Source organism: Kitasatospora sp. NPDC087314 (assembly GCF_044744365.1).
Lineage (GTDB): Bacteria > Actinomycetota > Actinomycetes > Streptomycetales > Streptomycetaceae > Kitasatospora.
This window is the reverse complement of sequence record NZ_JBIUYE010000006.1, coordinates 273,155-325,743: the sequence shown is the minus strand read 5'-3', so window position 1 is coordinate 325,743 and position 52,589 is coordinate 273,155. Positions and strand designations below refer to the sequence as shown.

Annotated in this window: 59 protein-coding genes (1 of these 59 cut by a window edge); 28 read left to right on the top strand and 31 right to left on the bottom strand. The window is 74.6% G+C overall.

The window, feature by feature from the left end; all coding sequences use genetic code 11:
- Positions 1 to 822: the 3' portion of an alpha/beta fold hydrolase gene (locus tag ACIO5E_RS15750; protein ID WP_400667648.1), read on the top strand. It extends 6 nt beyond the left edge of the window; 822 of the gene's 828 nt are visible here — the last part of the coding sequence; the start codon falls outside the window, past its left edge; the stop codon is at positions 820 to 822.
- A 12-nt stretch (positions 823 to 834) separates the two neighbouring features.
- On the opposite strand, the gene ACIO5E_RS15745 is transcribed toward ACIO5E_RS15750, so the two are convergent.
- Both ACIO5E_RS15745 and ACIO5E_RS15740 read right to left on the bottom strand, forming a co-directional pair.
- Positions 835 to 1,932 carry a PP2C family protein-serine/threonine phosphatase gene (locus ACIO5E_RS15745; RefSeq protein ID WP_400667646.1) on the bottom strand — a complete coding sequence of 366 codons (1,098 nt, stop codon included), beginning with the start codon at positions 1,930 to 1,932 and terminating at the stop codon, positions 835 to 837.
- 120 nt (positions 1,933 to 2,052) lie between these two features.
- A complete protein-coding gene (locus ACIO5E_RS15740) occupies positions 2,053 to 2,469 on the bottom strand; it encodes a winged helix-turn-helix transcriptional regulator (RefSeq protein ID WP_400667644.1) in 417 nt (138 codons plus the stop codon).
- 104 nt (positions 2,470 to 2,573) lie between these two features.
- Here ACIO5E_RS15740 and ACIO5E_RS15735 point away from each other — a divergent pair, with 104 nt between their 5' ends.
- Positions 2,574 to 3,242, top strand: coding sequence for an NADPH-dependent F420 reductase (locus ACIO5E_RS15735; RefSeq protein WP_400667946.1), 669 nt, complete (start codon positions 2,574 to 2,576; stop codon positions 3,240 to 3,242).
- Positions 3,243 to 3,462: 220 nt separating this feature from the next.
- Here ACIO5E_RS15735 and ACIO5E_RS15730 read toward each other — a convergent pair whose 3' ends face one another.
- Positions 3,463 to 4,062: a TetR/AcrR family transcriptional regulator gene (locus ACIO5E_RS15730; RefSeq protein ID WP_400667945.1), complete on the bottom strand. Its 600-nt coding sequence runs from the start codon at positions 4,060 to 4,062 to the stop codon at positions 3,463 to 3,465.
- A gap of 54 nt (positions 4,063 to 4,116) precedes the next feature.
- On the opposite strand from ACIO5E_RS15730, the gene ACIO5E_RS15725 reads away from it, so the two are divergent.
- The 3 genes from ACIO5E_RS15725 to ACIO5E_RS15715 all read left to right on the top strand — a co-directional run bounded on the left by ACIO5E_RS15725 (position 4,117) and on the right by ACIO5E_RS15715 (position 6,013).
- Positions 4,117 to 4,980: an alpha/beta fold hydrolase gene (locus ACIO5E_RS15725; protein ID WP_400667642.1), complete on the top strand. Its 864-nt coding sequence runs from the start codon at positions 4,117 to 4,119 to the stop codon at positions 4,978 to 4,980.
- A gap of 82 nt (positions 4,981 to 5,062) precedes the next feature.
- A complete protein-coding gene (locus tag ACIO5E_RS15720; protein WP_400667640.1) occupies positions 5,063 to 5,431 on the top strand; it encodes an MMPL family transporter in 369 nt (122 codons plus the stop codon).
- Between the two features lie 264 nt (positions 5,432 to 5,695).
- Positions 5,696 to 6,013: an NADAR family protein gene (locus ACIO5E_RS15715; RefSeq protein ID WP_400667943.1), complete on the top strand. Its 318-nt coding sequence runs from the start codon at positions 5,696 to 5,698 to the stop codon at positions 6,011 to 6,013.
- Between the two features lie 7 nt (positions 6,014 to 6,020).
- Here ACIO5E_RS15715 and ACIO5E_RS15710 read toward each other — a convergent pair whose 3' ends face one another.
- Positions 6,021 to 6,845: a hypothetical protein gene (locus tag ACIO5E_RS15710; protein ID WP_400667638.1), complete on the bottom strand. Its 825-nt coding sequence runs from the start codon at positions 6,843 to 6,845 to the stop codon at positions 6,021 to 6,023.
- A 241-nt stretch (positions 6,846 to 7,086) separates the two neighbouring features.
- On the opposite strand from ACIO5E_RS15710, the gene ACIO5E_RS15705 reads away from it, so the two are divergent.
- The 4 genes from ACIO5E_RS15705 to ACIO5E_RS15690 all read left to right on the top strand — a co-directional run bounded on the left by ACIO5E_RS15705 (position 7,087) and on the right by ACIO5E_RS15690 (position 9,936).
- The gene (locus ACIO5E_RS15705) at positions 7,087 to 7,587 is read left to right on the top strand and encodes a cupin domain-containing protein (protein ID WP_400667637.1); all 501 of its coding nucleotides are present in this window, start codon (positions 7,087 to 7,089) and stop codon (positions 7,585 to 7,587) included.
- Between the two features lie 794 nt (positions 7,588 to 8,381).
- Complete coding sequence (locus ACIO5E_RS15700; protein WP_400667635.1) at positions 8,382 to 8,615, top strand: hypothetical protein; 234 nt, start codon at positions 8,382 to 8,384, stop codon at positions 8,613 to 8,615.
- Positions 8,616 to 8,635: 20 nt separating this feature from the next.
- On the top strand, positions 8,636 to 9,427 hold the full coding sequence (locus ACIO5E_RS15695; protein ID WP_400667634.1) for a helix-turn-helix domain-containing protein: 792 nt from the start codon (positions 8,636 to 8,638) through the stop codon (positions 9,425 to 9,427).
- A gap of 80 nt (positions 9,428 to 9,507) precedes the next feature.
- Complete coding sequence (locus tag ACIO5E_RS15690; RefSeq protein ID WP_280677473.1) at positions 9,508 to 9,936, top strand: sigma factor-like helix-turn-helix DNA-binding protein; 429 nt, start codon at positions 9,508 to 9,510, stop codon at positions 9,934 to 9,936.
- Positions 9,937 to 10,032: 96 nt separating this feature from the next.
- Here the strand turns inward: ACIO5E_RS15690 and ACIO5E_RS15685 are convergent, their stop codons facing one another.
- Complete coding sequence (locus tag ACIO5E_RS15685; RefSeq protein WP_400667631.1) at positions 10,033 to 10,479, bottom strand: XRE family transcriptional regulator; 447 nt, start codon at positions 10,477 to 10,479, stop codon at positions 10,033 to 10,035.
- A 357-nt stretch (positions 10,480 to 10,836) separates the two neighbouring features.
- On the opposite strand from ACIO5E_RS15685, the gene ACIO5E_RS15680 reads away from it, so the two are divergent.
- The 3 genes from ACIO5E_RS15680 to ACIO5E_RS15670 all read left to right on the top strand — a co-directional run bounded on the left by ACIO5E_RS15680 (position 10,837) and on the right by ACIO5E_RS15670 (position 13,328).
- Positions 10,837 to 11,565 carry a PH domain-containing protein gene (locus tag ACIO5E_RS15680; protein ID WP_400667630.1) on the top strand — a complete coding sequence of 243 codons (729 nt, stop codon included), beginning with the start codon at positions 10,837 to 10,839 and terminating at the stop codon, positions 11,563 to 11,565.
- A 153-nt stretch (positions 11,566 to 11,718) separates the two neighbouring features.
- Positions 11,719 to 12,261: a hypothetical protein gene (locus tag ACIO5E_RS15675; protein ID WP_400667628.1), complete on the top strand. Its 543-nt coding sequence runs from the start codon at positions 11,719 to 11,721 to the stop codon at positions 12,259 to 12,261.
- Between the two features lie 68 nt (positions 12,262 to 12,329).
- Positions 12,330 to 13,328 (top strand): aldo/keto reductase, encoded by a 999-nt coding sequence (locus ACIO5E_RS15670; protein ID WP_400667626.1) that lies wholly within the window; start codon positions 12,330 to 12,332, stop codon positions 13,326 to 13,328.
- Positions 13,329 to 13,651: 323 nt separating this feature from the next.
- Here the strand turns inward: ACIO5E_RS15670 and ACIO5E_RS15665 are convergent, their stop codons facing one another.
- Positions 13,652 to 13,834, bottom strand: a complete 183-nt coding sequence (locus ACIO5E_RS15665; RefSeq protein ID WP_400667624.1) for a hypothetical protein — start codon at positions 13,832 to 13,834, stop codon at positions 13,652 to 13,654.
- A 282-nt stretch (positions 13,835 to 14,116) separates the two neighbouring features.
- On the opposite strand from ACIO5E_RS15665, the gene ACIO5E_RS15660 reads away from it, so the two are divergent.
- Positions 14,117 to 14,284, top strand: a complete 168-nt coding sequence (locus ACIO5E_RS15660; protein WP_400667622.1) for a helix-turn-helix domain-containing protein — start codon at positions 14,117 to 14,119, stop codon at positions 14,282 to 14,284.
- The gene (locus ACIO5E_RS15655) at positions 14,241 to 15,383 is read left to right on the top strand and encodes an RNA-guided endonuclease InsQ/TnpB family protein (RefSeq protein ID WP_400667620.1); all 1,143 of its coding nucleotides are present in this window, start codon (positions 14,241 to 14,243) and stop codon (positions 15,381 to 15,383) included. Before ACIO5E_RS15660 ends, ACIO5E_RS15655 begins: the two co-directional genes overlap by 44 nt.
- A gap of 63 nt (positions 15,384 to 15,446) precedes the next feature.
- On the opposite strand, the gene ACIO5E_RS15650 is transcribed toward ACIO5E_RS15655, so the two are convergent.
- The 4 genes from ACIO5E_RS15650 to ACIO5E_RS15635 form a co-directional block, all read right to left on the bottom strand.
- Positions 15,447 to 15,863 (bottom strand): hypothetical protein, encoded by a 417-nt coding sequence (locus ACIO5E_RS15650; protein ID WP_400667618.1) that lies wholly within the window; start codon positions 15,861 to 15,863, stop codon positions 15,447 to 15,449.
- 217 nt (positions 15,864 to 16,080) lie between these two features.
- Positions 16,081 to 17,031 (bottom strand): hypothetical protein, encoded by a 951-nt coding sequence (locus ACIO5E_RS15645; protein ID WP_400667616.1) that lies wholly within the window; start codon positions 17,029 to 17,031, stop codon positions 16,081 to 16,083.
- Between the two features lie 194 nt (positions 17,032 to 17,225).
- Entirely contained in the window at positions 17,226 to 17,894 is a 669-nt protein-coding gene (locus tag ACIO5E_RS15640; protein WP_400667614.1) for a hypothetical protein, read from the bottom strand.
- 108 nt (positions 17,895 to 18,002) lie between these two features.
- Positions 18,003 to 18,458, bottom strand: coding sequence for a MarR family winged helix-turn-helix transcriptional regulator (locus ACIO5E_RS15635; protein ID WP_400667613.1), 456 nt, complete (start codon positions 18,456 to 18,458; stop codon positions 18,003 to 18,005).
- Positions 18,459 to 18,623: 165 nt separating this feature from the next.
- Between ACIO5E_RS15635 and ACIO5E_RS15630 the strand changes: the two genes are divergently transcribed.
- Together ACIO5E_RS15630 and ACIO5E_RS15625 are read left to right on the top strand one after the other, a co-directional pair.
- Positions 18,624 to 20,084, top strand: a complete 1,461-nt coding sequence (locus ACIO5E_RS15630; protein WP_400667611.1) for an MFS transporter — start codon at positions 18,624 to 18,626, stop codon at positions 20,082 to 20,084.
- 162 nt (positions 20,085 to 20,246) lie between these two features.
- Positions 20,247 to 20,570 carry a DUF1330 domain-containing protein gene (locus ACIO5E_RS15625; RefSeq protein WP_400667609.1) on the top strand — a complete coding sequence of 108 codons (324 nt, stop codon included), beginning with the start codon at positions 20,247 to 20,249 and terminating at the stop codon, positions 20,568 to 20,570.
- Positions 20,571 to 20,612: 42 nt separating this feature from the next.
- Here the strand turns inward: ACIO5E_RS15625 and ACIO5E_RS15620 are convergent, their stop codons facing one another.
- Positions 20,613 to 21,566: an NAD-dependent epimerase/dehydratase family protein gene (locus ACIO5E_RS15620; protein ID WP_400667607.1), complete on the bottom strand. Its 954-nt coding sequence runs from the start codon at positions 21,564 to 21,566 to the stop codon at positions 20,613 to 20,615.
- Here ACIO5E_RS15620 and ACIO5E_RS15615 point away from each other — a divergent pair.
- Positions 21,492 to 22,130 carry a hypothetical protein gene (locus ACIO5E_RS15615; RefSeq protein ID WP_400667605.1) on the top strand — a complete coding sequence of 213 codons (639 nt, stop codon included), beginning with the start codon at positions 21,492 to 21,494 and terminating at the stop codon, positions 22,128 to 22,130. The two genes, ACIO5E_RS15620 and ACIO5E_RS15615, sit on opposite strands and share 75 nt — an antisense overlap.
- Positions 22,131 to 22,298: 168 nt before the next feature.
- Here ACIO5E_RS15615 and ACIO5E_RS15610 read toward each other — a convergent pair whose 3' ends face one another.
- The gene (locus tag ACIO5E_RS15610; RefSeq protein ID WP_400667603.1) at positions 22,299 to 22,502 is read right to left on the bottom strand and encodes a hypothetical protein; all 204 of its coding nucleotides are present in this window, start codon (positions 22,500 to 22,502) and stop codon (positions 22,299 to 22,301) included.
- Between the two features lie 219 nt (positions 22,503 to 22,721).
- Between ACIO5E_RS15610 and ACIO5E_RS15605 the strand changes: the two genes are divergently transcribed.
- The 3 genes from ACIO5E_RS15605 (at position 22,722) to ACIO5E_RS15595 (ending at position 24,870) form a co-directional block, all read left to right on the top strand.
- Positions 22,722 to 24,110 (top strand): MFS transporter, encoded by a 1,389-nt coding sequence (locus ACIO5E_RS15605; RefSeq protein WP_400667601.1) that lies wholly within the window; start codon positions 22,722 to 22,724, stop codon positions 24,108 to 24,110.
- A gap of 86 nt (positions 24,111 to 24,196) precedes the next feature.
- Positions 24,197 to 24,325, top strand: coding sequence for a hypothetical protein (locus ACIO5E_RS15600; RefSeq protein ID WP_400667599.1), 129 nt, complete (start codon positions 24,197 to 24,199; stop codon positions 24,323 to 24,325).
- 23 nt (positions 24,326 to 24,348) lie between these two features.
- On the top strand, positions 24,349 to 24,870 hold the full coding sequence (locus ACIO5E_RS15595) for a peptidylprolyl isomerase (protein ID WP_400667597.1): 522 nt from the start codon (positions 24,349 to 24,351) through the stop codon (positions 24,868 to 24,870).
- Positions 24,871 to 24,909: 39 nt separating this feature from the next.
- Here ACIO5E_RS15595 and ACIO5E_RS15590 read toward each other — a convergent pair whose 3' ends face one another.
- From ACIO5E_RS15590 to ACIO5E_RS15570, 5 genes are all read right to left on the bottom strand, one after another.
- The gene (locus ACIO5E_RS15590) at positions 24,910 to 25,518 is read right to left on the bottom strand and encodes a response regulator (RefSeq protein WP_400667595.1); all 609 of its coding nucleotides are present in this window, start codon (positions 25,516 to 25,518) and stop codon (positions 24,910 to 24,912) included.
- Positions 25,515 to 26,696: a sensor histidine kinase gene (locus tag ACIO5E_RS15585; protein ID WP_400667593.1), complete on the bottom strand. Its 1,182-nt coding sequence runs from the start codon at positions 26,694 to 26,696 to the stop codon at positions 25,515 to 25,517. Before ACIO5E_RS15585 ends, ACIO5E_RS15590 begins: the two co-directional genes overlap by 4 nt.
- Positions 26,697 to 26,707: 11 nt before the next feature.
- Positions 26,708 to 27,133, bottom strand: a complete 426-nt coding sequence (locus ACIO5E_RS15580) for a hypothetical protein (RefSeq protein ID WP_400667592.1) — start codon at positions 27,131 to 27,133, stop codon at positions 26,708 to 26,710.
- A 178-nt stretch (positions 27,134 to 27,311) separates the two neighbouring features.
- Positions 27,312 to 28,409, bottom strand: a complete 1,098-nt coding sequence (locus ACIO5E_RS15575; protein ID WP_400667591.1) for an RICIN domain-containing protein — start codon at positions 28,407 to 28,409, stop codon at positions 27,312 to 27,314.
- A gap of 73 nt (positions 28,410 to 28,482) precedes the next feature.
- Positions 28,483 to 29,598 (bottom strand): alpha/beta hydrolase, encoded by a 1,116-nt coding sequence (locus ACIO5E_RS15570; RefSeq protein WP_400667589.1) that lies wholly within the window; start codon positions 29,596 to 29,598, stop codon positions 28,483 to 28,485.
- A 221-nt stretch (positions 29,599 to 29,819) separates the two neighbouring features.
- On the opposite strand from ACIO5E_RS15570, the gene ACIO5E_RS15565 reads away from it, so the two are divergent.
- Positions 29,820 to 30,818, top strand: a complete 999-nt coding sequence (locus ACIO5E_RS15565) for a hypothetical protein (protein WP_400667587.1) — start codon at positions 29,820 to 29,822, stop codon at positions 30,816 to 30,818.
- 50 nt (positions 30,819 to 30,868) lie between these two features.
- On the opposite strand, the gene ACIO5E_RS15560 is transcribed toward ACIO5E_RS15565, so the two are convergent.
- Entirely contained in the window at positions 30,869 to 33,625 is a 2,757-nt protein-coding gene (locus tag ACIO5E_RS15560; RefSeq protein ID WP_400667585.1) for a M4 family metallopeptidase, read from the bottom strand.
- A gap of 212 nt (positions 33,626 to 33,837) precedes the next feature.
- Here ACIO5E_RS15560 and ACIO5E_RS15555 point away from each other — a divergent pair, with 212 nt between their 5' ends.
- Positions 33,838 to 34,491, top strand: a complete 654-nt coding sequence (locus ACIO5E_RS15555) for a class I SAM-dependent methyltransferase (RefSeq protein WP_400667584.1) — start codon at positions 33,838 to 33,840, stop codon at positions 34,489 to 34,491.
- A 20-nt stretch (positions 34,492 to 34,511) separates the two neighbouring features.
- Here ACIO5E_RS15555 and ACIO5E_RS15550 read toward each other — a convergent pair whose 3' ends face one another.
- Positions 34,512 to 35,261 (bottom strand): helix-turn-helix domain-containing protein, encoded by a 750-nt coding sequence (locus ACIO5E_RS15550; RefSeq protein ID WP_400667583.1) that lies wholly within the window; start codon positions 35,259 to 35,261, stop codon positions 34,512 to 34,514.
- Positions 35,262 to 35,310: 49 nt separating this feature from the next.
- A complete protein-coding gene (locus ACIO5E_RS15545) occupies positions 35,311 to 35,967 on the bottom strand; it encodes a hypothetical protein (RefSeq protein ID WP_400667581.1) in 657 nt (218 codons plus the stop codon).
- A gap of 246 nt (positions 35,968 to 36,213) precedes the next feature.
- Between ACIO5E_RS15545 and ACIO5E_RS15540 the strand changes: the two genes are divergently transcribed.
- A complete protein-coding gene (locus ACIO5E_RS15540) occupies positions 36,214 to 37,509 on the top strand; it encodes a UDP-glucose dehydrogenase family protein (RefSeq protein WP_400667580.1) in 1,296 nt (431 codons plus the stop codon).
- Here ACIO5E_RS15540 and ACIO5E_RS15535 read toward each other — a convergent pair.
- Genes ACIO5E_RS15535 through ACIO5E_RS15520 form a run of 4 tightly spaced genes read right to left on the bottom strand, consistent with a single transcriptional unit; the run spans position 37,485 to position 41,633 of the window.
- Positions 37,485 to 37,946 carry a MazG-like family protein gene (locus tag ACIO5E_RS15535; RefSeq protein WP_400667578.1) on the bottom strand — a complete coding sequence of 154 codons (462 nt, stop codon included), beginning with the start codon at positions 37,944 to 37,946 and terminating at the stop codon, positions 37,485 to 37,487. The two genes, ACIO5E_RS15540 and ACIO5E_RS15535, sit on opposite strands and share 25 nt — an antisense overlap.
- Positions 37,943 to 38,809, bottom strand: coding sequence for a class I SAM-dependent methyltransferase (locus tag ACIO5E_RS15530; protein ID WP_400667576.1), 867 nt, complete (start codon positions 38,807 to 38,809; stop codon positions 37,943 to 37,945). The genes ACIO5E_RS15535 and ACIO5E_RS15530 overlap by 4 nt, the downstream gene beginning before the upstream one ends.
- On the bottom strand, positions 38,806 to 40,074 hold the full coding sequence (locus tag ACIO5E_RS15525) for a hypothetical protein (RefSeq protein WP_400667574.1): 1,269 nt from the start codon (positions 40,072 to 40,074) through the stop codon (positions 38,806 to 38,808). The genes ACIO5E_RS15530 and ACIO5E_RS15525 overlap by 4 nt, the downstream gene beginning before the upstream one ends.
- A complete protein-coding gene (locus ACIO5E_RS15520; RefSeq protein ID WP_400667572.1) occupies positions 40,071 to 41,633 on the bottom strand; it encodes a DNA polymerase subunit beta in 1,563 nt (520 codons plus the stop codon). Before ACIO5E_RS15520 ends, ACIO5E_RS15525 begins: the two co-directional genes overlap by 4 nt.
- A 227-nt stretch (positions 41,634 to 41,860) precedes the next feature.
- On the opposite strand from ACIO5E_RS15520, the gene ACIO5E_RS15515 reads away from it, so the two are divergent.
- The 3 genes from ACIO5E_RS15515 to ACIO5E_RS15505 all read left to right on the top strand — a co-directional run bounded on the left by ACIO5E_RS15515 (position 41,861) and on the right by ACIO5E_RS15505 (position 43,630).
- The gene (locus ACIO5E_RS15515; RefSeq protein ID WP_400667570.1) at positions 41,861 to 42,697 is read left to right on the top strand and encodes a GntR family transcriptional regulator; all 837 of its coding nucleotides are present in this window, start codon (positions 41,861 to 41,863) and stop codon (positions 42,695 to 42,697) included.
- A 266-nt stretch (positions 42,698 to 42,963) separates the two neighbouring features.
- A complete protein-coding gene (locus tag ACIO5E_RS15510) occupies positions 42,964 to 43,452 on the top strand; it encodes an SRPBCC family protein (protein ID WP_400667568.1) in 489 nt (162 codons plus the stop codon).
- A 7-nt stretch (positions 43,453 to 43,459) separates the two neighbouring features.
- Positions 43,460 to 43,630 (top strand): hypothetical protein, encoded by a 171-nt coding sequence (locus tag ACIO5E_RS15505; protein ID WP_400667566.1) that lies wholly within the window; start codon positions 43,460 to 43,462, stop codon positions 43,628 to 43,630.
- A gap of 28 nt (positions 43,631 to 43,658) precedes the next feature.
- On the opposite strand, the gene ACIO5E_RS15500 is transcribed toward ACIO5E_RS15505, so the two are convergent.
- From ACIO5E_RS15500 to ACIO5E_RS15475, 6 genes are all read right to left on the bottom strand, one after another.
- Positions 43,659 to 44,336, bottom strand: coding sequence for a response regulator (locus ACIO5E_RS15500; RefSeq protein ID WP_400667564.1), 678 nt, complete (start codon positions 44,334 to 44,336; stop codon positions 43,659 to 43,661).
- Complete coding sequence (locus tag ACIO5E_RS15495; RefSeq protein ID WP_400667562.1) at positions 44,333 to 45,640, bottom strand: sensor histidine kinase; 1,308 nt, start codon at positions 45,638 to 45,640, stop codon at positions 44,333 to 44,335. Before ACIO5E_RS15495 ends, ACIO5E_RS15500 begins: the two co-directional genes overlap by 4 nt.
- 105 nt (positions 45,641 to 45,745) lie before the next feature.
- A complete protein-coding gene (locus tag ACIO5E_RS15490) occupies positions 45,746 to 46,597 on the bottom strand; it encodes an ABC transporter permease (protein WP_400667560.1) in 852 nt (283 codons plus the stop codon).
- Positions 46,594 to 47,556, bottom strand: coding sequence for an ABC transporter ATP-binding protein (locus ACIO5E_RS15485; protein ID WP_400667558.1), 963 nt, complete (start codon positions 47,554 to 47,556; stop codon positions 46,594 to 46,596). Before ACIO5E_RS15485 ends, ACIO5E_RS15490 begins: the two co-directional genes overlap by 4 nt.
- A 172-nt stretch (positions 47,557 to 47,728) precedes the next feature.
- A complete protein-coding gene (locus tag ACIO5E_RS15480; RefSeq protein WP_400667556.1) occupies positions 47,729 to 48,841 on the bottom strand; it encodes an endonuclease/exonuclease/phosphatase family protein in 1,113 nt (370 codons plus the stop codon).
- A 67-nt stretch (positions 48,842 to 48,908) separates the two neighbouring features.
- Positions 48,909 to 49,535: a M15 family metallopeptidase gene (locus ACIO5E_RS15475; protein WP_400667554.1), complete on the bottom strand. Its 627-nt coding sequence runs from the start codon at positions 49,533 to 49,535 to the stop codon at positions 48,909 to 48,911.
- Positions 49,536 to 49,745: 210 nt separating this feature from the next.
- On the opposite strand from ACIO5E_RS15475, the gene ACIO5E_RS15470 reads away from it, so the two are divergent.
- Both ACIO5E_RS15470 and ACIO5E_RS15465 read left to right on the top strand, forming a co-directional pair.
- Positions 49,746 to 50,417: a response regulator transcription factor gene (locus ACIO5E_RS15470; RefSeq protein ID WP_400667552.1), complete on the top strand. Its 672-nt coding sequence runs from the start codon at positions 49,746 to 49,748 to the stop codon at positions 50,415 to 50,417.
- Complete coding sequence (locus tag ACIO5E_RS15465; RefSeq protein WP_400667550.1) at positions 50,414 to 51,568, top strand: sensor histidine kinase; 1,155 nt, start codon at positions 50,414 to 50,416, stop codon at positions 51,566 to 51,568. The genes ACIO5E_RS15470 and ACIO5E_RS15465 overlap by 4 nt, the downstream gene beginning before the upstream one ends.
- 33 nt (positions 51,569 to 51,601) lie before the next feature.
- Here the strand turns inward: ACIO5E_RS15465 and ACIO5E_RS15460 are convergent, their stop codons facing one another.
- Complete coding sequence (locus tag ACIO5E_RS15460; protein ID WP_400667548.1) at positions 51,602 to 52,153, bottom strand: hypothetical protein; 552 nt, start codon at positions 52,151 to 52,153, stop codon at positions 51,602 to 51,604.
- Positions 52,154 to 52,589 lie beyond the last annotated feature (436 nt).

Below are 52,589 nucleotides of genomic sequence, written 5' to 3'. Positions count from 1 at the left end.
ATCTCCCGGACCCGCGACGGCGTCGAGATCTTCTACCAGGACTGGGGCAGCGGACGCCCCGTGGTGTTCATCCACGGCTGGCCGCTCAACGGCGACGCCTGGCAGGACCAGATGAAGGCCGTCGCGGACGCCGGCCTGCGGGCCATCGCGCACGACCGGCGCGGCCACGGCCGCTCCACCCCGGTCTACGACGGCTACGACTTCGACACCTTCGCCGACGACCTCGACAGCCTGCTCACCGGGCTCGACCTGCGCGACGCCACCCTGGTGGCCCATTCCATGGGCGGCGGCGAGCTCGCCCGCTACATCGGGCGCCACGGCACCGGGCGGCTGCGCTCCGCCGTCCTGCTGTCGGCGATCACCCCGCGCCTGGCGCAGGGCCCGGACAACCCCCACGGCGTGCCCGGCACCGTCCTCGACGACATCAAGGCCGGCATCCTCACCGAGCGCTCCCAGTTCTGGCAGGACACCTCCGTCAACTTCTTCTCCGCCGACCGCCCGGGCTCCAGGGCCACCCAGGGCAACCGGGACGCCTTCTGGTTCATGGCCATGCAGCAGACCATCGAGGGCGGCGTCGACTGCGTGGACGCCTTCGGCTACACCGACTTCCACGACGACCTGGCCCGGTTCGACATCCCCACCCTGATCGTCCACGGCGACGACGACCGGATCGTCCCCGTCGACGCCACCGCCCGCCGCACCGCCGGGCTCGTCCCCGGTGCCGTCCTGAAGGTCTACGAGAACGGCTCGCACGGCATCGCGATGGTCCCCGGCGACAAGGAGCGCTTCAACGCGGACCTGCTGGAGTTCCTGAAGCAGTGAGGCCGCAGGGCCTCAGGGCGCGCGGCGCAGGGACAGGACGGTGACGTCGTCGCGGCTGCGGCCCCCGCTCCAGCGGCGGGCCTCGCGGTCCAGGGCCTCGGGCAGCAGGGAGGCCGGGGTGGCGGCGAGGCCGGCCAGGCCCTGCTCGACGGGGTAGAACGTGCCGGTGGGGTCCTGGGCCTCGGTGACCCCGTCGGTGAGCAGCACCAGCACGCCGTCCGCGGGCAGCGCGAACCACCGCACGGTGCGCACCTCGTCGGCCAGCTCCGCCAGGCCCAGTGGCACCCCGGCCGGCAGCGGCACGGCTTCGACGCGGCCGTCGTGCAGCAGGTAGGGGGAGAGGTGGCCGCAGTTGACGGCCTGGACGTCCGCGCCGCGCTCCAGGCACAGCACGGTCGCGGTGACGAAGCGTTCGCTCTCGCCGCTCTGCACCGCGTAGGCGTTGTGCCGCTCCACCGCCGCCTCCAGGGCGTCCGCGACGTCGGTGAGCGCCGGCTCCCGGAAGGCCGCCTCACGGAAGGCGCTCAGCACCGCGAAGCCCGTGCCGATCGCGGGCAGGCCCTTGCCCTGGACGTCGCCCACCAGCACCCGGGTGCCGTACGGGGTGTCGGCGGCGTCGTACAGGTCGCCGCCGACCAGGGTGTCCTCCTCCACCGGCCGGTACAGCCCGTACAGCCGGATGTCGGGGGTGAGCACCGGCAGCGGGCGCAGCAGTTGGCGCTGCAGGGCGACGGCGGTCTGCCGCATCCGGAACAGTTCCCGCTCGCGCCGCACCCGCCGCGTGCACAGTGCGACCGCGGCCGCCTCGGCGCCGATCACCGCCACCAGGGTGCCCACCCGGGCAGCCAGGGAGGACGGCGGGAACAGCACCGTGCTGATCGCCACCACGCCCGCCACCCACGCCGAGACCGCGACCGTCTGCGCGACGCTCCCCAGCCCCGCGAGCAGTGCCGGCAGAAAGACCAGCAGCAGCACCAGGCGGGCGCTGGTCCCGCTCGCCGCCTGGGCGAGCAGTACCACCGCGGTCGAGGCCAGTACCCCCAGCACCACCGCCCGGTTGCCCGGCGCCCGCGTCCCCCCGCCGTCCCCGTCCGTGCCACCGGTGCCCACCCGCCGCCCTCTCCGCCGTCTCGCCGTCCCCCCAGGCATACCGGCGCCCCCAGCCCGCCGCCAACGGAACCCGCCCGGACGGGCGAGCGCGTCGTACGGGGTCCGGGCGCAGGTGCGGGCCTACGCGCCCGGCGTCCCGGTCGCCCGGGCGGGCACAGGCGGGGCCGGGGGAGCGGTCTGGCGGGCGGGAGCGGACGCTGTCTCCTGGGCGGCCATGACCTCGTCGCCGTGCTCGAAGGCCCAGGCGCCGAAGGCGTCGATGGGGCCCAGCAACGTCCGCCCCAGGGGCGTGAGTTCGTAATCGACCCGGGCCGGCGCGTCGGTGTGTGGACGCCGGTCGACCAGTCCGTTGAACTCCAGCCGACGCAGGGTCTCGGTGAGGACCTTGGAGCTGATGCCCCCGATGACCTCCCGCAGCTCGACCGGGCGTCTCGGGCCGTCGCGCAGCGCCCAGAGCACCACGGCGTTCCAGGTGTTGGAGAGCAGGTCGAAGGCGAGACGGGCGCGGCAGTCGGCGAGGAAGGTGTCGTTCGGCACGTACCACATGGTGCCTGACCGGCCCTCTAACGTCGGTGTGAACGGTCGAAGCCGGAACGGAGAGGGAACGCGTGACGAGGATCGGCGTACTGGGAACGGGCAACATGGCCGAGGCGCTCGCCACCCACTGGGTGCGGGCCGGGCACCAGGTGACCATCGGGGGGCGGGACGCGCACCAGGCCGAGCGGCTCGCCACGCGCATCGGGGGTGGTGCGCAGCCGGCCGGTCTGCGGGCGGCCGCCGAGTCCGGTCACGTGGTGCTGGCCGCGCTGCCCTTCGGGGCGGGGGCGGAGGTGGCGCGGGACCTGCGGGCGGCCCTGGACGGCAAGGTGCTGATCGACTGCTCCAACCCGGTCGGGCCGGGTTTTCGGCTGCTGACGGAAGGCGGCCCGTCGGCCGCGCAGCGACTGGCCGCGGCGGCCCCGGGAGCCCGGGTGGTCAAGGCCTTCAACCTCTGCCACGAGGACGTGTGGCGGATGCGGCCGCCCGTGTTCGACGGGCGGCCGCTGGCCGTGCCGCTCTGCGGGGACGACGAGGAGGCCCTTGGCCGGGTGCGCGCGCTGGTGCGGGACGTGGGCTGCGAGCCCGTGGCCGGTGGCGGCCTCGAACGGGCGGCGCTGCTCGAAGCGACCGCCGCACTGTTCATCGCGCTGTGGGTCGGCGAGGGGGCGGACGCGCAGGCGATCGCACCACCGCTGGCGTACGCGGTCGGACCGGGCCGTCCCGAAGCGGGGGGCGGCACGGGGCATCCCGACGGCCCGTCCGACACGTGACCGTCCGGCCGATTCGCGGAGAGCCCCGGTGCCCGGGCGGGCCGGGACGGGTCCGGGGCGGCGGTGGCCGGCCGGCCCTCAGGCGCAGGCGCTGTCGGGCACCGGGGGGCGGGCGGACAGGGCGCCGGTGGGCCGACCGGACGGGATCCGGCCGAACGTCGTGCCGGGGCCCGGGACTTGGGGTCATCCGCTCCCCGCCCGCCGGGAGCTGCCCGGGGTCTCAGGCCGTCCGGAACAGTTCGTCCAGGTGGTGGGTGAGGATCGCCAGCGCGGCGTCGCCGGTGCGCTGGCGGCCCAGCACGCTGGAGCCGAGGCCGTTGACCATGGCCAGCAGTCCGGCCGCGGTCATCTCGGGGTCCTTGCCGGGGTCGACCTCCCCGGACCGCTGGGCCGCGCGGATCTGCTTCGCGAGGAAGCCCTCCAGCAGGTCGGGCTGGGGCGTTCCGTGCTTCTCCACCAGCGCGGGATCGCTGAGCACCAGCGTGTAGTACGCGGCGTAGGTCCGGGTGATCCGGCGGCTCTCCGGGTCGGTCGGCAGGATGCTCGACAGGACCGCGGTCACCAGGGCGCGCGGCGTGGGCGGGGAACCCGCCTCGGTGATCCACCGCGCCATGCGGGCCTGGAGCTGGGCGCCGAGCCGCTCCAGCGCGTCCAGCAGGAGCCCTTCCTTGGTCTCGAAGTAGTACTGCACCAGCCGCAGCGAGACGCCGGCCTCGGCGGCGACCGCCCGCATGCTGGCCGACTGCAGCCCCTGGGTGTCGGCGATGCGCAGCAGCGCCTCGGCGATCTGCCGCCTGCGGTCCTCGTGATCGACCCGCACGTTCATGATTCGACCTCCTGGTACACCCGTATCATGCCGTGATACACATGTATCATGCGAATCAGCCAGTTCAAGAACGACCAGGCCAGGGACCGGTTTCAGGCCGCCTACGAGCGGACCCTGGCGCAGCTGTGGCCCGGAGAGCGCACCGCACTGGACCTCCCGACCGCGTTCGGGACCACCCGCGTCTACCGGACCGGCCCGCAGCACGGCGAGCCGATCGTGCTGCTGCCCGGCTCGGGCGGGAACGCGCTGATGTGGCACCGGTACATCGACACGCTGGCCCGGCGCCGCCCGGTCATCGCCGTCGACACGGTCGGCGAGCCGGGCGCGAGCGTGCAGAGCGCCCCGATCGGCGACGGCCGGGACGGCGCCGCCTGGCTGGACGAACTCCTGGCCGCACTGGACGTGACGGACGCCCAGGTGGTCGGCTGCTCCTACGGCGGCTGGCTGGCGCTCAACCACCAGATCCACCACCCCGGACGGGTCGCCTCCCTCACCCTGCTGGACCCCGCGGGCTTCGCCGGCTTCGGCCCCCGCTTCTACGCCTGGCTGATCGCCGGCGGGCTCGCCGCCGCCGCGCCGCGCCCGCTGCGCCCCCGCCTGGCCCGCCTGGTCGGCAACAGCACCGTCCTGGAGGGCGAACTGATGGGCCTGATGCGGGCGTCGATGGGATTTCGCCGCGCACTCCCGGTGCCCCCGGTCTTCTCCGACGAGGAACTGCGCCGCCTGAGTGTCCCCGCACTGTTCCTGCTCGGGGCGCGCAGCGCCCTGCACGACTCGCGCGAGGTCGCCGACCGCATCGGCGGCCTCGTGCCCTCGGCCCGGGTGGAGGTCGTGCCCGGCGCCGGCCACGCCCTGCCGACCGACCGGCCGGACCTGGTGGCCGACCGGATCCTCCACGCCGTCGGCCGGTAGCCCCGCCGGGCGCACGCGCGCGGGGAGCGGGAAGCCGACGGATCCGACGTCCCGCTCGGTACGTCAGGACGGCTGGGCACCGGTGTTCTTCTTCACGATGATCTTCGCCATCGCCATGGACTACACCGTCTTCCTGCTCGCCTCCGCCAAGGAGCACTACGAGCGCACCGGTGACCCCCGCGAGGCCGTGATCGGCGCCCTCGCCCACTCCGGCCGGGTCGTCTTCGCCGCGGCGGGCGTCATGGTCGCCGTGTTCCCCACCTTCGCCCTGTCCGGCCCGCCGCCGCCCAAGGAGACGGGCCTCGTGCTCGGTGTCGCCGTCCTGCTGGACGCGGCCCTGGTCCGGCTCGTCCTGCTCCCCGTGCTGCTGCGCCTGACCGGCCGCGCCGCCTGGCACGCCCCGGCCCGGCTGGACCGCGTCCTGCCGAAGATCGGCTTCTCCCACCGCTGACACCCATACCAAGACCCGTACCCGCGCCCGCGACCGGACGGAAACCGGTTGCGGGCGCGGCCGCACGCCTGCGACCGTACGGCTCCCGCCACCACCCCTCCGCGAGGCCCTGATGACCATCTACTTCTACGGCGCCGACGAAGCCCCCCACGGCTGCTTCTCCAACTTCTCCCCCCCCACCCCCTGCACCTCGACGGACACCTCTGGCCCACCTCCGAGCACTACTTCCAGGCCTAGAAGTTCCCCGGCACCCGCCACGCCGACCTGATCCGTCGTGCCCGCACCCCGCTGCGCGCCGCCGAACTCGGCCGCGACCCCGCCAAACCGTTGCGCCGCGACTGGGAGCGCGTCAAGGACGACGTGATGCGCCGGGCGGTGGAGGCCAAGTTCCGCGAGCACGCCGACATCCGCGCCGTCCTGCTCGCCACCGGTGACGAGGAGATCGTCGAGGACACCGGCACCGACCACTACTGGGGGCGCGGGCGCACCGGCACCGGCCGGAACATGCTCGGCCGCATCCTGATGCGCACCCGCACCCGGCTGCGCGCCGAGTTCCCCGCGGGCGATGCCGCAGGTATATGACGGCGCGTCAGGAGCCGGGCGGAGGCGTGGACATCAGGGCGTGCAGCAGGTCGTCTCCCAGGCCCAGGTCGGTCCGCGACTCGTCCGGCAGGTGGTAGTCGCGGTACCAGTCCGCGGGGGCCTCCGGGTGCGGGCCGCTGACCGCCACCCGGCCGGTGCCGTAGGAGGCGACGACGGCGGCGGCGCGGTTGTTGGAGTAGCGGGCCAGGACGTCCACGCCCGGTCCGTCGACGTCGAAGTACGGGCCGTCCTGGAAGTACATCCGCTGCGGGCGGCCGCGCCAGGAGACGTCGACGAGGTGGTCCTGCTCGTCGGTGACGGTCGCGCCCTGGGAGCGGATGTACTGCCCGGAGTCGCCCGGCAGGAGGTCGTAGCCCGGGTCGCCGGCCAGGTAGCCGCCCATGCACAGGCCCAGGTAGTGCCCGCCGCCGTGGACGTAGTCGCGCACCAGCTCCGGCGAGAAGCCGGGCTCGCGCCGGAGCAGGCCCCACGCGGTGCTCACCTCCTGCCCGTTGGTGCCGCCCGGCTGCACGTACAGCGCGACGCCGGCCAGCGCGCCCGCGCCGAAGTGCAGCCGCTCCTGCGGACCGACGTAGCGCACCGCGAAGCCGTCGCGCTCCAGCAGCTCCCGCGCCGCCTCCGGGCAGCCCTCGCAGGCCGCCGGGCCCCGGTAGACCAGGGCGAGCGGCTGCCCGCCGGGGGCGGCGGTGCCACCGGGGTCGTCGGCCGGGTCGTCCTGGACGGGGGAGGAGCCGCAGGCGGACGCCGTCAGCACCGCCACCGCCACCGCCAGGGCCGCCACGGCCCGTCCGGGCCGCCGCCCACCCCTCATGACCCGCACTCCCGCATCGCCGACACCCCTCCCCGGGCCGTTCGCCATGTACAGCGACGACGCTACGGGCACGGCGGCCCGCACCGCACATCCGCCCCCCCGATCGGATGCCCTCGCGCCGCCCCGTTGACGAGCCGACCGGGGCGGGGCGTCCGCCGGCGCGGGCCTCTCGGAATTGACCCAGGAAAGCGGTGCCGGATTGCCACCTGATGGACGGTCTTTCCGGTCCTAGTCTGGTCACATGACGACGACGAGGAACACCACCGCCCCCGCCCCCGTGCTGACCCGCCACGCCGAGGCCGAGACCTGCGCCGACCCGAGCAGCACCATGACCCTGCTCGCCGACTCGGCCCACACCGAGGGCGGGTTCACGAGCTACCGCTCCACCTTCGCCGAGGGCGCGGTCGGGGCCCCCGCGCACTTCCACACCCGGGCGTGGGAACTGTTCTTCGTGATCAGCGGCTCGCTGCGGGTGCTGGTCGGCGAGGAGGTCACGATCCTGGGCGAGGGCGACTTCCTCGCCGTGCCGCCGCACACCCCGCACGCCTTCGCCGCCGCCCCGGGCGCCGAGGCCGACGTCCTGTTCGTGTTCACGCCGGGCATGGACCGCTTCGACTACCTGCGCCTGCTGGGCCGCGTCATGCGCGGCGAGGCCGACCCGGGCGCGATCGCCGCCTCCGCCGGGCGCTTCGACAACCACTACGTCGACAGCCCCGCCTGGCGCGCCGCCCTGGCCTCCTGAACGCGGGGTGGCCGGGCCGGTCGGGTGGGGGCCGGGCGCTCCCGACGGGCCGGGGCGGGCCGGGTGTGGAACGGTGGAGGCCGGGGGTCCCGGTTGCGAGAGGAGTGGCCAATGTCGTCGAAGCGTCGCCGCAAGAAGAAGGCCCGGGCCAGGCGCGGGGCCAACCACGGCCGCCGCCCCCAGTGCTGAGTCCTGGGTTCTGAGCCCCGAGCGCCGGCCCGCGCAGGCCCCGCCCGTCCGCGCGGCAGCGCGGCCGGGTCGCCGCCCGGCGGGGCCTGCGCGGGCCACAAGCGGCCCGGCCCGCAATCCGCTCCGGCAGCGTGGGCGCGGGGTGGCCGGGGAGCGCAGGACGGGTGGGAAACGCAGAGAGACCGCTCGGGCCGCTGGGGCCGGGCGGTCTCTGCTGTTCGGACGGGCCCATGCGCCAACACGGCCCGCTGCCGGTGTTCCCGAAATGTTTGGAGTAGACAGCGCCCCCGGGTTCCGGACCCGCAGGTCTGGATGACGCTGCTACACATCGTCACATTCGGCCAGGACGGCTACAAGGGCAGGTTGCACAAAAATGCATCAAATTCCGGTTTCGAGCCTCTGAACTGCGTTGATATCGAAGGGTTGTGACGAGATCACGGGCCGGGACCGGGATTCTGGCGCATCAATCCGCGCGATGTTCACCGAACCGATTGGGAATCACCCGTATGCCTGACAGAGTGTTGTGCGAACGGGTACCTCGTGTGACGCCAACCACCGAAGTGCCCGCCCGTTGGAGTAGACAGTGATATAGGAGGACCTCCTCGATGACGAGGAAGCGGAAGAAGAAGCCCGCCCCCGCCCACTGTGCCGCAGACCACCCGGTGCCGTCGCGTCCGGGCCTGCCGTGGCTGCCCGGCCCCGCGCAGGCGGCCGTGGTCGTCGTGGTGGTGGTCGTGGCCGCCGCCCTGGTGACGGCGGGCATGTCGGCGGGAGCGGCACTCGAACTGGCCACCGGCGGCTGCCTGTTGGCCGTCAGGCTTCGGCGGGAGCGGGTCTAGAGGGGAACCCCTGCCCGCCGATGGGACGCCACGAGAAACCGATCGCGGCGACCGAGCCGGCCCTGGGCCGGCTCGCCGCGTGGCTGCGCGAGCAGCGTGACCGGGCCGGACTGACCTACCGTCAGCTCGCCGCCCGGACCAACTACCACCCGACCACCCTGCAACGGGCCACCAGCGGCCGGACCATGCCGAACTGGGAGGTCGTCGAGGCCCTCACCCGGGCCTGTGACGGCGACCTCAAGACGGCCCGCCGCAAGTGGACCCACGCCAACTACTGGGCCCACGTACCCCGGACCTCCGGGGCCCAGCGCCGAGCGCCCCGACGCCTCAACCCCGAGCAGGTCGACTCCCACGCCGACCTGCGCCGGGCGATGCACGAGATGCGGCGCAAGGCCGACTGGCCCTCCCTGGAGGAGCTGGACCGCCGGGCCCGGGCCAGGGGAGGGCGCCTGCCCTCCAGCACCCTGGCCCTGGTCCTCAAGGGCGAGGCCCCGCTGCGCAGGACCGTGTTCGTCACCTACATGGAGGTCTGCGGGGTCAAGGAGGCCCGCCGCGAGCTGTGGGCGGCCGCCTGGGAGCGGACGAACAACGCCCGCCTCCCGGCACCGGTGAACTCCCGTACGTACCAAAGGGAGTTCACCCGGGCCATGCGGTCCTCCAGCAGCGGCACCTCGACGGACATCCTGTTCAGGCTGTGGGTGACCCTGCGCAACAGCCTGGCCGCCGACCGCGCCGAGGACGCCGGGCACCCCGGCCACCCCGCCGCGGCGGGCCGCGACGGCACCGGCGACAGCCCGCCGGTGCTCGTGTGACCGGGTCCGCGGACGGGGACACGCCACCGGCGCCCCCGTCCGCGGACCAGCACCCACCCGCGCCACCCCGGGAACCCACCATGCCGACACCACCACGACAGCCGACCACCGTCACCGCCGGCACCGCCACCGGGCCGGCCCTGGGCCTGTGGGCGCTGTACGACCTCCACCTGCGCCACTACCTGGACTACGCCGCCCTGCTGCTCACCCCGGCCGACGCCCCGCTGGCCGTCCAGGGCGCCTTCGAGGACCTCAGCGGCCAGTGGCTCGACGCCCTGGCCACCGCCAGCCCGGCGGCCTGCGCCTGGCAGGCGGTCCGCCGCCGCGTCTGCGCCCTGGCCGGCCCGCGCCCGCTCGGGCCGGTCGCCCACCTCACCGCCCCCCAGCAGGACGTCCTCCTGCTGCACCTGGTCCTGGACCTGCCCGCCGCCGAGGTCGCCGCCGTGACCGGCACCGAACCGGGCGCCGTCCATGTGCAGTTGCGCTCGCTGGCGGCCGAACGCCGGTAGCACCCCAGCCCGTTCGGGCCAGGCCGGTCATCGCACCGGGCCCCCGACCGGGTCGGGGGCGGCGGGGGAGGGGGCGGTGCGCGCGGCGCGGCGGCGTCAGGGCGCGGGGTGCCGGCGGGCCGCGTCCCGGCGGACGATGACGTCGATCAGCTCGCTGACCGTGTCCAGGCCCTCGGGGGAGAGGCCGACCGCCCGCAGTGCCAGGCTGCGTACGCCCGCGTCGCGCAGCGCGCCGAGCAGGGCGAGCTCCTTGGCGATCTCGGCGCCCTGCCGCTCGTCGAAGAAGTACGCGGGCGGCACCTGGAAGAACTGGGCCAGCGCCTCCAGGTGACGCTTGGTCGGGTTGTCCCGGCGCCCGGTGCGCAGCTGCCACAGGTAGGTGGTGGAGAACGACTCCCCGGTCGCCTCGCGGCAGGCCCGGGCCACCTCCTCGTTGGTGTACTGCTCGCGGTCGGGCCGGCGGACGGTGTGGAACAGCGCCTCGATCCTGGCCGCGAGCCCGGACAACTCCACCGGACCGTCCTCCCGGTTCGACTCCCCCATGGCCCACCCTCCCCACCGGGCCCCGCGCGTCCCGTCCCGGTGGGCGGGCAGGGCCGGCCAGGTCACGATAGCCCAACGGAATCAGCTGGCGTGGATCCGAAGATACCGCCGATCCACACCAGTTGACCCCTTCCGCGGCGGCTGACATCCTGGACGGGCACGCGGACCAGGCTGCCTGACGACCCATCACATCAGTTCGTGTTGCCGCAACTTGACGTTTCCCCCCGATCGGCCAAGCGATCTCGGCAGGCCGGTGGAGTGACCGACTCCTCAGGTTCCGCGCGGCGTCGACGCCCGAGGCGCCACCGGCCCGACCGGCCGGACGCACCGACGGCACGAAGTGAGAAGGGGACACCCGTGGACACGGCGCCGCGACACCGGACGGTGCGGCTGGGCTTCCTGTGGCGGGCCGCGGGCGCACCCATCGGCTGTGCACTCGCCCTGGCGACGGGCGTCGTGCTCGCCGACACCGGGGCCGCGGGCCGGATGGGCGCCGTCCCCGCGCTGCTGCTGTCGAGCGCGACGGTCCTGGGCGTGGCGCTGCCCGTCCCGTACGGCTTCTGGCTGCGCGCGGACGACCACGGCCTGACCCTGGTCCGGGTGTTCGTCCCGCGCCGCTACCGGTGGCAGGACATCGAGGGCCTCACGATGGACGCCGGGCAGGACACCGAATCCGGCACCCCCCGGCTGGTCCTGCTGCTGTGCCTGACGCCTGCGCCCCGCCGGACGGCGCGCACCTCCCGCCCGGCCCGCCCGGCCCGCCCGGCCCGCCCGGCCCGCCCGGCCCGCCCGGCCCGTACCGCCCGTACCGCGCGCCTGCACGGGCCGGTCCTCGGCATCCTGGGCACCACCCGGGACGGACTGCCGCGCGGCACCGAACCCCGCGGCCTCGCCGAACTGTTCGACCTGCTCCGGCGCCACGGCGTCCCGTTCGAGGACCGCCGCTACGCCGACCTCGTCCTCACCGCCCACGGCTACCCCGCGCTCGCCCACACCGCCCCCGGCGGGCCCGCGCCCGTCCCCGCCCAGCCCGAACCCGCTCCGTCCGAACCCGCCCGGCCCACCGTTCGCCCCGACGCTTCCTGACCGGCCGGCCCGCGCCGGCCGGCCGTCCGGACCGGTGTGATGGAGCCGGTGCGATGGGGCCGGTGCGATTGAGCCGAGCGGCGGTCGGCGGCCGTTGACTTCGAGGGAGGCGCGCCCGCCCGGACGGTGCGCCAGGACGTCAGGAGTGCGGCCATGCTCAGGTTCCACGGCGCGTGGAGGATCACGGTGGTCGGCAAGGACGCGAGCTTCGACCAGCGCGCGGTGGTGCGCGGCCCCTACGGCACCCGGGTGGTCCCCGGCCGGGTCGGCGCCACGCTGGAAGTCGACGAGGACAGCTGGACGCTGGCCCTGGAACACCACCTGTGGGGCCGCACCTGGCAGCCGAACCTGCGGGTCACCCCCGGGCCCGTCACCGAACGCGACGGCGTCCGCAGCCGCCTGGTGACCAGCAACGACTGCCACTGGCCCGGCAAGGCCATGGACTACGTCAACTTCGTCATCCGCCTCGACCAGGTCCTCGCCCCGGCCCCCGCCCCGAACCGGGCCACCCGCCCCGTCGAGGCCCTGCCCGCCGCGCCGCGGGCCGTCCGTACCTCCTCCTCGGGCGGCCTCGGCGCGCCCGCGCCCCGCCCGGCGCAGACCACGGGCACCCCGGCCCACCCCGGCACCCCCGCCCGGCCCGGCATCCCGGCCCAGCCCGGCACCCCGGCCCGGCGCGCCTCCACCGCCTGGTAGCCCGGCGGCCGCAGCGGCACGCCCGATAAAGTCCCAGGTGAGCGCCGCCCACCCGAGGAGACCCCGCCATGCCGACCGCCCCCGCCACCGGAGCCCCCGCCGACCGCCCGCCCATCGCGCGCTACGGCCTGGGCACCGCGGCCGTCGGCCGGCCCGGCTACATCACCCTCGGCCGCGACGCCGACCTGCCCGCCGAACGCACCGTCGAGGCGCTGCGCGAGCGCACCCACGCCCTGCTCGACGCCGCGTACGCCGCCGGCGTTCGCTACCTGGACACCGCCCGTTCCTACGGCCGCGCCGAGGAGTTCGTCGCCCAGTGGCTGGCCGAGCACCCCGAGGCCGCGGCGCAGGTGACGGTCGGCAGCAAGTGGGGCTACACCTACACCGCCGGCTGGCAGGCCACCGGGGTGGCCGCGCACGAGGTCAAGGAGCACTCGACGGCGGTGTTCGACCGCCAGGTCCGCGAGAGCCGGGCGCTGCTGGGCCCGCACCTGGACGTCTACCTGGTCCACTCCGTCACCCCGGACAGCCCCGCCCTCACCGACGCCGCCCTGCACGCCCGTCTGGCCGACCTGGCCGGACAGGGCGTGCGGATCGGCCTGTCCACCAGCGGCCCGGCCCAGGCGGACACCATCCGCGCCGCCCTGGAGGTCACCGTGGACGGCCGGCCGCTGTTCGCCGCCGTCCAGGCCACCTGGAACCTGCTGGAGCCCTCCGCCGCCCCCGCCCTGGCCGAGGCCCACGCCGCCGGCTGGCTGGTGGTCGTCAAGGAGGGCATGGCCAACGGCCGCCTGGCCGGCCGCAACGCCACCGGGGACGACACCGCCGCGCTGCGCGCCCTCGCCGCCCGCACCGGTGCGTCCGTCGACGCCCTCGCCCTGGCCGCGGCCGCCGCCCAGCCCTGGGCGAGCCTGGTGCTGTCCGGCGCAGCCACCGTCGACCAGCTCGCCTCCAACCTCACCGCCGCCACCCTGCACCCGGCCCCCGAGGACCTGGCCGCCCTCGCCGCCCTGGCCGAACCTGCCGAGGCGTACTGGCGCACCCGGGCCGCCCTGCCCTGGGCCTGACGCCCCGCCCGCCGCCCGCTGTCGGTGCCCGCTGTCGGTGCCGACGCCCCCGCCCCCCGCCGGCCTGTGGCAGCAGCTCCACCGCGCCCACCCGCAGTCCGGCCTGTGGCCGCTGCTGCCCGTCCCCCTGGGCGCGGACCCGGACCCGGACTTCCGCCCCTGGCTGTCCGGCGAGCTCTTCCCGGCGCCGTGTCCGACCCCGCCTACTACGCCCCCGACGCCCTGCTGCGGCGCTGGTGGGAGCAGGGCGCCGGCACCGGGGAAGACAGCGAGGGCGGTGCCGGCCCCGAGGGCGCCGGCGGACTCCAGGCCGCCCTGGCCCCCTACGGCCCCGCCTGGCCCGGTCCGGCCCCGCCGCCACCGTCCCCGGCGGCGCCCCCGGCGTCGAGGCCCGCGGTCTGGCCGATGCGCTGCTGTCCGTACGGGAGGCGCGCCTCGGCCTGGTCCGGGCGGGCAGCGGTGCCGAGGCGCTGGCCGCCTGCGGATGGAGCGGCCCGGTCAACCATCAGTGGAACCGGAGGGTGCCACCGGCTTTGGCCGGTGGGGGAATCCGGCTTCCCGCGAAGCGGGTCAGGGGTAGCCGAATCGCCATCAAGGCGATCCGGCGTCCCGGGAGGGACGGTAGTGGGAGCGATCTCTGGCAGGTGGGGCGGAGCGGAGTTGAGGGACCGGCGGTCGGTGGCCGCCTGGTCGACGAGTCGGGTGTGCCGGTTGCCGGGGGTAACAACGTGAACGTGATGACGCTGGCCACTGCGTGCCGATAGGGTGACGGTGTGTCACGTTTTCGGATGTATCCGACGCCCGCGCAGGAAGAGCGGATGCTCTTGCACTGCGCGCACGCCCGGTACGTCTGGAACCTCGCGGCCGAGCAGCACGCTCATTGGAAGCCGGGTCGCAAGGCGGCGCCCGGGTTTGCGGAGCAGTGTCGGCAGCTCACCGTGGCCCGGCGCGAATGAGTGGCTCGGCGCAGGCAACGCGGACGTTCAGCAGCAGGCGCTCAAGGACTTCACGAAGGCCAAGCAGGCGCGTTTCACCTCCGGGTTCGGTGAGCCGACCTGGCGTAGGAAGTACCGGCATGAGGGCTTCCGCGTCATCGGCACCGACCGCGTACCCGAGTGGGAGACGGACGGGTCGCCGAGGTTGAACGCCAGGGGCCGTCAGGTCATGGGCCGCTCGGTGGTGGTGCAGAAGCTCAACCGCCGGTGGGCTCAGGTCAGGGTTCCCGGTTGCGGATGGGTCCGCTTCCGTCTCACCCGCCCGGGGCTTCCTTCGGCGAAGACGTTCCGTGTCACCTGGCGAAACGGTCAGTGGCACGTCGCGTTCGCCGTCGTACCCGACCCGATACCTGCGCCCGGCACGGGCGGGATCATCGGTATCGACCGGGGCGTGGCCATCACCGCGGCCCTGTCCGACGGACGGACGCTGAACTGCCCACAGCTCACGGTCAAGGAACGCGCGCAGATCCGCAAGGCCCAGCGACGCGCCGCACGCGCACCCAAGGGCAGCGATCGCAAGACAGACGAGTACGCCGAGGCCGCACGACTCAGGGCGCGTGAGGCGAACCGGCGCAAGGACTGGTGCGAGAAGACCTCAACCATGCTCGCCCGGAGCTTTGACGTCATCCGGTTCGAGAAGCTGAACATCAAGAACATGACCGCCTCCGCCAAGGGCACCACGGCGGAACCGGGTAGGAGCGTGACACAGAAAGCCGGGCTGAACCGGGCCATCCTTGCCCAGGGCTGGGGCCTCCTGCGTCAGCGCACTGAGCACAAGGCCCCCGGACGTGTGCAGGACGTGCCGGCCCCGTACACCAGTCTGCGGTGCAGCGCCTGCGGATGGATCGAGAAGGAGTCGCGCAAGAGCCAAGCCGACTTCGAGTGCGTATCCTGCGGCTTCACCTGCAATGCGGATACCAACGCAGCAACCAACGTCGCGGTAGGACAGGCCGTAAGGCCCCGGAGGACATCTTCCGGTACCGGAGGGGCAACACCGCACCAGCGGTCGAGTGCCCGTGAACCTCAACACCCCGCCGGTGTTGGAATCCCCCGGCTTTAGCCGGGGGAGGATGTCAACAGTGGTCGTTCTGGTGGGACTGACCCCGTACCGCCCCCGGGCCGGTCAGTACTCGGAGCTGGGCGCGGAGGCGGTGGGCCCGAGGTCGGGCCGGTCGCGCAGCTCCACCGCCTCGCCGTGGCGGTCGAGTTCGAGGACGACGAGGTCGTTGGCGCCGGCGCGCCACAGCGGTGCGGGGGCGTAGAGGGTGCGCTGCGGGCCGGCGGCGCTGTAGCGGCCGAGCAGGAAGCCGTTGAGCCACAGCAGGCCGCGTCCCCAGCCGGGCAGGGCGACGAAGGCGTCGGCGGGGGAGTCGAGGGCGGCGGTGAAGCGGTGGAACGCCGGGTGGCCCGCGCGCGCCGCCACCGACTCCTCGAAGGCCAGACGCCCCAGGTCGGTGAGCGGCAGCGGCCGGATCTGCCAGCCGAACAGCCGCTGGCCGCCGTGTGAGACCCCGCGGGTGATGCCCTTGCGGTCGTCCATCTGCGGGCCGTGACGCCGGGCGGGCGCCCGTCGGCGAACACGTGCGCGCGGTCCGCCAACCCGTCGATGCGCAGCGGGAGTTCGTGATCGGCGCCGCGACCGTCGACGCGCGTGTCGGCAGCCGCCGTCGAGGCCCAGGGGCGCGCACGTCCACGGCGAGAGGGCGGGCGCCGGGGTCGGCGCCCGCCCTCTTCCCCCGTGCCCCCGTGGCGGAGGGTCAGCTCCAGGGGTTGGCCGGCTGGTCGTTGATGGCGGTCCAGAAGCGGGTGCCGGCGGGCAGGGTGCCGTTGGCCCACAGGCCCCAGCCCGCGCCGTCGTGGAACTCGGCCATCCTGAAGCCGGTGCCGAAGTAGCCGGCGCAGAGCTGGTCGGCGGCGGCGCGGCTGGTGAGCTGGCTGCCGGAAGTGGGGATGGTGGCCTTCACCTCGCCGCCGGCCCAGCTGTGGTAGCCGCTGGTGGGCACGCCGGCGGGGGCGGGGCGGCCGTCCTGCTTGAGGCACAGCACGGGCAGCTGCGCGGAGGCGGGGGTGTCGCCGCTGTACGGGTTGCTGTTGTTGTCGTAGCCGACGTGCACGACGTTGTCGGAGCGCTGCTCAAGGGCGGCCCAGGTCATGCCGTTGTGGGTGGCGACCTTGCCGAACAGGGCCTCGTAGGTGCCGCGGTAGATGTCCCACTCCTGGTACCCGCCGTCGTTGCAGGGGAACATGTAGAGCCGCCAGCCCCCGCCGATCCTGTGCTCGGTGTTGTCCAGGCACTGGGAGTTGGAGATGTTCTGCAGTCGGATCCCGATCAGGTCGTACCTCGACGTGCTGTCGGCCGCGGTCCACGGCGTGACCCGCCACTGCTGCGAGGTGTCGTCGGTGCGGCACCCGGCGCTGGAGGGGGTGTAGTCGGCGGTCAGGCAGTAGCGCTGGTCGTTGGTGTTGTTGAGGGTGTAGACGCTCGGCAGGCCCGCGACGGGCTTGAACACCCACTGGCCCGGGCCGTCGGACGGCGCGCAGGGGTGCAGGCCGGTGTCCAGCAGCGCGCCGTTGGGACAGCGCTCGGACTTCTGGTTGAACAGGATCGACGAGGGGGTGTCGGCCGAGGCGGAGCCGCCCGGGACCAGCACCAGGCCGGTCAGGGCGAGCGCGATGCCGAGGACGACACGCCGGACTAACGAACGCACAGGGCTCTCCAGGAAGGGGAGACGACGGGGGACGGCGGCCGGACCGGGTGGCACGGGGGTGCCCTCCGGGCCGCCCGCCGCCGTCAGCTTGTCAGCGTCCGATCAATCGCCGGTATCCCAGTTTTCTGGGGGGGCGCCCGGCACCCCACCCCACCCCGCCCCCACCACCCTGCCGACGGTTGCGGTCGCCCGGCTCAGCCGGCCGGCTGAGCCGGGGGCAGAGTGATCACTGGGCCGAGAGGGTGGCATAGGCCGTCGTAGGTCATGGCCTGCAGGGGAGGGCAGGGGGCCAGGGTCGGCACCGGCTTGAAGGTCTGCAGGGGCGGCCTGGGCGGCACGGTCCAGTCGGAGGACGGCTCGGCGGCGGGCGCCTTGGTGTGGGTGGGTGGCTGCGGCTGCGTGCCCGCCGGGGCGGCGGCGGGTGGAACCGCCTTGTCCGGGGCGGGGGTGGATGGAACCGTCTTGTCCCGGGCGGCCGTCGGGCGTGGGCGGGCCGGGGTCGTCGGCTTGGCGGCCGGCGGCTCGGGGTCGGTGGCGGGCACGGCCTCGGCCCCGTCCGCCGCCGGCGTGGCCGTGGGTGTCTCGGCCGTCTCCGGCGCCGTCGGCGCGGCGGCCGGCGGCGAAGGGGCCGGTGCGGTTTCCGGGGGCGGCGCGGCGGGGGAGGGGCTCGACGTGACAGCCGCGTCCGGCGCCGTCGGGGCGGTGCCCGGCGAGCCCGTGAGCAGCAGCGCGGCGCCGATCCCGGCCGCGCCGAGGACGCCCGCCCCCGCCGCGATGCCGACGGAGCGCCTGCGGCGGCGCCGTGCCCCGGCGTCCTGTGCCGCCTCCGTGCTCCGCGGCTCGCCCCCGGTGCTGTCCTGCATTCGGTCCCACCCTGCCCGCTGTCTGATGATCATCCGCTTCGAACTGCGCGGATGCTAGCAGGCACCCCGTCGCGGACCCCGTCGCGCCCCCTGTTGCGGTCCGCCCCGTCAGGGCCGGGGCCAGGGGCGGCCGTCGAGGTGCTCGATGTCGGTGTTGAAACGGCGCAGGTAGGCGGCGAAGGCGGTGACGTCCTGGGCGGACCAGTCGGCCATCACCCGGTCCAGGGCCTCCACGTGGGCCTCGCGCTCCTCGTCCAGGCGGCGGTCGCCCTCGTCGGTGAGGCGGAACTTGCGGGCCATCCCGCCGTCCGGGTCGGCGATCCGCTCGACCAGGCCGGCGCGCGTCATGGCGGCGGTCTGCCGGTTGAGGGTGGAGGCGTCCAGGTTGAAGGCCTCGCTCAGCTCGCCGATGGACATCGGGCCCTGGATGCGGATGCGGCTGAGCAGGATGTACGCGCTGCGCTCCAGGGTGCTGCCGCTCGGTCGGGCGGCGGACTGGCTCAGGTAGTGGTGGCGGCCGAGCACCATGTACTCGAACTCGACCAGGTGCGTGCGTTCGCCCATGCCGTGCTCCCTCGCCCTTCATCCTCATCGCCGCAGCGCTGACCTGCGGGTTTCGCGGTTCCTGCCCAGTATGGCAAAGGGGTGTGACCCGGCCATGTAGTGTGCTCGATACATATGATGTGCACGATACACATCCAGCGCGTCCAGTCCCCGAGGAGTCCCGCCATGGACGGCCCCCAGCCCGCCGGCCCGACCGCCACCGGCACGTCCACCACCGGCATCGTCGCCACCCTCGCCTTCACCGGCACCGTGGCCGCGATCATGCAGACCCTGGTCACCCCCCTGATCGGCGAACTGCCCCGCCTGCTGCACACCACGCCGTCCAACGCCTCCTGGGCGATCACCGCGACCCTGCTCGCCGGCGCCGTCTTCGTCCCCATCAGCGGACGCCTCGGCGACCTGCTCGGCAAACGCCGCATGCTGCTGGCCTGCTGCGTACCGCTGTTCATCGGCTCGGTCCTGTGCGCACTCGCCTCCGCCGCCGTCCCGATGATCGTCGGCCGCGGCCTGCAGGGCATGGGCATGGGCGTGGTCCCGCTCGGCATCAGCCTGCTGCGCGAGGTCCTGCCGCCCGAACGCCTCGGCTCCGCCATCGCCCTGGTCAGCGCCTCGATGGGGATCGGCGGCGGCCTCGGCCTGCCGATCGCCGCCGCCGTCGCCGAGTACGCGAGCTGGCGGGCGCTGTTCTGGGGCGCCGCCGCACTCACCCTGGTCGTCGCCGCGATGATCCGCTTCCTCGTCCCCGCCCCCGCCCGGCGCCCCGCCGCAGGACGCTTCGACCCCGTCGGCGCGGCCGGCTTGGGCGCCGGCCTGGTCTGCCTGCTCCTGCCCGTCTCCAAGGGTGCCGACTGGGGCTGGACCGCCCCCCTCACCCTCGGCCTGTTCGCCGCCGCCGTCGTCCTGCTGCTCGCCTGGGGCCGGTGGGAACTGCGCTGCGCCGAACCGCTGGTGGACCTGCGGGTCACCGCCCGCCCCCGGGTGCTGCTGACCAACGCGGCCTCCGTCCTGGTCGGCTTCGGCATGTACGCGCAGGCGCTGATCATCCCCCAGCTGCTCCAACTGCCCGAGGCCACCGGCTACGGCCTGGGCCGGTCGATGCTGGCGATGGGCCTGTGGATGGCGCCCTCGGGCCTGATGATGATGGCCGTCTCACCGCTGGGCGCACGCCTGTCGGCCGCCCGCGGCCCCAAGTTCACCCTGGTCGCCGGCGCCCTCGCGATCGCCGTCGGGTACGGGCTCTCGATGGTCCTGATCGGCTCCACCTGGGGCGTGCTGGTGGTGACGCTGGTGTGCAACGGCGGCGTGGGCCTGGCCTACGGCGCGATGCCCGCGCTGATCATGAGCGCGGTGCCGCTGTCCGAGACGGCGTCCGCGAACAGCTTCAACACCCTGATGCGCTCGCTCGGCACCTCCGTCTCCGCCGCCGTGGTGGGCGTGGTCCTCTCCCAGCTCACCACCACCCTGGGCGGCCACACCCTGCCGTCGGAGAGCGGCTTCAGGGTCGGCCTGCTGATCGGCTGCGGCGTGGCCCTCGCCGCCGCCGCCGTCGCCGCCACCATCCCCGCCCCGCCCACCGCCGCGCCCGCCGGCCGCCCGGCCCCCGCCAAGGACGCCGCAACGACCTGACCACCCGTCGGACCACCCTGCTCCCACGCCGCCGCCCCCGGCACCCACCGGGGGCGGTCCCGACTACGTACCCCCTGCCGATCCGTGACGGATTCGGCCCCACCCCGGCCGGCCGTACCGTCGCAGACGACGGACACCCGACCAACCCGCAGGAGAACCGCGATGACCGCCTACGCCCTCGCCCACGTCCACTCGGTCGAGTTCGGCCCCGACATCGTCGAGTACCTTCAGCGCATCGACGCCACCCTGGACCCCTTCGACGGCCGCTTCCTGATCCACGACAGCCCCGTCGAGACGGTCGAGGGCGCCTGGGGACCGGGCCTCATCCTCATCGCGTTCCCCGACCGCGAGCGGCTGCGCGCCTGGTACGACTCGCCCGCCTACCAGGAGATCCTCCCGCTGCGCACCCGCCACATGGTCGCCGACGTGGTCTTCGTCGACGGCGTGCCCGCCGGCTACCGCGCTGCGAACGCGCTCAAGCACTGACGGGGCTCAAGCGGTTGGCGAGTTCAAGCGCTGAGCCGTTCGTCAGCGCTCCCGCGGCCGCTCGCGCCACCACCGCACCGTCGCCTCGACCTGCTCCTCCAGCGGGGTCGCGCGCACCGTGAACGCGGCCTCGTAGGCGGAGGAGTCCACCACGAACGGCCGGTCGAACTGGTACCGGACCTCCCGCAGTTCGCGCAGCAGCGGAGAGAACAGCGCCGCCGCGCCCAGCAGGGCGGGGGAGAGCCGGCGCACCGCGACCGGGCCGGTGCCCGCCTGCGCGGCCAGCCGCTCCACCATCGCCCGCACCGGCAGCGCGGGGGCCGTCGGCACGTGCCAGGCCCGCCCCCAGGCCCGTTCCTCGCCCGCGACCTCGACCAACGCCCGTGCCACGTCCGGCAGGTACGTCCAGCTGTGCGGCGCGTCCGGCTCACCGAGCACCGCGACGGACCGGCCCTTCAGCAGGCCCGGCATCACCCGTGCGGCCAGGTGCCCGCCGTCCGTCACCCCGGGGCCGAAGAAGTCCGAGGCCCGCACCTCGACCGCCCTGATCCGCCCGGCCTCGTGCAGCGCCCGCGCCTGCTCCCACGCCGCCGCCCGCACCCGCCCCTTGGGACCGGTCGCGGCCGGCGGCAGGTCCTCGGTCAGCGGGCCCGCGACCGGCCCGTAGCCGTAGAGGTTGCCGAGCATGACCAGCACCGCCCCGGTGGACTCGGCCGCCGCGCACAGCGAGGAGGCCAGCGCCGGCCACCGCGCGGTCCACTGCGCCAGCGGCGGCGCCGCGCAGCCGTGGATCGCCGCCGCGCCGCGCGCGGCCTCCGCCAGCCGCGCGGGATCGCCCGCGTCCAGCGCCACGTGCTCGACGCCGGGCGCCGCCGCACCGCCCTGCGCGGGGCGCCCCGACCGGGTGACGACCCGGACGGTGTGTCCTTGCTCGGCCAGCAGACGGGCGGTGGCGGCCCCGGCGGGCCCGTATCCGACAACCATGTGGAAGCTCATCCGCCCCACCTTAAGGGGCAGCGCGGGCCTGCAACGCGCCCGTGTCCACCGGCTGTTGAGCCGCCGTCGCGGGCTCCCGCGCGGGCTTCGGGACCGGAGGCCTCGGCCGCCGACAACCCTCAGCCGGCCGGTGTCTCCGGCCCTGACACCGCGTCCAAGGGCGCCGAGGACCAGGGATCGGGCCAGGAGGAGCAGGACCGGGCCGAGGTCCGGCGCATCCTCGCCGACAAGGAGACCGGCCCCAAGGTGCGCGAGGCGGCTCAGAAGGCCCTCGCCGGCACCGCCGCCGATGTGCGGCACTTCCTGGGGGTCGAGCTGGAGGAGAACCGCGTCCCCGACAACAGGCTGAGGGTCGTCCAGATCTCCGACGGCGCCGGACCGGCGCTGCGCAAGGCCGCCGACCAGGCGCTGAGGGGCACCGCCGCGGACCTCCTGGCCTTCCTCAAGGAGGGCCAGTTCACCGCCCGCGCCGACGGCCTGGGCTGGGAGGCCGGCGGCGCCGCCGCGGCCGTCGCCGCGGGCGCGGCGCTGGTCGCGGTCTCCCGCCGCTCCACCCAGAGCTGACGCCCCGCCCGCCCCGCCCGCCCTAGCCGCCCGCGCGGCCGGGGCGGCAGCGCCCGGGGGGCGCTCGGCGAGCAGCCGGGCGAACCTCTCGTGCCAGCGGGCGGCGTTGCTGGCGTCCAACTGCCCCGCGAAGGCGCGCCGCAGCCGCCCCTCCTCGTCGGACACGTCTCAGTCCCCGTCTCCGCCCCCGCTGTCCCCGCTCCGCAGGCTCCGGCGCCGGCTCCGCTGGAAGCGGCGCAGCAGGGCCCCCGAGGCGAGCGTCGCGGACGCCACGACGCGCACCCAGCGGGGCCCGCCGCGCTCGGCCCACACCACGCACACGCAGCCGCCGACCACGACCACCAGGATTCCGACCAGCACAGCGCCGATCACGGCCCCACCCCTTCCCGTTCATCCCCGTTATCGGGCCGATCCTCTCAACCCGCGGCCCCGCCCGCGCCGCCGACCCGCCCGAAACCGGGCCAATCCACCACGCAGGCGGACAACCCGCCCGCTCCGCAGGACAGTTGGCGCCGTCCGGGATTTACCGGGGCCGGGGTCTCGCGGCACGATGATCGACGGAACCCCGCCCTCACCTGAAACGGCAGCCGCATGGCCAACTCGACCAGCCTCGACATCGACCCGCCGGACGTGGACGGGGCGTCCCCGAGACCGCGCCGGGTCCTGACGGCGGCCAGTCTGGCGACCGCGATGATCGTCATCGACATCAGCATCGTGAACGTCGCGATCCCCGCGATCCGCACCAGCCTGCACGCGAGCCTGTCGACGATGCAACTGGTCGTCGACGCCTACGCGATCGTCCTCGCCAGCCTGGTGCTGGCCGGGGCCGCGATGGTCGCCCGCTTCGGCGCGGTGCGGATGTTCCGCCTCGGGGTCGCCGCCTTCGGCGTGACGTCCCTGCTGTGCGGCCTCGCCCCCGACGGCGCCGCGCTCGTCGCGGCCCGGGCCCTGCAGGGCCTCGGCGGGGTCCTGCTGACCCCTGCGACGCTGGTGATGATCACCGACACCTACCGGGACTCGGAGGCGCGCGCCAAGGCCGTCTCGGTGTGGGCGATGGTCGGCGGCAGCCCCGTCGCCTTCGGCCCGATCCTCGGCGGGGCGCTGGTCGCGGCAGTGGGCTGGCGCAGCATCTTCCTGGTCAACGTGCCGGCCGTGCTGGCCATCCTGTGGCTGTCGGCGCGGCACATGCCCCGGGACGAGCGGCAGACGCGCAGGGAGCCCCAGGACATCCCCGGCCAGCTGCTCGCGATCGCCGCCCTCGGCGGTGTGGCCCTGGCCCTGACCGAGGGACGGGAACTGGGCTGGACCAGGCCGCTGCCCCTGGCGGCGGCCGCCGTCGCGGTGCTGGCCGCGGCCGCCTTCGTGGTGCGCCAGCGCACCTTCGCCTTCCCGATGATCCCCGGGGACCTGTTCCGCGCGCCGGGCTTCCGGGCCTTCGTCGCGGCGGGCCTGCTCCTGTTCGCGGGCTACTACGGGCTGGTGTTCTCGATCAGCGTCTTCCTGCAGCAGGTGCGCGGGTACGATCCGGTCACCACCGGGCTGTGCTTCCTGCCCTCGGCCCTGCCGATCACCCTCATGCCGCTGGTCGCCGGACGCGTCCACGCCAGGCTCGGCGCCCCACGGGTCCTGGGCATCGCGACGGCGCTGACCCTGGTCGGCGGCCTGCTGCTGGCGCTGGTGGGCAGCAGCGTCCCGGTCGGCACCGGCGTCGGGCTGCTCTTCATCGGCCTGGGCTTCGGCCTGGCGACGGTGCCGCAGATCACCCTGGTCATGGCCGCCGCGCCGGCGCACCGCTCGGCCCTGGCCAGCGGCCTGATGTCGGCCGGCCGCTCCTCGGGCACCACCATCGGCGTGGCCCTGCTCGGCGGCTTCTCCTCCGGGGGCGGCATCGCTGGGCCGGCGGTCGCGGCCGTGGTGATCTACCTGCTGATGGCCCTGTCCGTCGCCCTCGGCGCCCGCCGGCTGCCCGCCCCCTCCTGACCTGTCGCCCGACACAGGGCCGGTTCGGCCACGAACCCGCCGTGTGCCAGGATGCCGACACCGATCCTCTCGACCGGAGACCTTTCTTGACGATCCGCCGCACCACCGTCCTGGCCACCGCCGCGAGCGTGCTCGGCCTCACCGCGCTGACGGGCCGCAGCTACGGCACCTTCCGCGACTTCGGCCCCGTCGAGCCGGTCCCCGCTCCCAACTGACCATCCGAGCAAAGGAGTCCGCCATGGCCAAGGGCCTGTTCGCGACCCTGCACACCACCCTGGGCCCGATCCGGCTGGAGCTGTTCCAGTTCCACGCGCCGAAGACGGTCCGCAACTTCGTCGAACTCGCCGAGGGCGCCCGGGAGTACACCGACCCGCGCACCGGCGGGCCGGGCAGCGGCCCGTACTACGACGGGACGCTGTTCCACCGGGTGATCGCCGGTTTCATGGTCCAGGGCGGCGACCCCACCGGCACCGGCACCGGCGGCCCGGGCTACGCCTTCGCCGACGAGTTCCACCCCGAACTGCACTTCACCAAGCCCTACCTGCTCGCCATGGCCAATGCCGGGCCGGGCACCAACGGTTCCCAGTTCTTCATCACCGTCGGCACCCCCGCCCACCTGAACCGCCGGCACACCATCTTCGGCCAGGTCGCCGACGCCGACTCCCGGGCCGTGGTCGACGCGATCGCCGCCGTCCCGGTCGACGGTGAGCGCCCCGTGGAGGACGTCGTGATCACCAAGGTGACCATCGAGCGCCTCTGACCCGCCCCCGGGTGGTCCTGCGCCCGTCGCGCGGCGGAGTCAGAGCCAGCCGCGCTCGTCGGCGGTGCGCAGGGCCTCGGTGCGGTTGCGGGTGGCGGTCTTGGCGATGGCGGAGGAGAAGTAGTTGCGCACCGTTCCTTCCGAGAGGTAGAGCTTGGCGGCGATCTCGGCGACGCCGGCTCCGGAGCGGGAGGCGTTCAGCACGTCCCGTTCCCGGGCGGTGAGCGGGGAGGCGCCCGCCGCCAGGGTGGCCGCGGCCAGTTCCGGGTCCACCACCCGTTCGCCCGCCGCGACCCGGCGGATGGCGTCGGCCAGGACCTCGGCCGGCGCGTCCTTGACGACGAAGCCCAGCGCGCCCGCCTCCATCGCCCGGCGCAGGTAGCCGGCGCGTCCGAAGGTGGTGAGGATGACGACCCGGCAGCCGGGCACCTGGTGGGAGAGGACGGCGGCTGCGGCCAGGCCGTCGAGTCCGGGCATCTCGATGTCCAGCAGGGCCACGTCGGGCCGGTGGGCGAGGGCCGCGTCGGCCACCTGGTCGCCGCGGCCGACGGCGGCGACCACCTCGAAGCCGTCCTCCAGGTCGAGCAGGGCGCACAGCGCGGTGCGGACCAGTTCCTGGTCCTCGGCGAGCAGCAGGCGGATCGTCATGTCGTCCCTTCCCGGGCGGGTTCGCGCCGCCCGCCGCGGGTGCCCGGCGGGACGGTGACCAGCAGCCGCCACCCGCGCGGGCTCAGCGGGCCGGCCTCGACGGTACCGCCGGCCACCGCGACCCGTTCCCGCAGCCCGGTCAGCCCCTTCCCGACCCCGCTGCCCTCGCCGGTCCTGCCTCCCGCTCCCACCCCGTCGTCGCGGATCTCCACGGAGGAGCCGGTGACGGTCACCGTGCAGCGGCCGGCCCGGGCGTGGCGGACCACGTTGGTCAGTCCCTCGCGCACCACCCAGCCGAACAGCTCCCCGTCCCGCGTGGCCAGCGGGTCGGTGGACGTCGGCAGGTCGGCGACCACCCCGGCGGCGCGCAGCAGTTCGCGCCCGCGCGCCAGCTCGCCGGCCAGCGTGACGTCGCGGTAGCCGGTGACGGCGGCCCGGACGTCGGCCAGCGCCTGGCGGGACAGCGACTCCACCGCGGCCATCTCCGCCAGCGACTGGTCGGGGTCCTTGCCGGCGAGGCGCTGGGCCAGGCGGGACTTGACGGTGATCGCGGTGAGCGAGTGCCCGAGCAGGTCGTGCAGGTCGCGGGCGATCCGGTTGCGTTCCGCTTCCGAGGCCAGGCGCGCCACCTCGGCCCGGGCGGCCACCAGGGCCTGGTTGGTGGCGGCGATCTCCGCGAACGCCCCCGTGGTGAGCGCGGTGAACAGCAGCGCCAGCGCCTGGAACGTGCCGGGCCCGGTGTGCCAGGCGGGCACCGCCCACGGCACCAGCAGCGCGGCCAGCGTGGCGGCGGCGACCACCCAGGAGGCGAGGCGGCGCCACAGCACGGCGACGAAGGAGACGACGACGGCGGCGAGGAAGAACGCGTCCCCGTGGGCGAACGGCAGCGCGGCCAGGAACAGCGCGCCCAGCACCGCCACCAGCACGATCGCCCGCCGCCGCCCCGCGCGGACCGTGGTGGCGGCGAGGACGACGCAGAGGCAGAACGCGGCGACGACCGCGTACCCGGCGACCAGGGCCGCCCCGGAGACGGTGCCGCTCATGGCGACGGCGGTCAGGCCCGGGTAGACCAGCATCCCGCTGCCCAGCGTGATCCGCCGCCAGCCCTGCGTCCACCGCTGCGGGGCGCGCTGCTCGTCGGCGCGCCCGCTGCGGGTCGTCCGCGTGTCCTCGTCCACCCGCACCTTCCTCACGTCGCGTCGGATCGCGCGAACAGGGTACGCAGGTGGCGTCCGTTGACCACGAGGGCCACCCCCAGCAGCACCAGCCCGCACAGGGCCTGCTCGACCTTCATCCAGAACGGGAAGGTGCCCGGCACGGAGATGATCACGACGATCGCCGCGATCATGACGGCCGAGATGATCCGCAGGCGCCGGTACGCCCCGTGCGAGCCGCGTGCGGCCCGGGTGGTGAACAGGTACGTGACCACGGCGCTGGCCACGACGGCGGTGCCGCGGATCCACACCGCCGCGTTCACCAGGTCGGGACGGCCACGGAGGGCGAACGCGGCCGCCAGGGTGACCACGCTGAGGCCCAGGTAGGCGAACACCAGTCGCCTGACGTTGCGGAAGGCCCGAACGGTGTCGGGGTGGCTCATCACATCGGTGGAGGTCATGCCCCCATGCTGTCCGCGCGCCGGCCCCGCCCGGCAGTGTGCTGGCGCACCGGCCACCCGTGACAATTGTCAGCAGGTCCGGGCGGGTCCGGGCAGGTCAGGGCGGCGAAGAGCAGGGCGGGGGAGAGCAGGGCCGCCGCCCGGCGGGGCCGGGCGGCGGCTGGTGGGGCGGTGGGACTCAGGCGCAGGTGGTGAAGGTGGGGCTGGTGTTGGCGATGTAGACGGTGGCGCCGCCGCTGGGGTCGGAGGTGAGCGGGACGGTGACGGTGTCCTCGGCGGTCCACGGGATGCCGCGGGCGTCGAAGGTCCAGTTGCCGGTGACCTTGCGGGCGAGTTCGGCCAGCGTCACCCAGCCGTACTGCTGGGGCGGGACGTTGACGGTGACGGCGTTGTTGACGGTGGTCGAGCCCTGCCAGACGTTGCTGTAGTTGACAGCGGTCTTGACCGCGGTGGTGAAGACGCCGCCGGGGGCGCCGCCGGAGATCTCCGCCCCGATCTCGCCGCCGATGCTGCTGGACCAGCCGGTCATGTTGGTGACCGCGAAGCTCTGCTGGGCGGCGCTGCTGGTGTTGTTGAACCACACCGAGGAGACGCAGATCTTGGGCAGCGGCGCCGCGGGGGCCTCGCTCTTCAGCGCCCAGGAGCAGGAGGAGGTGTCCTTCTGGCACTGCTTGGCGGCGTGGTCGATCGCCAGGCTGCGGGCGGCCTGCGGGAAGCCGGTGGACCACTGCTGGTTGGCGGTGCCGTTGCAGGTGTACTGGTCGGTCCAGGCGTCGTCGTACTGGGCGCCGAGCAGCAGGTCCAGGCAGGTGTTGTCGCCCAGGTGGCGGATCATGAACGCGTCGTCGGACCCGGCGACCGGCTGCAGGAACCACCGCTGGCTGGCCTGCCCGGCGCAGGTCTGCTGGCGCAGGGCCGGGGTGAAGAAGGCCAGGTCGATGCACTTGCCGGTGTCGTTGTTGACGATGGTGAAGGAGAAGTCGGAGGGGTCGACGCTCAGCCGCCAGGACTGGTGGTAGCCGGGCGCCGAGTTGGTGACGATGTAGGCGCCGTCGCCCATGGTGCCGTTCTGGACGTCGAGTTGGCGCCCGTTGCTGAGGGACTTGATGGTCAGGCACTGCTGCGGGGAGGCGCAGGCGGCGGCCGGCGCCGCGGCGGCCCGGGCGGTCGCGAAGGGGGCGGCGGTGAAGCCCAGGGCGGCGCAACAGGTCACCAGGACGGCCGCGATCAGGCGCAGCCAGGGAGCCGGTCGGCTCGGGGTCGTGGCGGAGGGCACTGGGTCGGGTCCTTTCGTCGGGAACGGGGAGAGGGAGAAGGGAGAGGAAGCGGAAAGAAAGAGGGCGGGCCGGTCAGGCGGCGGCGAAGGCCGCTTCCAGGCGCGGGACGTAGTCCACGAGGTCCTGCGCCCAGCAGCCCGCGCTGTGGCCGCCGTTGCAGTTGGGGCCCCAGGCCGCGCCGTCGCCGTAGTCGACGTAGTGGTAGGGCAGGTGGAGGGCGTCCAGGCGGTCCTTGACGCGCTTGGCGGTGCCCTCGGCCCAGAACTCCATGTCGGCGGCGCTGCCGTGGCCGTTGCCGGTGTAGACCGCGATGCCGGTGTCGGCCAGCAGGCCCATCCGGGAGGCCGGGTCCGCGGCGTTCCAGCGCCAGTCGGCGTTGAACACCGGGTAGGGCGTGCCGAAGATCGCGTCGCTGGAGACCGTGGGGCCGAAGTCGAGGCCGCAGGGCTGCCCGTTGCTGGGCCCGCACAGCACGGTGCCGACGTTGGTCAGGGTGGCGACCACGGCGCCGCGGATGATCATCTCGTTCGCGGAGAGGTCGTTGGCGCCGGACATGGTGAGGACCTGGCCGAACAGCTGGGGGCGGTCCTGGGCGTAGTGCAGGGCGCCGAAGCCGCCCATCGACAGGCCGCCGACGGCCCGGCTCCGGCGGCCCGTCAGGGTGCGCAGGTTGGCGTCGATGAACGGGACGACCTGGTCGAGGTGGAAGGTCTCCCAGTTCTGCGCCCCGGCGGCGGTGCCCTGGTCGAGCCAGTCGGTGTACCAGCCGCGCAGGCCGCCGTCCGGGATGACGGTGATCATCGACTGCGCGGCGGTGAGGGCGGGGTAGGCCAGGGCCGGGTCGCTCGGGTTGTCCGAGGCGCCGTGCAGGAAGTAGAGGACCGGGTAGCGCTTGGCCGGGTCGGCCGCGTAGTCGGCGGGCAGCAGGATCCGGATGGTGTGCTCCCCGGCGACCTGGGGCGTGGTCACGGTGATCACGAAGTTGGTGGCGCTGCCGGTGGCGGCGCCGACCTGGGTGAGCCCGAAGCCGTCCTTCATCGGCGGCGGGGCAGCGGCCTCGGCGCGCGCGGCGGGCACGCCCAGCAGCAGGAGGCCGGCGGCCAGGGCGGCGACGGCCGTCCTGGCGCGCCGCAGGAGGGCGCGCCGGGGCCGTACGGGCGGGCGCCGGGCGGGCAGGGCTGGGGTCATGGTCGTCCTTGGCCGTGAGGGTGCCGTTCCTGGGGGAACCGCTGGAGCTGTCTGGACTCCGACAACTCTTGCGAGGTCACCTCGCCGTCCGCCAGAGCGCCCGGCGGCGCACGTGGGCCACCGGCGCATGTGCGCCACCGGTGCGGGTAGCCTCCGACGGTCCGTGCGCCCGGGCGGCACCGACCACCCGGGCGGCACCGACGAGATGACACACCGACACGATGACGGGGGGCGTCGTGCACGACGTGCTGGATCCCGACTCCGAGCGCGGCCGGGTCTACCACTGCCTGGTCGGCCGGCCACGGGCGCGGGTACCGGAACTGGCGGACGGGGCGGGCCTGGACGAGGACACCGTCCTGGCCGTGCTCAGGGACCTCGCGGACGAGGGCGTCGCCGTGGCCTTCGACACCGCCGGCACCACCGACGACCGCGACCACGCCTGGGAGGCGCTGCCGCCCGGCCGGGTGGTCGAGGCGGTGCTGCACAGCGACGCCGTCCGGCAGGCCACCGCGCGCCGGGCCGGGGCGGAGCTGGAACGCCTCTACCGCTTCGCCCGGCGCGACGCCGGCACCTACGGCGCCCTGGAGGTGGTCGAGGACGTCGCCCAGGTGCTGGCGGCCAGCCGCCGCCTCCAGCTCGCCGCCCGCCACCAGGTACGGGTCATCGACGTGCCGCCCTACTCCGGCAGTTCGGCCTACTACCTCGACCAGGAGGTGCTGCAGCGCCAGCGGATGGCCGCCGGGGTCGTCTACCGCTCGATCTACCACGGCTGCGCCTTCGACGACCCGGTCGCGGGCCCCAACATGGCGCGCATGATCGAGGCGGGGGAGCAGGCTCGCACGCTGGACGAGCCGCCGCTCAAACTCGCCCTCGGCGACGACGACCTGGCGATCGTCACGCTGGCGGCCGACGGCCGCCCCGGCGTCGTCTCGCTGCTGATCCGGCCCTCCAGCCTGCTGCGGTCCCTGGCGGCGGTGTTCGAGACGCTCTGGCGGCTGGCCGTGCCGGCCTCGGTGGCCGCCGTCGACCTCCAGATCGACGACCGGGACCGCCGCATCCTCACCCTGATGGCCAGCGGCGCCACCGACGACGCCATCGCGCGGCGACTGGGGCTGGGCCGGCGCACGGTGGTGCGCCGCGTCTCCGCGCTGTCGGCGCAGCTGGGCGCCACCACGCGCTTCCAGGCGGGCGTGCAGGCGGCCCGGCGCGGCTGGCTGTGAGCCGGTCGCGCCGGGCCGGACCCCTGGGGGTGGGGGTCGGGGAAGGGTGGTCAGCAGGTGCCCGCCGCGCGGTCGCGCACGACCAGGTCGGTGCGGCCGGGGGTGGAGTCCAGCCAGACCACCCGGGTGCCCTGGTCGGCCGCGGGCTGGTCCTGGCCGCCCCGGTTGCAGGAGAGGCGCTGCGGGGTGCCGCCGCCGAGCGGGATCTGCCAGAGCTTGGGCAGCGCGGCGTTGGTCCAGCCGCCGGCGGGCTTGGTGTTCTCGACCTTGTAGGTGACGGCCTGGTCGGAGGCGGTGAGGTTGCTGCCGAGCGTCGGGGCGTTCGGCGAGTCGCCGGAGAGCACCTCGTTCACGCCGGAGCCGTCCAGGGCGCCGGAGCGGATCGAGGCGTGGGCGCCGATGTGGTTGGGGGCGTCCAGCCACAGCAGTCGTCCGCCGGCGAGCCGGGCGGAGGAGGCGGTGCTCGCGGCGGTGCCGGGGGCGGCGTGCGCGGTGTACTGCGCGGTGACCTTGCCGGCGGCGATCGAGTAGACGGTCGGCGCGGTGACGTACTGCTGTCCGTCCTGCCAGGACTCGGTCCAGGCGAGGTAGCCGTCCTTGAGGGTGGGGTCGTTCGGGTGGTGCCCGTCGGCCAGCGGCAGTTCGACCGCGGGGGCCCCGTCGTGGGACAGCCAGATGCTGGTGCGGCCGGTGGCGAAGTCGTTCACCGTGAAGGCGATGTCGCCGCCGGAGATCTGGGGGCTGCTGGGCTCCTTCCCGTCGGCGAGGAACAGGCTGCGGACCGGGCCGGCGCCGGACAGCGGTGCGGTCAGCAGCTCCCGGCTGTGGTTCTGGGCGGTGGTGCCGATGGCCTTCCACGCGGCGTTGGTGCCGTCGGTGGCGGGCCAGCTGTGGTAGCGGCCGTCGTCCGGGCTGAGCCGGACGGGGGCGCCGCGCCCGGTGGTGGAGCCGGTGTACAGCGCGGTGGTGCTGGGGGTGGTGCCGCCCGCGCCGCCGACCGGGTCGGGGGCGGGGGCCATCGCCACCCAGTGCCCGCCGCCGGCGGCCGGGGGAGCCATCGAGTAGGAGAGGTTGCCCGCCAGCGTGCGGCTGTCCATGCCGAGCCGGCCCTGCCAGCCGGCCTTGATCCCGTGCGCGTCGAACGCGGCTGCCACGGTGCGCAGTTGGGCGTGGCTGAGGCCGAGGTCGCGGCCGGCCGCGAGTGCCGCGTTGCGCCCGGCCACGAAGTCGTCGAGCGGGGTGAGGTAGGCGGTGAGCGCCCGGTAGACCACCCGGTCGGCGGTGAGCGGGTCGAGGGTGCGCCGGATGTCCCAGAGCGCGCCGCTGAAGATGGTGGCGTTGAGGTGCTGCCCGCCGCTGTCGACCGTGCCGCCGAGGTAGTCGTTCACGGTGGTGCGGTGGTCGTCCATCCGGCGGTCCGCGCAGGCCTGCGGGGTGCCGGTGCGGCACTTGCTCTCGCCGAGCAGCGCCGCCGCCGGGTCGTTCATGGACATGCCGCGGGCGGTGACCTCGATGGCGTTGCCGAAGTAGTCGGCGATCGCCTCGTTCATCGCGCCGGACTGGCCCATGCCGGCCAGGTCGGCGGTGTTCGATATGACGCCGTGGGTCATCTCGTGCCCGGCGATGTCGAGGGCGGCGGAGAACGGGTAGTAGTCGGGGCCCCCGCTGCCGTAGACCATCTTCTTCCCGTCCCAGTAGGCGTTGGGATAGGGGGCGCCGTCCTGGCTCACGTTGACGACGGAGGTGATCGCGCCGCCCTTGCCGTCCAGGCCGTTGCGGCCGAAGCGGTCGTGGTAGAAGTCGTACACGATACCGGCGTTGATGCTGGCGTCGGTGGCGCCGCTGGTGCCGGTGGAGGCCGGGAAGTCCGGGCCGGGGGAGTGGGCCGGGGGGAGGTCGGCGGGGATGCCGCCGCCGAGGTCCATCTCGTCCCGGCCGCCCGCGTCGTAGGTGGTGATGGTGGCGGGCCGGGTGAGGTCGGTGAGCTGGTAACTACCGTCCGGCAGGCGGGCGATGTTCACCTTGGCGGAGTTGCCGCGGGCGTCCGGCGCGGTCCCGGTGGCGGGTTCGAGGCCGGCCGCGGCGGGCGCGGCGGCGCGCTGGTCGGTGCCGCCCGCCGGGGACGGGGCGCGGGTGTCGTAGGCGAGGGCGACCACGCCGACGGTGGCGTCCACGAAGACCTCGCGGGCCTGCGGCCCCCCGGTCGCCGGGTCGGCGGCGTGCACGGTGAAGCGCTGGGCGAGCCGGCCGGCGCCGTCCGGCAGGACGACCAGGCCGTGGTCCTCGGCGGTGGCCGCGGCCCGGGCCTTCGGGTCCTGGACCGAGCCGAGCGCCGCGTCCCGCAGGGCGGCGGCCGGGACGGTGGCGGTGGTCGGCGCGGTGAGGCCGGTGAAGTACTTGCCGCCGACCGACTCGACGCGCTGCCCGGCACCCTCGCCCGTCAGGTGCACCAGGTACTGCGCGCCGAACACGGGCACGCCGCCGTGGCGCTGCTCGAACCTGACGGTCTGCCGGCCGTCGGCGGTGCGCTCGGAGCCGACCTCGGCCAGCTCGCCGGGGTCGACGTGGTAGCGGTCGGCGTGGGCCGCGAGGTGGGCGCGGGCGGCGTCGGCGGGGCTGCCGGCGGCCGGCTCGGCCAGGCCGGTGACCAGCTGCGGGGCGGCGGTGTCCTGACCGGCCACCAGGGAGGGCACCGGGTCGGGGGCGGCCGCGGGCCCGGCCAGGGCGGGCGGCGCGGCCAGGGCCAGCGCCACCACGGCGGTGGCGCCGATGCCGAGTGCTGTGGACGTGCGGGAACGACGGGGCACGGAGGTCCTCTCGCAGGGCCGAACGGTGGTCGCGGCAGGCCGGCCGCGCCGGACCACCGCGACGATCACGATAAGTCATCCAGCGACATATGTCGATAGACTTTCTATACGGCCCGGGGATCGCGATCCGAACCCCGGAGACCCCAACCCGCCCCGCCCGACGAGCGATTCGTTCAAGACGCCACGACACCCCCCGGCCGACACTGGCCCGCATGACCGATCGCGCCTTCACCCCCGCCGCCGGCCGCCTCGGCCCCGTACGCCTCTACGACCCCATCGTCTCCCTCACCCGCGAACGCCTGTGGCGCAGCCTGCTCGCCATGCACGTGGCCCCCCGCCCCGACGACGTGATCCTCGACGTCGGCTGCGGCACCGGCTCACTGGCCGTCCTCCTCGGCCGCGTCGAACCACGCGCCCGCGTCATCGGCGTCGACCCCGACCCCAGCACCCTCGAAGTGGCCCGCCGCAAGGCCGCCGCCGCCGGCGTGACCCCCGAATGGCGGATCGGCATGGGCGACGCCGTCGCCGACCTCGTCGGCGCAGAAACGGCCGACACCGTCGTCTCCAGCCTCGTCCTCCACCAGTGCCCGATCCCCATGAAGCAGGCGATCCTCGCCTCCATGCACACGGCGCTGCGCCCCGGCGGCAAGCTGGTCATCGCCGACTTCGGGCGCCAGCGCACGGCCGCCATGCGCCTGGCGTTCCGCATCGTGCAACTCGCGGACGGCAAGGAGGACACCCAGCCCAACGCCGACGGCATCCTGCCCCGGCTGATCACCGAGGCCGGCTTCCACGGCGTGCGCGAGACCGAGACCGTCGCGACGCTCACCGGCTCGCTGTCGTTCTACGTCGCCCGCCGGGACTGAGCCGATGGGCAGGGTCGAACTCACCGCCGTGACACGGCAGTTCGGACCGGTGCCGGTCGGTCCTGGCCCGGTCCTGCCACCGCGCGCGCGTCGCGCAGCACCGGAAGAGCCACCGACGGCGTCAACCCCGTCATCTCCCGCATCTGCCGGCTGAAGTGCGCCTGGTCCGCGAAGCCGCCCGCCAGTGCCGCCTCGGCGAGCGTGCGCCCCTCGCCCAGCGCGGCGGCCGCGCGGGCCAGCCGCCGCCAGATCCGCCAGCGCGCCAGCGGCACCCCCAACTGCCGCCGCGCCAGGGCCCGCAGGCGCTGCGGCGAGAGCCCCACCCGCGCGGCCAGCCCCGGCAGCGCGACCCGATGATCCGTCAGCGCCTCCATCGCCGCCCACAGCCGCGCGTCCACCTCGGCCGACGGCAGCACCCCGGCCGCACGGAGGTCCTCCTCCGCCAGGTCCCGCCACTGGGGTGCCACGGTGACACCGTCGCCGCACTCCGCCCGCAGCCGGTCCGCGAACGCGCAGTGCGGATCGACGAAGAACGCCAGCACACCCCGGATCGGCGCCATCCGGTGCCACACCATCGGCGCCACCACCACCGCCGCACCCCGGTGGCGGACCCCGGCCCCGTCCACGATCGTCACCTCGCCCCCCGCCGTCGCGACGGCGACCTGGAACGCGGCGTGCCGATGCAACGCGCTGTCCGCCAACGGCCCCCGATACAGCGCGTACCCCGCGCCCACGACGAAGCGCCGCCCCGTCCCCTCCCGCTGCTCCACCCGCTCGATGCTGCCAGAGCACGGCATCCGCCACCCCCCGGTTCCGGCCCTACTGCCCCAACAGGCCAGCCGCGCGGGCCTTCCAGGCCAGAAACGCCGAGAACCGGACCGCGCCCAGCAGCCCGACCAGGGCGAGTACGGCCCAGAACGGGATCGCCAGCAGGCTCGGCCGGCCCGTGATCATCCGCCCGTGGTCGAGCCACACCCTGGTCTCGTGGCCGTCCGGATAGAGCTCCTCGGTCGGCCGCTCCTCGCTGAACTCCCGGCCGTCGACGCTCCAGCGGTACGTGCAGCCGTAGATGTCGCGGCCGTGGTCCTGGTCGTCCAGCCGGCGGCCCGTCGTCCGGCAGGCGGTCACGGTGGCCACCACGCTGCGCGGCTCGTGCAACCGCGTCCGCACGCCGGCGGCGGCCTGGGCCGCCGCGAACACGGAACCCAGGGCGAGCACCAGCAGCAGCACCAGCGCCACGAACGAGGCGACGTAGTCGGTGGTGGAGATCTGACGGAGCAGCGGCAGCGAGGCGCCGACGGCCGCCAGCAGGGCGACCCCGCACGCCACCAGCCACCACCGCCGATCACCCGGCAGGTCCTGCGACCCCGCCCACACCACCGGTACGGCCGCCGCCCCCAGCACCGCCACCCCCGCCACCACGCCCACGGCACACCGCCGGTGCAGCGCCCCCCACTCCACGGAAGCCTCGCGCACCACCCCGCCCCCTCTCCCCGCCCACCCCCGACCCGCCCGATCCTCCTCTCACCCGCCCCCCGACGCCGCCTCCCCGCCCAAGCGGTGACAGACCCGCGACATCGTCACACCCGCGGCCCCGCCATGATTTCCCGTTCCCGCAAGGCTATTGACTGATCATCGGGCCGATCGGATGGCGGGTTGGAGGTGGACTACAGTGCTGGGACGGTCCTGAGCCGACGATGCCTTCGAGAACGGATGCGCGCCATGGACAACCCTGCTTCCCGTACGATCGCGGTCTTCGGCGCCGGCTACATCGGCCTGGTGACCGGGGCGTGCCTGGCCGAACTCGGCCACCGCGTGGTGGTCCGCGACATCGTGCCCGCGAAGGTCGAGGCCCTGAGCCGCGGGGAGGTACCGTTCCACGAGCCTGGGCTGAGTGAGCTGGTCCTGGGCAACACGGAGCGGCTGCGCTTCACCTTGGACGCCCGGGAGGCGCTGGTCGGCGCCGAGGTGGCGTACGTGTGCGTGGACACCCCGCCCACCCCGGCCGGGGACGCCGACCTCTCGCGAGTGCACGCGGTGGTGGACGACCTCGTGTCCGCGCCGCACCTGGCCGCCGTGGTGGTCAAGAGCACCGTGCCGATCGGCACCGGCGACCGCATCCGCGAGCGGCTCGACCGCGCAGGCCTGAGCCATGTCGGCTACGCCGCCAACCCAGAGTTCACCGCCGAGGGCAAGGCGGTCTCGGACTTCCTGCATCCGGACCGGATCATCGTCGGCGCCGACGACGACGCGACGGCCGACCTCGTCGCCGACCTGCACCGGGACGTGGACGGGCCGGTGGTGCGGATGGACGTGCACTCCGCCGAACTCGCGAAGCTCACCGCGAACGCCCTGTTGATGACCCGGATCTCCTTCGCCAACGAGATCGCGACGCTCTGCGAGGTCACCGGCGCCGACATCGAGAAGGTGATGGGGGTGGTCGGCATGGACCCTCGGATCGGGCCGCACTTCCTGCGCGCCGGACTGGGCTGGGGCGGATCCTGCTTCCCCAAGGACGGCGTCGCCCTCAAACAGTTGGCATCCAACGACGGCCTGCACCTGCAACTGCTCACGGCCGTCATCGAGGTCAACAACCTCCAGCCCCGCCGCGCCCTGCAGCGGCTCAAGGACGAGCTGGGCGGGTTCGGCGGCAAGCGGGTGGTGATGCTCGGGATGGCCTTCAAGGCCGGCACGGACGACATGCGCCAGGCCCCCAGCGCGGTGGTGGCCTCACGGCTGCTCGCCGAGGGCGCCGAGGTGCGGTGCTGGGACCCGCTGGCCCGGGTCACCGAACCGGAACCGTGGGCCAGGACCACCCGGTACGACGACCCGCGGGAGGCACTGGCCGGGGCCCACGCGGCGATCGTGGTCACCGAGTGGCCGCAGCTGCGCGAGCTGGACTGGGCGGACGTCGCCGACTCGATGGCCGCGCCGGTCCTGTTCGACGGGCGGAACCTGCTGGCCCCCGCGGCGATGCGCGCGGCCGGCTTCACCTACCTGTCGGTGGGCCGCTCCTGACGGGCCCCTTGGAACGGTGCTGCCCCGACGGGAGGAACCCCGCAGGGGCAGCACCGTTCCCCTGCCCCTGCGTCCTCCGTGCGGCCGGCCCGTTCGGCGACGGTCCGGATGTGCTGGTCGAGCCGGTCCATTGCGATGCCGGGCTGTCCAGCCCGGGTGCACAGGTGGTCGACGGCGAGCAGCGCGGCGGTGGCGACGTCCAGGAGCTCGCGTTCCACGTCGGCGAGGTCGCCGACGGTGCCCTTGCGGGGGTTGGCGCCGGTGGCGCCGATCAGCGCGGCGACCGCCTCTCCCGCCTCCTCGCCGACCTTGGCGATCCTGCTCCACAGCAGGGCCTCCGCGTTGCGCCGCCGGTTGGCCGGGGAGGCGTCGATCCAGGTGGAGAGGGCGTGCAGCACGTCGCCGAGGTCCTGTTCCCCGGCACCGTCGCGGCTCACGGCCGGCCCTCGCGGGCGGCCACGGCCACGACCAGGACGTGCTCGGAGGTCCCCAGCACGCTGGGGCGGCCCTCCAACAGGCGTAGCAGGTAGAGGATCTCCTCGCGGCGGGCGGGGTCCTGCAGCATGCCGCCGATCCCGGGGATCAGTTTGGCCGGGCCCTCGACCGGGAGGCGGGCGCGCACACCGAGGCGGGCGGCGGCGGCCTCGGCGGCGAGTTCGTGCGGGTCGTGGAAGTAGGCGGTGGTCCACATCCGCGGGTCGCCGCCGGGGTTGTCGTGGCGGCCGGTACGCAGGTGGCCGACGGCCGTGTCGAGGGCGCCGGGCAGGTCGAGCTTGCCGGCGGCGAGCATCTCCCAGGCGGTGTAGTAGCGGCTGGCTCCGGCGGCGACGGCCACCCCGCCGGGGCGCAGGACGCGGGCGGCCTCCGTCCAGGCGCGGTGGCGGTCGCCGGCGTCGGGCAAGTGGTAGAGCGGGCCGAGCAGCAGCACGGCGTCGAAGGAGGCGTCCGGTTCGGGCAGGGCGCGGGCGTCGCCGACGGTCGCGGCCGCGAGCGGGCGATCGGCGGAGAGGGAGGAGGCGTCGGCTGCCTGCTGAACGTGCAGCGGGAGGGGGTCGACCAGGGTGACGTCGTGGCCGGCGGCGGCCAGGGCGAGGGCGTAGCGGCCGGGGCCGCCGCCGATGTCGAGGATCCGGGCGGGGGCGGGCGGCAGGTTCCGCTCCAGGACGTCCATGGTGCGCAGGTACTCGATCGAGCGGCGCGGGTCGGCCAGTCGTTGTTGCTCCTGGCCGAGCTGGTAGAAGTCGAGGACGGGGGGGTCGAGGACGGCGGGGTCGAGGTGCGGGTCGGGTGGGGTGGTCATGCGGGCCTCCTGCTGGTGGCGGTGAAGCCGGCGGCGGTGGCGTAGGCGGTTTGGAAGGCGTGGCGCATGCTGCGGTCGCCGGAGGTCATGGCGGGTCCGTGGGTGCGGTCGGCGACGGAGGCGACGGCACCGCCGAGGGCCGGGCTGGAGCCGATGGAGCTGACCGTCTTGACCTGCATGACCAGGTAGAGCTCGCCGGTGGCGGAGATCGGACGGCGGGTGGAGATCTGATCAGGGGTGAACAGAGAGAGGTTGTAGCTCAGCCCGTCCAGGGTCAGGCAGCGGTTGGCCAGGTCGGAGCGGCGGCGCAGCAGCTGCATCTGCCGCTCGGGCAGGTCGCGCAGCACCGTGCGCAGCCGCAGCAGCAGGGTGCGGGACTCGGCGGTGAGCCAGGGCTGGGTGGTGAGTGCGGCTTCGACGTCGGCGGTGGGGCGCAGGGCGGGCCGGTGCCAGGGGCCGGTGGGCGACTGGTCGTCGGTGAGGACGGCGCGCAGGAGGCGGTAGGCGGCGGCCGCGGTGCCGTGGAGCATGCGCAGCAGGTCCCGGAACTGCGGGGTGGTGAGGTACGCGAAGCCGGGCAGGCGGGCCTTGAGGCCGACGGGCAGGTGCTGGTCGGCGTCGCGGGCGGCGTCCGGCTCCAGGAGGCGGCACGCGGCGGGGACGCGGTCGGTGCGGATGGCGTCGAGGAGCACGTGGTGGGCGAGGTAGGCGGTGGGGTCGACCAGGGAGCGGCGCAGCGTCGGGTCGGCGACGGCGGCGAGCGGGATCGGGCGGATGGTGCGGCAGTTGCGCGGGTGCCAGGCGTTGCAGTGGATGTGCATGCGTTTGTCCCACCACTGTCCGTTGTCCCGGTCGCGGGTCGGGTCGTGGTTCCAGCCGATGCCGATCCGGCCCCGCTCCAGGCCGGAGGTGCGGACGGTGTCGGGGTCGGAGAGGTAGTCGACGAAGTCGGTGACGGCGCCGAGCAACGTGGCCAGGACGGTGTCGGGCAGTTCGCCGACGCTGGTGCGCAGGATGTCGTCGCGGCCGATCAGCAGCATCAGGTCGTACAAGGTGTGCGGGAAGGCCTTGTCGATCAGGGCGATGTGCTCGGGCTCGGTGCCGACCGGCTTCTCGCCGAGCAGGAACGGGCCGTAGTGGTCGCGGTAGGAGCCCTGGTTCTCCCGCTCGGCCGGCGGGGTGGGCAGGCGGGGCGCGATGAGGGCGGTGTTGACCGGCAGGGCCAGCGCGGCGTTGGGATAGAGGTCGTCCAGTGTCCTGGTCACGACGTTCCTCCGGTGCGCTCGGTGGCCGGTGCGCTGGTCTGGGCGGGGACGGCGACCAGGCGGGTGCGGGCGATGTCGCGGCCGGCGGCGATGCCCATCATGGCGGCCTGGGCGATGCCCTGGGCGATGCCCGCGCTGTCGCCGACGACGTACACGGGCAGGCCGGGCACGCGGCAGGTGGTGTCGATGGCGGGCTTCTCCCAGAGGAATTCGAGTTCGGGGCCGATGACGAGGACCCGGTCGTCGAGGGCGGCCTCATCGGCGCTGTGTCCGGTGTGGTCGAGGATCGCGGCCATCAGCCGGGCCAGGCCGGCGGTGAGGCTGGCGTGCTCGTCGTCGGTGAACAACGCGTCGACCCGGGCGCAGGTCAGGTCGGCGACGGAGGGCTGGAAGGGCATCGTGGCGGCGAGATCGGGCCAGGGGGTGGTGTCGGCGCGGCGGGCGCGGAACGCGCCGAGGCTCTGGGCGAAGGGGCGGCCGCCCGTCAGCTCCCGGTAGGTGGCGAGGAAGCTGTCGCGGGCCTGGCGGGCGTCGCCGCGGCCGGAGACCTGGCACAGCAGGCCGAAGTTGGCGGCCAGTGCCCGGCCGTCGGCGGGGGCGGGGCGCTCGGTGGTCTCGTGCCCGTCCAGGGTGATGACGTCCTCGCCGAAGGCGCCCTCGTAGTTGGTGAACTTGATGCGCCCGCCGTTGGGCCCGCCGCAGAAGCAGAACGTCTTGACCTTCCGGGCCCCGGCGTCGAGCTGGGTGATTTTGAGGTCCGGGTGTTCCTCGCCGATCGCGGCGAGCAGCGGGGCGGCCATCTCCAGGCGGATGCCGACCGAGATGTCCGGCTGTTCGGTCGCCACGCCGAGGGAGTGCAGCAGGCGGGTGGTGGAGGTGACGCCGCGTCGGCCGGTGGCGAGGACCAGGTGGTCGCAGGTGATGGTCCGTGCGGTGCGGTGGGTGTGGACGGTGAGCTGCAGGCCGGTGCCGGCGGGCTCGGCGGCGGTCAGTTCGCTGGTGTGCAGCAGGGCGATCCGGCCCGAGAGCTGGTCGTGGAAGCCCTCGATCACGCGTGCGAGGTCGCTCTCGCCGAGGACGGCCACCGGGTACTCGCGGATCGCCAGGTGGTGGGCGTCGAAGGCCGCCACGGCGCGGTCGGTGAGGCCGACGCCTTGCAGTGCGGGCGCGTCGGTGAGCGGTTCGGTCAGCCAGGAGAAGGCGGTGGCGCACAGGTCCTGGGCGGCGCGGGCGCCGAGGTGGTCGATCAGGCGGCGGCCGGACGGCAGGAGGCTGAGCTTGGCGCCGTCGCCGTAGTGCATGCTGCCGCCGAAGCCGGAGACGACGTTGCAGATCCCGGCGCAGCCGTTGCAGGCGAAGCCCTTGTCGACGGGGCAGGGGCGGCGCCGGTAGGAGCGGCCGGCTTCCAGGAGGAGGACGCGCAGGTCGGGGCGGCGTTCCAGGGTGGCGCGGGCGCAGGCGAGTCCGGCGGGGCCGGCGCCAGCGATGACGACGTCCCAGTGGTCGGCGGCCGGTCGGGGCTGCGGGGCCTGGGTGTGGCCGGGAAGGTGACGGTTCATCGATGGTCCTCCATCGTGGCCGTTGGGTTGGGGGGCTTCCGGGCGTGGCTCAGACTGTGATGAGCTGGCATGGAAGACGTGAACTACACCGGGTGCCGCTAAGATCACACACCGTTAGTCCTAGCTCTTAATATCGGCCTCTTGTGGCGCGTAGCCAATAGAGCTAGGACTATTTTGGGGATCGGGCTATGCCACCCCCAGTACCACCACGCCGACCGGAGAAGCCGATGGACACCCCCGCGTACCGCCAGCTCGCCGACGACCTGCGCACCGGCATCACCACCGGCCAGTACCCGCCCGGCACCACGCTCCCGAAGATCACCGACCTCGCCGCGCAGTACGGCATCTCCAAGCAGACCGCCCGCGAGGCCGTCACCCTCCTTGAAGAGGAGGGCCTGGTCGAGGTCGTTCGCCGCCGCGGCACCGTCGTGCGGGCGCTGCCCGAACGGCGCCGGCTCTCCCGCAGCCGCCAGGTCCACCGCGACGAGCGCGGCTATTTCTTCGACCCCACCGCCCAGCCCTGGATCGCGCTGCTCAAGCCGACCGTCGGCTGGGGGCCTGCGCCGCGCGACATCGGCACCGTCCTGGGTGTCCTGTCCCACGACGAGGTCCTGGTCCGCGACCGACTCATGGGCACCCCCGACACCCGGGAGCCCACCCAGATCGCCACCAGCTACCTGCCTGCCGCCGTCGCCCGCGGCACACGGCTGGCCGAGACGGACACCGGCCCCGGCGGTATCTACGACATCCTGGAGCGCGATCTCGGCCACGGCCCCCTCGCCTGGCACGAGACCATCACCTGCCGTATGCCGGCACCCGACGAGGCCGCCAGGCTCGAACTCTCCAAGGGTGTCCCGCTGCTGCGGATCGTCCGCGTCACCACCAGCCCGTCCGGAGCCGTCGTCGAGGTCAACGACACCCGGATGTCGGCGGAGAAGTTCGAGATCGGCTACCCGCTCACCCGCCACTCCGCCGCCGCATGGCCGGTGCAACACCTGGCCGATCCCACGTCGCCGTCCTCGACGGCACTGTCACCACCGACCACGCCGTCGACCTGCTCATGACCCGCACTCCCAAAGCCGAACGATAGGCAGGTGGCTGGCCGGAGATCCTCCTCCGTCCGGACCGCTTCGTCACCGCGGCCTGTCCCTGGGGTGTTCTTTGCTCCCGCTCAATTCCCGTCTCTCCCCGCCCGAGCGGTGACAGAGCCGCGACATCGTCACACCCGGGGCCCCGCCCCGATGTCACGGTTCCGCGCCGTGCCCGGTCTACCTGGTGAACAGGGCGCGGCCGACACCCGCGCCGCCCGGCTGGAGAAGAGGGACGAGCCATGGAGACCGTGACCGTGCGACGGGTCGTCGAGGCGCCGATCACCGAGGTGTTCGACTGGTGCGCCACGACCACCAACTACACCCGCTCCCCGTACGTGCTCAGGGCGCGGCTGGCCCGGCCCGGCCAGGGCGCGCCCTACGGGGTGGGCGCCGTGCGGCTGCACACCTGGCTGATCGGCCGGTTCCACGAGCGGATCACCGCCTACAACGCCCCGTACGACTTCGACTACACCGTCGACCGCAGCTTCCCGCCGGCCCGGCACGAGCTCGGCCGGATGACCTTCGAGGAGGTCCCCGAGGGCACCCTGGTGGTCTGGACGACCGGCTTCGAGCTCCCCGTCCCCCTCGTCGGCGCCGCCCTCGCCCGCCGGGTCGCCAAACCCGTCATCGCCCACGTCTTCGGCACCATCCTGGCCGCCGCCGCCACCGACCTCGAAGCCGTCCACCGGAAGGGGGCCCGTGACGCGCGCGGCCGGCGCGCGCGATGATCGGCGCATGACGATGATCAAGACGGTGGGGGCGCGGCGGGCCGCGGTACCGGCGCTGGCGGCACTGGCCGTGCTGGCGGCGGGGTGCGGCACGCAGCGGGTGGGGGAGCAGCGGGCCGACTCCTTCGGCGGGTACCCGGACCACGCGGGCTGCGAGGTGCCCTCCGGCGGCCACTGACCCGACCGGATCCGGCCCGACTCGCTTTTCAGGCAGGCGGGTTCGGCCGGTTCAGGCCGCGGTCGTAGGCGAAGATCACGGCCTGCACCCGGTCCCGGGCGCCGATCTTCGCCAGCACCCGGCTGACGTGCGTCTTGACGGTCGACTCCGCGAGCACCAGCCGCCGGGCGATCTCGCCGTTGGTCCAGCCCCGGCCGACGGCGACCAGGATCTCGCGCTCGCGCTCGGTCAGGGCGTTCAGCCGCGGGTCGTCCTCGGCTGCCGTACCGGGCGGGCGCACCGGCAGGTGGTGGGCGTAGGCGTCCAGGAGGCGCCGGGTGACGGCGGGGGCGACGACGGCGTCGCCCTCGGAGACGGCGCGGATCCCGGCGAGGAGCTCCTCCGGGCGGGCGTCCTTGAGGAGGAACCCGCTGGCGCCCGCGCGCAGCGCAGCGTGGGCGTACTCGTCGAGGTCGAAGGTGGTCAGGACCAGGATGCGCGAACGCCCGCCGGTGGCGACGATGCGGCGGGTGGCCTCGATGCCGTCCATGCCGGGCATGCGGATGTCCATGAGGACGACGTCGGGCCGCAGGTCGGCCGTCAGGCGCACGGCCTCGGCGCCGTGCGCGGCCTCGCCGACGACCTCGGTGCCGGGCTGGCTCTCCAGCAGCATCCGGAAGCCGTACCGCTGCAGGGGCTGGTCGTCGACGATGAGGACGGTGGTCACGTCAGGCTGCCTGTCGGGTCGGGGGTGAGGTCGAGGACGGCCTCCACGGTCCATCCTGCCCCGGGTCCGGGGCCGGCGGCGACGGTGCCGCCGTACAGGGCCGCGCGTTCGCGCATGCCCGTCAGGCCGTGCCCCTCCTCGCCCGCCGGCCCGCTCCGCGCGGCCCCGCCGGGCGGACCGCCGTCCTGCACCCGCACCCGCAGCCGGCCGCCCTCGGCCGCCAGCGTCACGTGCGCCCGGGTGTCGGGGCCGGCGTGCTTGAGGGTGTTGGTGAGCGCCTCCTGGACGATGCGGTAGGCCATCAGCTGCACCCCGCGGTCCAGCCGCTCCAGCTCGCCGCGCGCGGTGTACACCACCTGCGGCCCCGCGGCGCGGATGCGCGCGCACAGCCCGTCGAGGTCGGCGATGCCCGGCTGCGGGGTGAACTCGGGGCCCTGCTCGCCCTGGTCGCGCAGGACGCCGAGCATGCGCCGCAGCTCGCCCAGCGCCTGCCGGCTGGTCTCACCGATCAGCAGCAGCGCCTCCCGGCCCCGCTCGGGGGAGGCCTCGGTCGCGTACGCGCCGCCGTCGGCCAGGGTGACGATCACGGACAGGTTGTGGCCGATGATGTCGTGCATCTCCCGGGCCACCCGGGTGCGCTCGGTGGCCGTGGCCAGCCGGCTGCGCTGGTCGCGCTCGACCTCCAGGCGCGCCGCGCGCTCGCGCAGCCCGGCCAGCTGGGCCCGGCGGATGCGCACCGCGATGCCGACGGCCACGGCCGCCGTCGCCGCGCTGAACAGGAAGAACAACGCGTCCCCGACCGGCAGCCCGCCGGACAGCTCCACCGCGACCAGGGCCGCGGCGCCGACCATCGCCGCGCACGCCCAGGCCAGGTGCCGCAGGCTCCCGTGCAGGGCCAGACTGTAGAGGGCGACGAGCAGGGCGACGTCCGCGCGCAGCGCCACCCCCAGCGACCACTGCAGCACGAACACGGCCATCACCGCCGCGAACGCCGCCGTCGGCCGCCGCCGGCGCCACAGCAGCGGCACCACCAGACCCGCCTGCAGGGCCAGCATCGCCGCCACGGGCGGCCGGGTGAAGACGATCCGGTGCTCGCGCGCCCCCCACTCGCCGCCGTCGTGGATCAGGTCCGGGACGCAGAACAGCAGGAACACCGCGGCCACCACGGCGGTGTCCAGCACCCACGGGTGGTCGCGGTCCGTCTGCCGCGCCCGCTGCCCGATCCGGGCCAGACGGGCGAACACCGGGTGCCCCGACAGCGGGTCGCTCCCCGCGCCCGCGGCGGCGGTGTCGTACTCGCTCATGGCGTCACCTTCGTCCAGCTCGTCCAGCTCGTCCAGCTCGTCCAGAACGGGCCCGGTGCGGCACCCGGCGGGCCGGGTACCGCACCGGAACGTGCACGGAGTCTCTCAGGCGTCGCTGCGCACCAGACGCACGGCCGCGCCGGCCAGGGCGAGCACCGTCCACAGCAGGAAGACCACCAGCCCGGCGGCGGGCGACAGCGTGGTCGCGTCGTGGTGCAGGGCGAACATCGCCTCGCCCGCGTGGCTGGGCAGGTAGGGGCTGATGTGGTTCTGCCAGGAGGAGGGCAGCAGCGAGATCAGGCCGGGGACCAGCATCAGCGAGGCCACCAGGACGGAGATGCCGCCCGCCACCGAGCGCAGCAGCGCCCCCAGGGCGACGCCGATCACGCCCACCAGGGCGAGGTAGAGCCCGGCCCCCAGCAGGCCGCGCAGGACACCGGCGTCCGAGAAGGTCATCGCCGCGCGGGTGCCGGAGAGGATGCCGCTGTCGGCCAGGAAGGCGGTGAACACCCCGGCGGTGCCGAGCAGCAGCACGATCAGGCCGTACACCGTCGCCTTGGACCACAGCACCGGCAGGCGGCGCGGCACGGCGGCCAGGGTGGAGCGGATCATGCCGGTGGAGTACTCGCCGGCGGCGACCAGCACGCCGAGGACGCCGAGCGCCAGCTGGGCGAAGTTGGTGCCGAACAGCGACAGGCTCAGGGTGCTGGCGTCGGCGAAGTCCCCCCGGTCCATCGGGCGGCCCGAGGTGATCCTCGACTTGAACTGGAACGCGGCGATCAGGCCGAAGGCGACCAGGAACAGCAGGCCCAGGCCGAGCGTGATCCAGGTGGAACGCAGCGACCACAGCTTGGCCCACTCCGAGCGCAGCACGCGCGCGGGGGTCACCCGGTAGGCGGGGCGCGCGGGCCGCTGGGCGGCGGCCGCGGGGGTCTGGCTCGGTGCGATGGCGCTCATGCCGCGCTCCTCGGGGACTCGGCGCCGGCGCCCGTGGCGGCGGACTCGGCTGTGGTGGTGCCGTGGTACTCCACGGCGTCCCTGGTCAGGTCCATGAACGCCTCCTCCAGGGAGACCGTGCGGGTGGCGAGCTCGAACAGGGCGATGCCCTGCTCGGCGGCCCTGAGCCCGATCGTGCGCGCGGGCAGGCCGGTGACCAGCAGTTCCTCCGACCCGGCCCGTCCGGTGACCTCCACGCCCGGCCCGGCCAGCGCCGCACGCAGCCGGGCCGGATCGGCGCTGGCCACCTTCACGACGTCCCCGCCGGCCTGGCGGACCAGGTCCTGCACGGTGGTGTCGGCCAGCAGCCGGCCCCGTCCGACGATGATCAGGTGGTCCGCGACCAGGGCGACCTCGCTCATCAGGTGCGAGGACACGAAGACCGTGCGGCCCTCGGCGGCGAGCGAGGTGAGGAGGTTGCGGATCCACAGGACGCCCTCCGGGTCGAGGCCGTTGACCGGCTCGTCCAGCATCACGGTGGCGGGGTCGCCCAGCAGCGCCGCCGCGATGCCCAGCCGCTGTCCCATGCCCAGCGAGAACGCCCCGGCGCGCTTCCTGGCCACCGACTGCAGCCCGGTCAGCTCGATCACCTCCTCCACCCGGGTGCGCGGGATGCCGTGGGTGTGGGCCTGGGCCATGAGGTGGTTGAACGCGGAGCGCCCGGGGTGGATCGACTTGGCCTCCAGCAGCGCCCCGACCTCCTGCAGCGGCGCCGCGTGCGCGGCGTAGCGGCGGCCGTTGACGCGCACCGAACCGCTGGTGGGCGCGTCCAGTCCGACGATCATCCGCATGGTGGTGGACTTCCCGGCGCCGTTGGGCCCGAGGAAGCCGGTGACCGTGCCGGGGTTGACCGTGAAGTCGAGCCGGTCGACGGCGGTCTTCTCGCCGTACCGCTTCGTCAGCTGGTGCGCCTCGATCATCGCTCACCCCTACGCTCCGGGGCCGGACCGTCCCGGCCTCCCTCACACTCCACGCTAGGTGCGGCGGCGGCGCGATCCGTGGTACCCCGGACCGATCATCGGAGGGAGTGCGGTACCGCGGTACCACGCCCGGAGCGCCTGTTGCGGTTGCCCCACGACGTGTCCCGCCCCTTCACGCCTTCAGCCGCGCGGCGGCGGGGCGGTGGTCGCTGGCGGTGGCGGGCAGGGTCCACGCGGCGGTGGCGGGGAGATCCCGGGTCATGACGTGGTCGATCCGGGCCAGCGGGAAGGCCGACGGCCAGGTGAACCCGAAGCCGTCGCCGGCGGTGTCCTGCGCGGAGCTCAGCCGGCTGGTGAGCGGGCCGAGTTCGCGGTCCCCGGCGGCGGTGTTGAGGTCGCCCAGGAGCAGCACCCTGCGCAGGGGCTCCTCGTCCAGCGCCTGGCCGAGCGCGGCGAGGTTGCGGTTGCGGTGGCCGGTGGCGAAGCCGCTGACGGTGAGCCGGACGGAGGCGAGGTGGACGACGTACACGGCCAACGGCCCGCCGGGGCCCTGGACTTCGGCCCGCAGGGAGCGGCTCCAGCCGGGGTCGATGGTCAGCCGCCGCGAGTCCGTCACCGGGTAGCGGCTCCACAGCGCGACGGTGCCGGTGCGGGCGTGGTGCGGCAGTTCGGGGTCCAGCACCCGCTGGTAGGCGGGCAACGCGGCGTCGGTGACCTCCTCCAGGGCGATCAGGTCGGGGTGGGCGGCGAGCAGCGAGCGGGCGGTGCCGTCCGGGTCCGGGTTCTCCGCGCTCACGTTGTGGGTGACCACGGTGAGGCCGGCGCCGCCGCCCGGCGCCGGGCCGCCACCGAGGAGCAGCGGCCCGAACACGGCGGCCCACACCACGGCCGGCACCAGCGCGGCGCAGGCCGGCGCGGGCGCGCGGCGCACCGCGGCGGCGAGCAGCACGGCCGGCACCACGAGGCCGGCCCAGGGCAGGGCGCTCTCCCACAGGCTCCCCAGGTTGACGCCCAGGCCCGGCACCTTCCGGTGGCCGGCCAGGGCGAGGGCGGTGAGCAGGGCGAGGGCGGCAGGTGTGCGGCCGCGCCGCCACGGACCGGCCGGCCGGCGCCGCCTGTGCGCGGGTCGCGCGGCCGCCGCCGGGGCTGCGGCGACCGCCGCCGGGGCGACGCCCGCCGGGCCCGCCGAAGGGGCGACGGTCGCCGCCGGACGCGGAGCGCCGGGGGAGGAGCTGTGCGGACGCCGCCCGGGGCGCGGGGCGAGGTTTTCGTGCGGTCGGGTCATGGTCGGGGTTCCTGGAGGATCGGGGTTCCCGGAGGAAGGCGGCGGGGGAGAGCGGCGGGCAAGGCCGTTACCCGGCGGCGTCGGGAAGCTGGGCCGGGCAGGTCCCGCCGGGCTCGGTCCGCAGCTCGAAGTGCCAGATCTCGTTGGCGTACACCTGGCAGAGCCCGTACCGGGCACCGTGCTGGATCAGCCAGTAGTCGGCGTTGGTCGGGCCCAGGTCCACCGCCTTGCCCGAGACGTGCGCCGACTTCTCCGGCGTGTTCACGAAGCGCCTGGCCTGCTCCAGGCTCCCGTACTTGGTCACCGCCCGGTCGAGCAGCTGCTGCTGGTACCCCTTGCTGCGCCAGCCGGAGGTGACGGTCATCTCGATGCCCTGGGCCCGCGCGTCACCGGCGGCCTGCCGGACGGCCTCCAGCAGCGGCCCGTCCAGGTTGCGCACCGCCGGCGCCTCGGTGTCGAACGGGCTCAGCTTCGTGCCGTCGGGTATGGCGCCGTCCGCCCCCGCGGTGCCGGTGGAGGGGGAGGGGGAGAACGGCGTGACGGTGGCCGCCAGGGTCCGCAGCACCGACTCGGCCGCCGGCGGATCGGCCGCGCAGGCACCGGCCAGCGCCAGCACCGTCACCGCCCCGGCGCCCGCGACCACCCGCTGCCGCGCCGTCCTGGCCGTCCCACCCGTCCGGTCCGTCCCGTCCATCCCTGCCTCCCGGCGTGCTCGTCACGTCGCCGCTGCGGGGAACCGCGGCGGCGACACCATTGGAGGAAGCACGGTGTTACCGGGACGTCTGCACTTACCGATACGTTTTCGATAGGCCCGTTCGTGTCCAATGGACACCACGGCCCAGACCCCGCCCGACAGCGGAGCGGGCACGGCACACGGAACACGAGCGGGACGGGAGAACGGCGCGTGCGGGTCCTGGTGGTGGAGGACGAGATCTACCTCGCCGAGGCGGTCCAGGCCGGACTGCGGCTGGAGGCGATCGCCTGCGACATCGTCACCGACGGCGACGCCGCCCTCGAACGCCTCGCCGTCCACACCTACGACGTCGTCGTCCTGGACCGCGACATCCCCGGCACCCACGGCGACGACGTCTGCCGCAGCATCGTCGAGCACCGCCTGGGCTGCCGCGTCCTCATGCTCACCGCCGCCGCCCGCCTCAACGAGAAGGTCGCCGGCTTCGAACTCGGCGCCGACGACTACCTGACCAAACCCTTCGACCTCGCCGAACTCGTCGTCCGCCTGCGCTCCCTGGCCCGCCGCCCCGCCCAGGCCGCACCGCCCGTCCTCGAGTACGCCGGACTGCGCCTGGACCCCTTCCGCCGCGAGGTCTACCGGGACGGGCGCTACGTCGCCCTCTCCCGCAAGCAGTTCGCCGTCCTGGAAGTCCTGATGACCGCACGCGGCGGCGTCATCAGCGCCGAGAACCTCCTTGAACGCGCCTGGGACGAGAACGCCGACCCCTTCACCAACGCCGTCCGCATCACCATCTCCGGCCTGCGCAAACGACTCGGCGAACCCTGGGTGATCCAGACCGTCCCCGGCGTCGGCTACCGCCTCACCGACGGCGCCCCCGCGTGAACCACCCGCCCCGCACCCGTACCAGCGGCTCCGGCACCCGTCCCGGCCCACGACCGCGCCGCCTGACCGCCCGGATGCGGCTCACCCTCAGCTACACCCTCTTCGCCGTCGTCACCGGCGTCCTCTCCCTCGCCGTGGTCTACGTCGGCATGCGCTACATCCCCAACTACCCGCTGACCTCCTCCAACCCCCGCGACCGCGTCTCCGCCCCCTCCCGCCAGGAGATCCTGCAGTCCCTGCTCACCACCTCCGGCTACGCCCTGGCCCTGCTCACCGTCGTCGGCATGATCGGCGGCTGGCTGATCGCCGGCCGCGTCCTGCGCCCCCTCCAGGACATCACCGGCGCCGCCCACCGCGCCGCGAGCGGAGCACTCGAACACCGCATCGCCCTGGCCGGCCCCCGGGACGAGTTCACCGAGCTGTCCGACGCCTTCGACGAGATGCTGGAACGCCTCCAGCGCTCCTTCGACGCCCAGCAGCGCTTCGCCGCCAACGCCTCCCACGAACTGCGCACCCCCCTGGCGATCACCCGCACCATGCTCCAGGTCGCCGCCGCCGACCCGGACGGCCAGGACTGGGCCACCCTCGTCGCCCGCCTCCAGGACACCAACCAGCGCGGCATCGAGATCAGCGAAGCCCTCCTCCAGCTCGCCGACCTCGGCAACCTGCCACCCGAACTCGAACCCCTCGACCTCGCCCACACCACCCGGGACGCCCTCGCCGCCGTCCAGGAGGAGGCCGCCGCCCTGGGCGTCACCCTCACCGCCGACTGCCGGCCCGCCCCCACCACCGGCAACCCGGTCCTGCTGCGCCAGGCCGCCGTCAACCTGCTGCAGAACGCGCTGCGCCACAACCTGCCCACCGGCGGGTCCGCCACCGTCACCACCGGAGCCGACCCCGACCACCCCGGCCGCGTCCACCTCACCGTCACCAACACCGGCCTCCGCCTCGCCCCCGAGACCGTCCCCACCCTCACCGAACCCTTCCTCCGGGGCCGCGGCCGCACCGCCCAGACCGACCCCGCCCGCCGCGGCCACGGCCTCGGCCTGGCCATCGTCGCCGCCATCACCGACACCCACCACGGCGAACTGCGCCTCACCCCCGGCCCCGCCGGCGGCCTGCGCGCCACCCTCAGCCTGCCCGGCCGCTGAGCCCACCCCCGAGCCGCCTGCCGAGCCGCCCCCTCACCCGGCCGGCTGGCCGGGGCGCCCCGGGACCCACAGCGGCACCGGGGCGCCGCAGTCCATGTACCGGGCCGCGTCCTGCGCCAGCCACCCGTTGACCCGGTCCGGGTCGTCCTCGCTCAGCTCCACCAGCGCGGCGGCGGCGATCCGGGCGCAGGACAGCATCAGCGCGAGGGTGTCCTGGCGGCGGTGCCGCTCCCGGACGTACGCCTCACCCCGCTCGTCGATGCGCCGGCCGTGGCACTCCCGATCCGCCGCCGAAGCCCGCCCGCCATCCGCGGTGAGCGCCTGGACGCCGTGCCAGACCAGGGCGAGCGCCGCGGGTTCGGCCGGGTGCGTCACACCCTCCCGGCCCGCCTGCTCCCGCGCCTCCGCCGACCGCCCGCCCAGCCACTCCAGCACCGCCGGACCGTCCCCCGCCCGCGACCGCAGGACCAGCTCCGCGGCCCGGAACGCCAGCGCCCGCAGCACCTCCCCCGCCGGCACCCGCAGCCCCGGCGCCGACGACTCGCCGAACGCCAGCCACGCGTCCGCGAACGACGCCGCCCGCATCCGCCCCAGCCACGCCGGCGCCCCCGCCGCCCCGCCCAACCACTCGTCCGTACCAAGACGAACCAGACCCGCGGCAGCAAGCTGCGCCGCATCCCCGTCCAGTCCGAGCAGCCGTCCACTCCTCAACGCGCACCCCCGTCGGCGTCATCAACCCGTGCCGGCACATCCCACCACACCAGGACGCGGACGAACTAGACAGGGTCCCGACAAAAGTCCGGGACGGCTGCCGGCGGCCCGGTCGGCCCGGGACCGGCGGAAGCCGCGTACCCGGCCCACCCGGCCCGACCTGCTCCGCACCGGTCGGGGCCCGCCGCCCACCCCGGCCTGGGCGGGGGGGCCCCCCCCCCGGGGGGGGGGGCGGGGCGGGGGGGGGGGGCGCCCCCCGGCGGCCGGTGGGTGTGGCCCCCCCCCCCCGGCGAGGCCGGGCGGCCGCCCG

Coding starts and splice junctions, on each gene's coding strand:
- ACIO5E_RS15735 (WP_400667946.1), top strand. CDS start 2,574: ATGGCCGAGGCGCTCGCCACCCACTGGGTGCGGGCCGGGCACCAGGTG.
- ACIO5E_RS15725 (WP_400667642.1), top strand. CDS start 4,117: ATGCGAATCAGCCAGTTCAAGAACGACCAGGCCAGGGACCGGTTTCAG.
- ACIO5E_RS15710 (WP_400667638.1), bottom strand. CDS start 6,845: ATGAGGGGTGGGCGGCGGCCCGGACGGGCCGTGGCGGCCCTGGCGGTG.
- ACIO5E_RS15705 (WP_400667637.1), top strand. CDS start 7,087: ATGACGACGACGAGGAACACCACCGCCCCCGCCCCCGTGCTGACCCGC.
- ACIO5E_RS15700 (WP_400667635.1), top strand. CDS start 8,382: ATGACGAGGAAGCGGAAGAAGAAGCCCGCCCCCGCCCACTGTGCCGCA.
- ACIO5E_RS15695 (WP_400667634.1), top strand. CDS start 8,636: ATGGGACGCCACGAGAAACCGATCGCGGCGACCGAGCCGGCCCTGGGC.
- ACIO5E_RS15690 (WP_280677473.1), top strand. CDS start 9,508: ATGCCGACACCACCACGACAGCCGACCACCGTCACCGCCGGCACCGCC.
- ACIO5E_RS15685 (WP_400667631.1), bottom strand. CDS start 10,479: ATGGGGGAGTCGAACCGGGAGGACGGTCCGGTGGAGTTGTCCGGGCTC.
- ACIO5E_RS15675 (WP_400667628.1), top strand. CDS start 11,719: ATGCTCAGGTTCCACGGCGCGTGGAGGATCACGGTGGTCGGCAAGGAC.
- ACIO5E_RS15670 (WP_400667626.1), top strand. CDS start 12,330: ATGCCGACCGCCCCCGCCACCGGAGCCCCCGCCGACCGCCCGCCCATC.
- ACIO5E_RS15665 (WP_400667624.1), bottom strand. CDS start 13,834: ATGGTTGACCGGGCCGCTCCATCCGCAGGCGGCCAGCGCCTCGGCACC.
- ACIO5E_RS15660 (WP_400667622.1), top strand. CDS start 14,117: ATGTATCCGACGCCCGCGCAGGAAGAGCGGATGCTCTTGCACTGCGCG.
- ACIO5E_RS15650 (WP_400667618.1), bottom strand. CDS start 15,863: ATGGACGACCGCAAGGGCATCACCCGCGGGGTCTCACACGGCGGCCAG.
- ACIO5E_RS15640 (WP_400667614.1), bottom strand. CDS start 17,894: ATGCAGGACAGCACCGGGGGCGAGCCGCGGAGCACGGAGGCGGCACAG.
- ACIO5E_RS15635 (WP_400667613.1), bottom strand. CDS start 18,458: ATGGGCGAACGCACGCACCTGGTCGAGTTCGAGTACATGGTGCTCGGC.
- ACIO5E_RS15630 (WP_400667611.1), top strand. CDS start 18,624: ATGGACGGCCCCCAGCCCGCCGGCCCGACCGCCACCGGCACGTCCACC.
- ACIO5E_RS15625 (WP_400667609.1), top strand. CDS start 20,247: ATGACCGCCTACGCCCTCGCCCACGTCCACTCGGTCGAGTTCGGCCCC.
- ACIO5E_RS15620 (WP_400667607.1), bottom strand. CDS start 21,566: ATGAGCTTCCACATGGTTGTCGGATACGGGCCCGCCGGGGCCGCCACC.
- ACIO5E_RS15605 (WP_400667601.1), top strand. CDS start 22,722: ATGGCCAACTCGACCAGCCTCGACATCGACCCGCCGGACGTGGACGGG.
- ACIO5E_RS15595 (WP_400667597.1), top strand. CDS start 24,349: ATGGCCAAGGGCCTGTTCGCGACCCTGCACACCACCCTGGGCCCGATC.
- ACIO5E_RS15590 (WP_400667595.1), bottom strand. CDS start 25,518: ATGACGATCCGCCTGCTGCTCGCCGAGGACCAGGAACTGGTCCGCACC.
- ACIO5E_RS15580 (WP_400667592.1), bottom strand. CDS start 27,133: ATGACCTCCACCGATGTGATGAGCCACCCCGACACCGTTCGGGCCTTC.
- ACIO5E_RS15570 (WP_400667589.1), bottom strand. CDS start 29,598: ATGACCCCAGCCCTGCCCGCCCGGCGCCCGCCCGTACGGCCCCGGCGC.
- ACIO5E_RS15565 (WP_400667587.1), top strand. CDS start 29,820: ATGACGGGGGGCGTCGTGCACGACGTGCTGGATCCCGACTCCGAGCGC.
- ACIO5E_RS15555 (WP_400667584.1), top strand. CDS start 33,838: ATGACCGATCGCGCCTTCACCCCCGCCGCCGGCCGCCTCGGCCCCGTA.
- ACIO5E_RS15540 (WP_400667580.1), top strand. CDS start 36,214: ATGGACAACCCTGCTTCCCGTACGATCGCGGTCTTCGGCGCCGGCTAC.
- ACIO5E_RS15530 (WP_400667576.1), bottom strand. CDS start 38,809: ATGACCACCCCACCCGACCCGCACCTCGACCCCGCCGTCCTCGACCCC.
- ACIO5E_RS15520 (WP_400667572.1), bottom strand. CDS start 41,633: ATGAACCGTCACCTTCCCGGCCACACCCAGGCCCCGCAGCCCCGACCG.
- ACIO5E_RS15515 (WP_400667570.1), top strand. CDS start 41,861: ATGGACACCCCCGCGTACCGCCAGCTCGCCGACGACCTGCGCACCGGC.
- ACIO5E_RS15510 (WP_400667568.1), top strand. CDS start 42,964: ATGGAGACCGTGACCGTGCGACGGGTCGTCGAGGCGCCGATCACCGAG.
- ACIO5E_RS15505 (WP_400667566.1), top strand. CDS start 43,460: ATGACGATGATCAAGACGGTGGGGGCGCGGCGGGCCGCGGTACCGGCG.
- ACIO5E_RS15495 (WP_400667562.1), bottom strand. CDS start 45,640: ATGAGCGAGTACGACACCGCCGCCGCGGGCGCGGGGAGCGACCCGCTG.
- ACIO5E_RS15490 (WP_400667560.1), bottom strand. CDS start 46,597: ATGAGCGCCATCGCACCGAGCCAGACCCCCGCGGCCGCCGCCCAGCGG.
- ACIO5E_RS15485 (WP_400667558.1), bottom strand. CDS start 47,556: ATGATCGAGGCGCACCAGCTGACGAAGCGGTACGGCGAGAAGACCGCC.
- ACIO5E_RS15480 (WP_400667556.1), bottom strand. CDS start 48,841: ATGACCCGACCGCACGAAAACCTCGCCCCGCGCCCCGGGCGGCGTCCG.
- ACIO5E_RS15475 (WP_400667554.1), bottom strand. CDS start 49,535: ATGGACGGGACGGACCGGACGGGTGGGACGGCCAGGACGGCGCGGCAG.
- ACIO5E_RS15460 (WP_400667548.1), bottom strand. CDS start 52,153: ATGCGGGCGGCGTCGTTCGCGGACGCGTGGCTGGCGTTCGGCGAGTCG.